This window comes from Actinosynnema sp. NPDC049800 (assembly GCF_040656635.1).
Lineage (GTDB): Bacteria > Actinomycetota > Actinomycetes > Mycobacteriales > Pseudonocardiaceae > Actinosynnema.
Map to the genome: position 1 here is coordinate 115,343 of NZ_JBFAMT010000006.1, position 57,671 is coordinate 173,013.

The window sequence follows — 57,671 nt, forward strand, 5'->3', positions numbered from 1 at the left end:
GTCCGTCCGGTCGAGCCTCCCCCACACCGTTTGATCGGGGTGCATGTGCACGAAGTGCAGTCTCTTCGCATCCGGGTAGCAACTCTCCACCAGCACGCGCGCGGCGGGACCGGTGATCCTACCGTGGCCGATGACGACGTCAGGCAGGACACCGGCCGGCAGCTCGGGCCTGCGCATCAACGCCTCCGAGTCGGTGACGCCCCGCGCCGGTCTGGCGACGATCAATTCCACCCCGTTCGCCTCGGCATCTTTCACTTCGGCCAGCGACGCGGAAGGCACCAGGCACAGCACCCGATGTCCGGCGACCACGAGCGCGCAATTCAGATAGCGATTGAATGAACTGATTCCACCCTTGCTCGGGAACCACTCGTCACACAGCGCAAGAACGGCCAGCCTCGATCCTGCTCTGAGCGAACCGGCACGGTCCGCCCGCTCGGACGGGACATCCAGGAGGCGGCCATCGGGTTGGTGCGCGCGATGGGCGGTACCGGGCAACCGCTCGCCGGCCAGTGGGATTCCGGGGGGAACGAGGCTCTCCCCTTGATGCGACCGAGGTCCGGCCACCGATGTCCGCCACTGGGTTCGGGTCGTGGTCACCTGGTACTCCTGCTGAACTCGTGTATCCGCCCAGGCCGTATCGGCTCGGTAGCGGACGTGTGCCGACGGTGGTCGAATCGCCGCGTCGACGAACTGCGGCGGGTGGCTGAACAGCTCAGGAAACGCGGGAACACCGCTGCCCGAGATGAGAAGGTCCTGCGCCGCGGGGAACGCGCGGCCGGTGACGTAGCGCCACGAGGTGGCGAAGGTATTTCGTCGAAGTCCCAGCGGACGGGAGACTCCACCGCGGTTCCCGACATCCTCGCCCTCAAGTGCCCGGGGGGACCTCCAGCGATGGACCTGTCTGCGCCGCCGGGGACCAGCAGGGCCCGAAATCCGACGATCCCGATCTGCCGCTCCGCTGGACCCCACCAGATCAAGTCGGCGTCCGCACGCCTGCGACCAGCGGATCCGGTCGCAAGGCGCGACTTGCCCACCCCGCCCGTGCCGTGCAGTGGTTCCGGCGGCGCAGCCGCGGTCCGGCCCGGTCTGCCCGCTGAAGTCAACACCGTGAGGCGGTAGGCCACCGAAGAGGCGCAATGCGAGACAAACTGCTCTTTCCTCGCGTTCAACGGTAGTCACCTCCGCTCCTCCTGCATTGCTCGACACAAGCCTTGCTTTGAACACGTGTTCGGGCAGGCTCACGAGTCCACATTGCTCCCCTCACCTCATCATTCAGCACACCCGACCGGAGTCCGATCAGGGGGTGCCCCCTGCTTGGAATTGCGCAGGTAAAGCCTGACCAGGCTCCTCGCACCGCCTGATCCACTTCGGTCACGCAAGGTGACATTCCAATGAGCACGGGATCGCACCTGTTCCCGAACCGGCGGACTGATGAACCCGAGGACCCCTGCCGACCTCGCCCGAGGTAACGGCGCACGCCCACCCGACGCCGGACCCGGAGTCGATCAACACACAGAATTCACATCGACCGAACCGATCGTGGAGTGGGTCGACCATTCCGGTAGCCCGATGGACCACTCGGTCGAAACCTATCGATCACGGTTTCACCGGAAAGGATGGAGGGCAGTTTGCCCGATCCCATCCGACGATCGCTTCCCGACCCGGAAGCCGCGGCGCGACGGTAGTCAGCGCTTCCGCAGGCGCACGGACGTGATGGCGTGGTGCTCGACCTTCAGCACCTCGATGGACCAGCCGGGGATCGTGATCCGGTCGCCGGGGGCCTCGGGGATGCGGCCGAGCACCACCAGCACCAGGCCCGCGACGGTGGCGTAGTCGCCCTCGGGCGGGTCGGCCAGCTCGACGCCCAGGTCGATCAGGTCGTGGATCGGGAACGTGCCGGGCAGGACGAGCGAGCCGTCCGCGCCGCTGCGGACAGCCATCACGTCGCGGTCGGTCTCGTCCAGGATCTCGCCGACGATCTCCTCCAGCAGGTCCTCGAGCGTGATGATGCCGTCGACCGCGCCGTGCTCGTCCACGACCAGGCCGAGCTGCTCGCGCTCGGCCTTGAACCGGCGCAGCGCGTCGGACACCCGCACCGAGTCGGGGAACACCATCGGTGAGCGGGCCACGTCGACCAGCTTGGCGTCGTCGTCCAGAAGGTCCCGCAGGTGCACGACGCCCACGACGTCGTCCAGGTGCCCGCCGCGCGCGACGGGCGCCCGCGAGTGGCCCGAGGCGGCCAGCTCGGCGCGGGCGGACGGCACGTCCGTTTCCGCCGCCAACGTGACCACCGACCGGCGCGGCACCAGGACCTCGCGCAGCCGGCGCTCGCTGATCTCCAGGGCGCCGGTGATGATCATGCGCTGCTCGGCGTTGAGGCCCCGTTGGGCGGAGACCAGCTCGCGCAGCTCCTCGGACGACAGCTGCTCGGACTCGGGTTCCGGTTTGCCGCCGAACAGCCGGACCACCAGGTTCGTCGACGCGCTCAACGCCCACACCGCGGGCCGTGAGGCGGCCGACAGCACGTGCAGCGGCCGTGCCACCAGCAACGCCCAGCGCAGCGCGTACTGCATCGCCAGCCGCTTGGGCGCGAGCTCGCCGAACACCAGGGTCAGGAACGTCAGCACCACCGTGACCAGCGCGATCGCCACCGCGTTCGCCGCGTTGCCGAGGAACGACAGGGCCGGCACCAGCGGCTCGGCCAACGACACCGCCGCCGTCGCCGAGGCCAGGAACCCGGCCAACGTGATGCCGATCTGGATGGTGGCCAGGAACCGGTTGGGGTCGCGCGCGAGCCGCACGAGCGTCTTCGCGGACGCCCGCTCGTCACGCTCCAACGCCCGCAACTGGCCCTCGCGCAGGCTGATCAACGCCATCTCACTGCCCGCGAACAGCGCGTTCAGCAACACCAACACGGCGACCAGCGCGACCGTCCACCCGTACCCGTCCACACCCGAGTCCATACCCGAACCGGGCCGTCCCGCAACCGGAGGGTTGGTCATTTCGAGTGGCGGCGCTGCCGCCCCACCCCTCCTCTGGACTACAACAAGCAGTGGGGAGGTCACATGGTGTCTGCCGCGGTGCACCACTCGTTCGTCGTCGTGGACGTGGAGTCCTACGGCGATCCGACGCGGACGTCACCCCACCGGACCGCCGTGCGCGACGGCATGTACCAGGTGCTGATGAGCGCGTTCGCCGACTGCGACCTGCCCTGGAACGACAAGGCGGTGGACGACGCGGGCGACAGCCTGATGGTGCTGGTGCCCGCCGACGTGCCCAAGTCCGTGCTGGTCGAACGGCTGCCGGAGCGCGTCGTCGCGGCCCTGCGCCGGCACAACCACACCCACGCGCACGAAGCGCGGTTGCGGATGAGGATGGCCGTGCACGCCGGTGAGGTGCACTTCGACGAGCACGGCAAGACGAGCGAAGAGATGATCTTCACCTACCGGATCCTCGACGCGCCGGCCGCCAAGCAGTCCCTCAAAGCCTCGACCGCAACCCTGGTGCTCGTCGTCTCCGACCTGTTCTACCGCTCCGTGGTCCGCAACGACGCGGCCACCAGGCCCGACGACTACTCGGCGGCGCAGGCCAAGGTGAAGGAGGTGGACGCCCGCGTCTGGGTCCGCCTGGTCGACGGTCACCCGATCGAGACCTCACGCCCCGCCGCCCGCACGCGGAGCCTGACCCTGGCCGAACTGGGCCCGGTCATCGAGGTCATGCTGCGCACCCCCGGCTTCGACACCCGCGAGGGACGCGACCTCGTGCTGCGCGAACTGCCCTTCGCCGGCTCCATCACCCGGCACAACGCCGACCGCCCGGACACGGTCAGCATCGTCCGCACGTGCGCGCACTACCCCGGCGGCCTCGACGCGCTGCTGGCCGCCATCCGCTTCTACGCCGCCGGTTCCACCGAAATGGCCGAACTGGACACCCTGTTGGCCGAACGGGTCAGTGGCGTTTAGTTGCCCCCTGCGGAGCCGAATACCGCCATACGCACCTCTTCCGCTCTGTTTCCTTGACATTACACTGAGTCATGCCGTCGTAAGGCGAACCCCACCGCGCAGGGGCACCGCTACCTGATGGCCAACTCGGGAGGCCAGCTAGTGGATGAATCGGCAATTCGGATCGACTCCGGTCTGGTCGACTTGACGAACGTTCCTCTCGACGCGCTGGACGCATTCGACGACGGGATCCTGACGACGTCGACCGACCGTTTCCTCAGACAGGTCGACCACGCCATCATCAGTGTGGGCGGGCACGACTCCTGACCGGCGGACTCCGCACCCATGACGAGGGGCGACCACGAGGTGGCAGGCTCGAACTCCACGCACGGGATATCGCTGCCCAACCACGGGATGTCCCTGGCCCAGTTGGACGCCTTGGCGTCCGCACGCCCCGACGCCGGCGCCATCGCGCTGCTGCACCGGGTCGAGCGGACCAGACGTCTGCTCGCCCTGCGGTTGGTGCTGCACCACGCGCGCGACCACCCCGTTCCGGGCAACCCGTTGCCCCCGGTGGACGAGGCGTGGGACCTGCTGGTCGCCGCCGAGCGCGCCCGCCCGGAGGCGGTGGCGGACCTGCTGTCGCGCCCCCAGGTCGGGGTCTGGTCCGCGCACCTGCTGCGCCGGCTCCGGAACAAGGCCTCCGACACCGCTCCGGTGTGGTTCCACGTCGGCCAACTGCACTTGTTGGCCGCCGCGGCCGGGTTGTCCGCAGAATTGCGCTTCACGATGGCTATTCCCTTGCGGGATGGCATCGCGGTGCTTCCCGGCTGGGGCGTCGCCCGAGTGCCGGAGACGACCGGATGGGGTCACGGCACCTTGGTCTCGGAGGCATCGGGGTTAACCGTTAAAACCGGAGCCGGCACCGCTCACCCGGTGGAATGGCAGCCGATCCGCATTCTTGAGGGCGAAGTCGCCGCCACCGCGCCGCGCATCCACCTGGACGACACCGGACCGTACCGGGGATTGGCGATCCCGGAGCGACCGGACCCATTGTCGGAATCCGCGGCGGCCCGGTGGAACGCGCTCTTCGCCGAGGCGTGGGCGATCTTGGAGCGCGACCACCCGCACCGCGCGCGGGAACTGTCCACCGGGCTGTCGGTGATCACACCCCGCCCGGCGGCCTACCGCTTCCGGCCGCACAGCGGGTCGGTCGGCGACGGCTACGGCGCCGCGATCATCTCCGAACCGCACGACGCCGAGCAGCTGGCCGTGACGATGGTGCACGAGTACCAGCACAGCAAGCTGAACGCGATCAGCCACCTCGTGCCCCTGACCACCGTCAACCCGGCAGCCACCTGCTACGCGCCGTGGCGCGACGACGCCCGCCCGGTCGCCGGGCTGTACCAAGGCGTGAACGCCTTCCTCGCGGTCGTCGAGTTCTGGGAGTCCCAACGTCGGCGCCTGAGCGGAGCGGACGCGGCCCTGGCGCACTTCGAGTTCGCTTACTTCCGCACCCAAGTGGGTGAAGCACTCGACGCGCTACGGCGCCACCCGTCGCTCACCGAGCCCGGGCGGAGGTTCGCGGCCCGCCTGGCGGAACGACTGGCGGCGCTGTCGGATGCCCCCGTGCCCGCCGACGTGCTCGCGGCCGCCGAGAGGGCCGCCGAGGACCACCGCGCGGCCTGGCGCGCCACCCACCTCCACCCGGCGCGGTCGCACGTGCTGGAGTGCGCCGAGCGCTGGCACGCCGGCGAGGCAGCGCCGACCTCGGGGTCGAGACCGGTCGTGGCCGCCGACGACGCTCCGCCCAGGTTGGACGCCAAGGTGATCCTCACGCGCGTCCTGCTGTCCGATCGAGCGGAGTTCGACGCGATGGCGTCGGACGCCTCCGGCGACGTCCACAAGATCGCCACGGACCTGGTCGAGGCGGATTTCGCCTTGGTGGCGGGCGACTACCACCGGGCCCACGCGCTGTACGCGGCGGAACTCGCCGCGGGCTCGCGCCGGCCGGGCGCCTGGTCCGGCTTCGGGGTCGCGGTGCGGGAGTTGTCACCCGGCCCGGCGGCACGAGCCCTGCTCGAACGCCCGCACCTCGTCCGCGCTGTGCGGAACGAGATCGCCGCGACCGGCGAGGCGCCCGACGTGCAGCGCCTCGCCGCGTGGCTGGGAGGAGCGGACGGTTAGAGGGGCATCGGGTCGATGTCGCAGTTCGCGCGGACGCGAGGATCGCTCAGCTCCGACACCGCCGGGTGATACTGCCCGAGCCGTTCCCGCAGCAGGCCCACCGCTCGTCGGTGCACCTCTTCCGCTTCGTCGGCGCGCCCGAGCGCACGCAGGTCGTGCGCGAGGTTCGCCTGGCACGCCAGCGTTGTCGGGTGGTCGGAGCCCAGGATCTCCGTCGCGCGGCGCAGCACCTCGTCGTCGATGGCGTGGGCGCCCTGCGCGTCGCCCGACTCCTGCAGGTCACTGGCGAGGTTGATCCGGGTGACCAGCGTGGAGGGGTGGTCATCGCCCAGACGTGCGCGGAAGCCGCCCAGTGTCGCCTGATCCAGCTCACGCGCGCTCTCGGCGTCGCCCATCAACCTGTGCAGGATCGCCACGTTGACGGCCGCGGAGAGGGTGTGCGGGTGATTGGGTCCGAGCGTTCGCTCGTACCTGCTGAACGTGTCGCGACCGAGCTGCTTGGCCTGTTCCAGCCGGCCCAGGTGCCTCAGCTCGATGGACCGGGCCAACGCGGCGGCGAGCGTGTCGGCGTGGTCGAGGTTGTACCTCAACCGCAACCCGTCGAACGCCGTCTCCGCGGCTTCCATCGCGCCGACGTGGTCGCCCGCCTTGCGGCGCATCACGGCGAGGTGGCGCACGGCGCGGAGCCAGGCGGGGTTGAGCGGTCGCCCCGTGCTGCGCCGTTCGTACGTGCGCACGATCTCCTCGTGCTCGGCGGACGCCTCCCGGTAGTTGCCGAGTTCCCGCTTGTCGATGGTCAGGCCCACCTGCGTCAGCAGTGACGTGTCGTGGTCCTGACCGTAGATCTGGACCCTGCGGTTCCAGGTGTCCGCGTCGAGGTCGAGCGCGGCGGCGAAGTCACCGACGAGGCGGAGGTTCACGCCGAGGCTGTGCGCGACGGCCAGCGTCGTCGGGTCCTCGTCCCCGAGGTACCGGACGCAGATGTCGTAGTTGCGCTTCGACAGCTCCAGCCCGCCGACGAAATCACCCTCCGCGCGCTTGTCCGCCGCGACCTGGCTGATCGCCAGGATCGTTTCCTCGTGCTCCTCGCCGAAGGTGCGGCGGTGCCGCTCCAACAGGTCCCTGTTCAGCGGGGTCGCCTCGGCGTACCGGCCCTGCACCCACAGCATGAAGCCGTACCAGCGGCCCATCCTCAAGGTCTCGGGGTGATCCTCCCCCAGCCGGTCCACCCAGTTCTTGTAGATCTGCTCGGACAGTTCGGCGCTGCGCTTGTGCTCGCCCCACCGGTAGAGGAACTGGACCTGGTTGTACAGCAGCGTTCGAACGGGCTCGGCATCGCTCTCGTAGGCGTTGGACGCGGCCAGGTGCGCGCTCAGGTCCACGTAGGTCGGCCAGTTTTCCGGCTCGGCCGGCCCCTCCGGGTCGTTCTCGCTCAGCATCTGGTGGGCGGCGTGACGCATGGTCACGCGTTCGTCCTCGCTCATCTGGCTGATCAGCACGGACTGGACCAGGCGGTGCAGCTCGATGGAGTTGGTGCGGTGGTCGACGCGCACCAGCGCGAAGCGGTTGATGTCGCGGATGGCCTCGTTGAGCCGCAGGCTGTCGCGCAGGACCTTGGACAGCTCGGCCGGCACGTCGGTGATGTTGCGGCTGTAGGTGAACATCTTGCGGTTGATCGGTTCCGGCGCCAGGAAGGCGCACACCTGGAGCAACCGCAGCGCCGAGGGGTTCTTGCGCTTGAGCTCGCTGAGCGACAGGTCCCACATCGCGGCCACCGACTCGGGGTAGTCGAGGGTGGTGGTGACGTTGAGCAGCTCCAACTGCTTCTCGGCGAGCAGTTCGAGGTACTCCGCGGCGGGCATGCCGGTCTCCACCCGCCACGCCGCCGCCTGCGCGATCGCCAGCGGCAGGTCGCCCAACGCCTGGGCCAGGCGGTCGGCGTCCTCCTCGCCGAGTTCCGGGTCCCGCCGCCGCAGCAGCTGCACGCTCTCGGCGCGCTGGAAGACGTTGACCTCCAGCGGGCGGGCGACGCTGAGCCACTGCGAGTTGCGCGAGGTGACCAGGATCCGCCCGGTGCCGCCGGTGGGCAGGTACTGCTGCACGGCGTCCGGGCTGTCGGCGTTGTCGAAGATGAGCAGCCAGTTGGTCGGGATCTTGTGGTGGTTGCCGCTGCGCAGCGCGTCGAGCACCTGCTGGACCGCCACGTTGGCCTCGGAACCGACGACGAGGTCCAGGCGCTGCCCCAGTTCCACCAGCGAGTTGACGATCTTGACCGACCGCTCGGCGGGCACCCACCAGATCAGGTCGAAGTTCGCGCGGTTGCGGTAGGCGTACTCGATGGCCAGGTGCGACTTGCCGACACCGCCCATGCCGTGGAGCGTTTCGGGCAGCACGGCCGCGGTCCCGCCCCGGACCAGACGCCGTTCGAGCTCCTGGAGGAGGTCCGCCCGCCCGGTGAAGTTGACGTTCCTCGGCGGTACTCCGCCGAAGACGGGCGATGCGAGAGTCCTTCTCCTTTCTTCCTGCTCGACGGCAGTCACCTCTAATCCTCCCGCATTTCGCTCGACATCGACCGTGCCCTCGCGAACACGTGTTCGGTCCCGTTCATCGGCGTGTATACTCGCGCCGACCTCATCATTGCCGACTGCCGACGGCAGCTCTACTCCGGGGTCCCCTTCCGGCGTGGAATAGCGCAGATGAACCCCCGACCAGGCCCTCAACACCGCTCGCTCCGCTTCCGCCACGTGAGGCGACGTGACATTGGGCGAAGCGGCCGATACCGGCTCCTCGTCCAGCGGCCATTCGAACCCCGCCACCACCGGTCGGTGTTCGTCCAGGTAATGCCGGACCACCTTGCGCACGCGCTCGGTGTCGATCCGACGACCATGCGCAAGAAGTTCCTCCCGAATACCCTCCCGCACGAACCTGAACGTCACTCGATTTCCGCCGTTGTCGTACCCGGGGGGCGCGATCGCCACCAGTGGGCCGCCGAGGAATTCCGACAGGGCCGCAGGTCCGGCTTCCGGGTGCAGCAGTTCGAGGATGCGGAGCAGGAGCGGCACCTCCAGCGGTGCGACGGCCCAGTGGACGGCCAGGTCGAACACCACCTTCGACGCGGTCGTGCGGTACGCCGCGACGAGTTCCTCGACGCTGAAGCTCGTGTCACCCGGTTGGGGCCGTGCCGCCCCGGCCGCCGGGTCGGGCGGAGCGGGCACCAGGGCCGCGCCCAGGTTCGCCCACCCGACCGCCGCGGCGAGGTCGGCCCACTCGCGCAGGCCCGCCGGGGCCAGCTCGACGAACGGGACGGGGGCGACGTCGCCGAGGTCGTCGTACAACCCGGGCACGTCGACCTGCGGCTCCCACTCGTGGAAGTGGTTCGGCGCGCCCGGCTCGGACGCCTTGAGGCGCAGTCGATGCAGGTCCAGGCCGGTGCGGCAGGCCGTCCACCACGGCAGCGGGCTGACCACCGCGACCGAGTGCGCGGCGCCCAGCTCGCGCAGCGACACCCACGCACCACCCCACCGCCAGGCCGGGTCGACGGCGTCGGTGAGGGCCAGCAGCAGACGCCGCCCGGAACCGGCCAGGTCCGGCGGGCTCCCCCCGTCGGACCCGCGCAGCACGGCCCGACCGCTGTCGTCGATGCCGAGGGCGCACACGGCGACCTCGCCGAAGACACCGGAGTCGGCGAGCGCACGGGTGAAGGACTCGACCGTCGACGCCCAGATCGACATCGCCGGACCGTCGTCGACGGCGACCACGAGGTCGCGGGACTGGCCGTCGAGCGGCGCGAGCACCTCCCGCAGCCCGTCCGCCGTCCACTCGTGGGCGTCCGGACCCGCGGTCACACCCGCGGCAACGTCCTCAGAGTCGACGCGCACCGTCACATCCCTCCGGTGCGGGCACGACACCCGGATTCGGATCGAGGAGCCGATTCATGCCGGTATGCCCTGGAATAAGGGAACCACGGCCTTGGCACCACCTTAGCGCCCGACCGCGGGAACAGTGCGCCTTCACGCAGTGAATCGATTCCGAACGGACCGGGTAATCGCCGGGACCTCGGGGAATCGACTACGCTCTCACCATTTCGAGTGAACAGAGGGCTACGCTCATCAGGTGAATACGGAACCACTGTGGGTCTGGTATCGAGTGCACGCCGACTGCGCATCAGATACCTCCCTGCGAACCCCAACCAGAGGTCAGGGGTTCCGGTAGACGCTCCGCATCGTCCCACAATACGGCAAGACTCCGGCCCGCGTGCGGCCCATCTGACTCATTCGCGAGCAGCGCTTCCCGGCGCAACTGGGCCAATCGGTCCGGCAACCGACGGACCTCGCCCGCGGCGAACAACCGGGTCACGGCTTCGTGGAAGTGGCTGGTCGAACAGTCCTCGCGATCCCAGATGATGATCGGGATCCCGGCCCTGAACGCCATCGCGGCCTCGTGCCACGCCCTGCCGCGACGGTCGCCCGGCGGTTCGCTGAGCACCAACGACACGATCGAGGTGTCGTTCAGGTCCACCGCCATCCCGGTGAGGTCCCACCCGCCGTTGGTCCGGCTCCAGTACGGGCGCGCGGCCTCCGCCGAGATCGCGTTCCAGCGCTGCTTCCACACCAGCCAGTACCGCTGCGCCCGCGTCCGCTCCAAGCTCCGCACCAGCACGGGGTGATCCACCGCCAACGGCACGCTGACGTCCGCCGGCGAGGCCTTCGGCCAGAACTCCACCGCGGTGTTGATCATCTCCCAGGGCAGTGCGAACTCCACCACGATGGCGCTCACGTGCTCGGCCGCCGGAGTGACGCCCAACTCGGCCTCCAGTTCCGCGATGACGCGGTCGACCTCCGCCTCCAGGTCGTCGCGCCGGATCGCGGCGTCGCCGCGCCGGCGGCCGTGCCAGCCGGAGCCCTTCCAGCTCAACCAGTGCGAGAGCACCACCTTGCCCTGGTCGACCGGGTCCGGGTCGACTTCGAACACGAGGTGCACCACATCGGAGTCATCGCCGTCGGCCTTGGTTTCGTTGCGCCAGCGGGCCTCCTCGACCAGATCGGTCACCTCGAACTTCTCCGCCAACCTCCAGTTGCAGCGACGCAGCTCGGCCGCCAGGGCGCCGTCCTCCAGGCGTCCGGCGAGGCAGTCCACCAGCACCATGGCGGGCAGCAGCGCGCCCGGACCGGCGTTGTGGTCGGCGAGGTGCAGGAACAGCGACCACACCGAGCGGCACCGCGCGGGCAGGTCGTCGCAGTGCCCCTCGGTGGCCACGTCGGCCAGGCGGCGCAGCTCACGCCGCTCCTCGAACGGGTCGTCCGACAACCGCACCGACCGCAACGCCTTCGCCAGCCGGTCCCAGTCCCCCGTCGGCAACGCCCGGAAGGCGGCCCACTCGTCCCCCAGCTCGACCAGTTGGGCTATCTCGGGCGCGTGGGGGTCCAACAACCTGAGGCAGTCGACCAGGCCGCGCAACCCGGCCGCGTGACGGCAGCACCACCGGACGAGGCCGAGGAGCTGGAGGTGGACCTCGGAACCGTCCAACGACACCTGCTCACCGAGGACGTCGGACAGCAGGCTCACCAGCATGGCGCGTCCCCGCTCGGCGCGCAGGCTCTCACAGCGCTCCAATAACGCGACGATCTCGCCTTGCAACCTCAGTTGGGCGGTGTTCACCCCTTCGTCCACGACCATGTGACCATCCCCCTCCACCGTCGACCACCCTCATCGGGACAGGCGTCGACCTGAGAGAACCGTGACTCCCGGCCGTCACTGTTGCACAGCCGGTGTGCGCTTTGTCCGCAAAATGCGGTCACACGACGGCGGTCGGGCGGTCGGTGGTCAGGGAGCGGCCGCTGGTGGTCAGTTCGGTGGCGACGCGGTCGACCGCTTCGGTGAACTCGGGGTCGTCGCAGTGCCAGTCGGTGAGCTTGACGAGCAGCCAGCGGCGCCAGGCGGCGACCAGGTCGGTGAAGACCTCGGCGCCCTGGGGCGTGAAGCGGTAGTGGGCGTCGGATTCCGTGACGTAGCCCCGGGTCTGGAGTTGGCGGGCCACCGGTTCGAATACGCCGGCGGGCACCTTGGTGGCCTCGGCCAGCCGTTCGAGCGTGGCGTCGCCGTGGTCGACGCTCTGCCGGAACACCTTGACCACCAGCCACGCCTGCGCGTGCGTGAGCGGGACGCCCGAGTCGCGCAGCACGTCCGGCGTGGGGTCGCGGCGCTCGCGGCTGACGATCAGGGCGACCAGCTTCTCCAGCTCGTCCCCGGAGTCGGACGTGTGCGGCGCGGCGAAGTTGTCGCCCACCTCGGTCGCGGCGGCACGGGCGGTGTCGCGCAGCGGGACTTCCTTGAGGAACAGGGCGACCAGGAACGCGACCGCGGCGACCGGCGCGGCGGACAGGAACACCAGGTGCAGGGTGTCCGCGTACGCGGCGATGATCGGGGCCTTGAGCTGGTCCGGCAGGGCGTGCAGGGCCTGCACGTTCGCCGCGGCGGCCGGGTCGACGCCCGGTGGGACGGCGGCGGCGAGGTTGGCCGGCAGATTGCTCGCGTACACCGTGCCGAAGACCGCCACCCCGAACGAACTGCCCAGCGTGCGCAGGAAGCTCACGCCGGACGTGGCCACGCCGAGGTCCTCGTAGCTGCTGGTGCTCTGCACGACCACCATCGCCACCGGCATGCACATGCCGACGCCGAGGCCGAGCACGAGCATGTACGTCGACGCCTGCCAGAACGACGTCTCCGGGTGCAGCCGGGACAGCAGGAGCAGCCCGCCGACCATGAGCAGGCTGCCGACGAGCGGGAACACCCGGTAGCGGCCGGTCTTGCCGATCACGTTGCCGGTCGTGATCGAGGCGACGAGCAGGCCGAGGACCAGCGGCAGCATCTCCAGGCCCGACTGGGTGGCCGACGCGCCGTGCACGTACTGCAGGTAGGTGGGCAGGAAGGTGACGCCGCCGAGCATGGCGAACCCGACCACGAAGCTGAGCACCACGCACACGGTGAACACGCGGTCGCGGAACAGGCGCATGGGCAGCATCGGCTCGGCGGCCCGGTTCTCCACGAGCACGAACAGGCCGAGCGCGATCACCGACCCGACCGCCATGAGGATGATCGTCGGCGACGCCCACGGGTACTCGACGCCGCCCCAACTGGTGACGAGGGTGAGGCCGGTCGCGGCCAGGCCGATGAGCAGGATGCCCAGGTAGTCGATCTTCGGTCGGGCGGTGCCGCGCGAACCGGGCACACCAACGCCCGGCAGCGCGAACGCGCCGACGGCCAGCACCACCACGCCGAGCGGCAGGTTGACGTAGAACGCCCAGCGCCAGCTCAGGTGGTCCACGAACAGGCCGCCGAGCAGCGGGCCGACCACCGTGGCCACGCCGAAGACCGCGCCGATGAACCCCTGGTACTTGCCCCGCTCGGACAGCGGCACGACGTCCGCGATGACGGCGGCCGAGGTCACCATCAGCCCGCCCGCGCCGAGCCCCTGCACCGCGCGGGCCAGGATGAGCCACGTCATGGAATCGGCCCAGCCGCACAGGAACGAGCCGACCAGGAACAGCGCCACGCTGACCAGGAACGCCCGCTTGCGGCCGAACAGGTCGCCGAACTTGCCGATCAGCGCGGTCATGATGGTCTCGGCGAGCAGGTAGGACGTGACCACCCAGGACAGGTGCCCGCCACCGCCGAGGTCGCTGACGATCGTGGGCAGCGCGGTCGCCACGATCGTCTGGTCGAGGGCGGCGAGGAGCATCCCGAGCATGATCACCGCGACCACCGCGTGCCGCGCGCCGCGCCCGACCTCGACTCGTTCGACCACGTGGACCTCCCGGCCCGACGATAAAACCGCCGCACCTCACCCGCCCGCCACGACCACGGCCGGGTGATACTCGACCGCATGGGGAACTCACGCGAGATCACGTTCGCCGGCGCGGGTGTGACGTTGGCGGGCGCGCTGACCACGCCCGACCTCGGCGAGCCGGCGCCCGGTGTGGTCATGGTCGGCGGTTCGGGGCCGTCCGACCGGGACAACGGCAACCACTTCCCCGCGATCCGCGCGCACCTGGTGGACGCCGGGATCGCCGTGCTGTCCTACGACAAGCGCGGCGTCGGCGGTTCGTCCGGTGACTGGCGCGACTCGACGCCGGCGACCCTGGCCGCCGATGCCGCCGCCGCGCTGGACTTCCTGCGCGGTCGGCCCGACGTGCGGGCCGAGGCCACCGGGCTGTTCGGCCACAGCGAGGGCGGCGGGGTGGTGCTGCGCGCGGCCACCCTGCGCGACGACGTGCCGTGGGTGGTCACCAACGGCACCCCCGGCATGACGTACGCCGCCCAGGACCGCTACGCGGTGGCAACCTGGCTGAGCCGGACCGAAGGCGTCGACGACGAGGGCGTCGCCGCCTCGCTGGCCGCCTACGACCGCGTGGTCGAGGCCGGCCGGCGCGATGCCGACCTCGCGGAGGCGACCCGGCGGTTCGAGGCCGCGCCGACGCCGCCCGAGTTCGTCGAGTTCTGGGCCGACGTGGACGACCGGCTCTGGGAGTCCATCAAGCGCAAGCTGGACCACGACCCGATCCCGGACGCGCTGCGCCTGCGCTGCCCGCAGCTGGCGATCTTCGGCGGCGCGGACGAACTGGTCCCGGTCGCCGACAGCGTCGAGCTGTTCACCGCCGCCGCCACGCACCCCGACCGCGACCCGCGGGCGACGTTGACCGTCGAGGTGTTCCCGGGCGCCGACCACCGCGTCCTCGTCGACGGCGGCCACCTGGCGCCCGGCTACCTCGACACCCTGACCCGCTGGATCACCTCCCGCACCGGTTGAGGACGCCGGCTGCCTCCCACGCGGCGCACTGCGCACCGCGCCGTCCGTACGGCGCAATCCATGCCGCGCAATGCGTACCGCGCGATCCGCGCGGCGAAATCCGTGCGCCCCTTAGGGTTCCTCCCTGATGTCCGCACGGCGTGCGCTCCTCTACCGTCGGCGCCGGCGCCGACGCTTCCGGCAGGCCGGCCCCGCACCCCGCACGCCACGGAGGCCCCCATGAAGGCGATCGTCCAGGACCGCTACGGCTCGTCGGACCGCTTGCGGTTGGAGGAGGTGGACGACCCGGCGCCGGCCGATGACGAGGTGCTGGTGCGGGTGCACGCGGCCTCGGTCAACGCGGCCGACTGGCACGTCATGCGCGGCGACCCGCGCCTGGCGCGCGTGGTGATGCCGGCGGCCTTCGGCTGGTCCGGGCCCAAGCGGCGGATCCGCGGTCGTGACTTCGCCGGTCGGGTGGAGGCGGTCGGCCGGCGCGTGGTCCGGTTCCGGCCCGGTGACGAGGTGTTCGGCGACCTCGGCTTCGCCGACGGCGCGTTCGCCGAGTACGTGTGCGCCCCGGAGGACCTGGTGGCGCGCAAGCCGGCGGGCCTGACGTTCGAGCAGGCGGCGGCGATGCCGGTGGCGGGCAACACCGCCCTCATGGGGGTGCGCGACCTGGCCGGAGCCCGACCGGGACAGCGGATGCTGGTCAACGGGGCGTCGGGCGGCGTCGGGACGTTCGCCGTGCAGATCGCCAAGTCGTTCGGCGCCGAGGTGACCGCGGTGTGCAGCACGAGAAACGTCGACCTGCTGCGGGCGATCGGCGCGGACCACGTCGTGGACTACAAGAACGAGGACTTCGCCGCGAACGGGCAGCGCTACGACGTCGTCTTCGACCTCGTGGCGAACCGCTCCCTGGCCGAGCTGCGACGGGCCCTGACGCCCGACGGGGTCCTGGTGCTCAGCGGCGGCGGCGTGTCCGACGGCGGCAGCCTCGTCGGGCCGATGGGCCTGACCATCAAGGCCGCGCTGACGTCCCGCTTCGTCAGCCAGCGCTTCGTCGCGCTGAACACGAGGACGAGCCGGGAGAACCTGGCGACGCTGGCCGGGCTGGCCGAGTCGGGCGACGTGGTCCCCGTCATCGACCGGACCTATTCGCTGCCCGAGACCCCGGAGGCCGTCCGGTACCTGGAACTGGAGCACGCCCGCGCCAAGGTCGTCATCACGGTCGACCGCTAGCTTGAGTTTTAACCTTCGGGCGGTGTTCGCCTGCCCCTGTTGATCATGGGTGCAGCCCTTGGTCGATCATTCCTTCTTGCGACAGTTGGAAGATCGACCAGAGGGCTGCGGTGATCAGTGTGCCTCACGCCGGTGGCAGGCGTGTCGACGGGGAGTTGTCGGGGTTCCGACGCGAGTTCTACGGGTGTCTGACCCGACGGGCGGATGCGTTGTTCGAGCTCGGTGACGCGGTGTTGTGTGCCGACGGGCCGGTGCGGTCGATCGCGGAGTTGTCGCTGGTAGGCGAGCATCGTCGTGGTCATGGCAGTGGGTATGCCGCGTTGGCGCGCGGCGGGATCGACATCGCGCGGTTGCGGACCGCGCTGAGTACGGTGTCGATCCCGCGTGCGGCGGACGGGCGGTTGGTGTTGGCGGTGGACGTCACCAGCTGGCTGCGCCCGGAGGCGCACACCGGTCGGCAGCGGATCCTGTGTCACACCTACGGTCGCGGCAAGGACCAGCACATGATGGTGCCGGGTTGGCCCTACTCGGTGGTCGTGGCGCTGGAGGCGGGGCGTGGTTCGTGGACCGCGCCGTTGGACGTGGTGCGGCTGGAGCCCGGTGACGACGCAGCGGCCGTGACCGCGGTCCAGGTTCGGGGTGTGGTGGACCGTCTGATCGTCGCCGGGCACTGGCGGCCCGGGGATCCGGACATCCTGCTGGTCGCGGACGCCGGCTACGACGGGCCCCGCCTGGCCCACGTGTTGGCCGATCTGCCGATCACCGTGGTGGTGCGGATGCGTTCGGACCGGGTCCTGCGCCGACCGGCGCCGCCCCATCCGCCCGGCACCCTGGGCCGGCCACGCCGCCACGGCGGCGAGTTCGCCTTCGGCGACCCGGACACCTGGGGCGAACCCGACATCACCACCCGCACCGAGACCAGGCTCTACGGTCCTGCCCTGATCCGGGCGTGGGACCGGTTGCACCCGAGACTGACCCACCGCATCGCCTGGGCCTCCCACGCCGGGAACCTGCCGATCCTGGAAGGCACCGTGATCCGCCTGCAGGTCGACCGGCTGCCGTCCGGGGCGTTCCCGAAACCGGTGTGGTTATGGCACTCCCGCACCGGTCTCGACCACGCCGCGGTGGACCTGTCCTGGCAGGCGTTCCTGCGCCGGTTCGACATCGAGCACACCTTCCGCATGCTCAAGCAGACCCTGGGCTGGACCACTCCGAAACTCCGCTCGCCCGAGCAGGCCGACCGGTGGACCTGGCTGCTCATCGCCGCCTACACCCAACTCCGGCTGGCCCGCCGGTCGGCAGTCGACCTACGCCGTCCCTGGGAGAGACCTCTTTCACCCGAACGGTTGTCCCCGGCCCGAATCCGGCGAGGGTTTCGGCACCTACGCCCGCACACCGCCTGCCCGGCAAACGTCCCGAAACCCTCCCGACCGGGCCCCGGACGCCCGGCCGGAGTGCCCAACACCAAACCGGCACCGCGCCACGACGTCCACACCGCCACCAGCACGAACGCACAGAAACCAAAGCAGCACAAGAAGACGAAGTCGACCACCCCACGACCCCGCCGAACAGGTTAAAGCTCAAGCTAGGACGTGTTTCAGATGTGGCGTAGCCAGATGTTGATGGCGGCGATGTCGATGGTGGCCTGGTAGCGGACGGCGAGTTTGTCGTAGCGGGTGGCGACCGCCCGGTGCTGCTTGAGCAGGTTGATGCCGCACTCGACGGCGTGGCGCTGTTTGTAGATCTCCCGGTCGATCGTGGGTGGCCGTCCGCCCGCGGGGCCTTTGGCCTTGCGGTGGGCGGCCTGGTCGCGGGGCTGGTCGATGGTGGCCTTGATCCCGCGTCGGCGTAGGTAGGCGCGGTTGGCCTGGGAGCTGTAGGCCTTGTCGGCCAGGACCCGGTCCGGTCGTGTCCGTGCGCGGCCGGGTCCGACCCGCGGCACCGAGATCCGCTCGATCACCGGCGTGAACTGCGGGCTGTCACCCCGTTGACCGGCGGTGACCAGCAGCGACAACGGACGCTGTCCCTGCTCGCAGGCCAGGTGCAGCTTGCTGGTCCACCCGCCCCGCGACCGCCCCAACCCGTGATCGTCGGGCTCGGCCCCGCCGAGCGGGGTGTCGGGCGGTTCGACCTGCAGATCCCCCTTTTGCGGGCACCGGCGGCGTGCTGGTGCGCCCGCATGATCGTGGAATCCACGCTCACGTCCCACACGATCAGCCCGGCGGCGTCCGCGCGGGCGCCTGCAACGCGGTCACCGTCCGCTGCCAGACCCCGGCCCGCTGCCAACGCCGGAACAACCCGTACACGGTCTGCCAACGACCGTACTCGGGAGGCACGTCCCGCCACGGGGCACCGACGCGCACCCGCCACCGGATGCCGTCGATCAACTGCCGCTTGCTCCACTTCGGCGGACGACCCGGCTTCTTCCCGACGGGTAACAGCGGTTGCAACACAGCCCACTGCGCGTCGGTCAGGTCGGCCCGCCCCGCTGCCGCTACGCCGGCCACGAGGTCTCCGGTACTGCAGGTTTGCTTGGTCGCTAACCCACTTACCGGAGACCTCGCCACATCTCGGCCACCGACACGCCGCCGATCACCTCACCTTTGAAACACGCGCTAGCGGCCAGCGGGCCGTGGTCGGCGGCTTCACCGCGCGGACCCGGGCGCCCGCTACCGGGTCGCGACGTCGATGGCGCGCCGCATCGCGGCGTCGAGGGGCTCGCCGGTGCGCACGGCGGTGCGCCCGGCGGCGAAGACGGCCCCGGTGACGGCGCCGACGAGCACGGCGGCGTCGAGGTCGTCGAGGTCGTCGGGGAACGCCTGTCGCAGTGCGGTGGCCAGTTCCTGCTGGGCGTCGGATGCCCGCTGCAACATCGCCGCCCACAGCGCCGGCACCGACGTGACGAGGTGCAGTCGGATCCGCTCCAGCTCGCCCGCCGGGTCGCGGACCCCCGTCCCGGCCTCGGCCAGCATCCGGTGCATCGCGCGCCGCAGGAGGTCGCGCGCCGTCTCGTCCGAGCGGCGTTCCGCGATCACGTCCAGCCCGGCGCGCAGGAGGTGCCGGCCGTCGTCGGTGAGGAGCAGGTCCTCCTTCGTGGCGAAGTGGTTGAAGAACGTCGCGGTGGACACCTCGGCGGCCGCGGCGATCTCGGCCGTGGTCGTCCGGTCGTACCCCTGCTGCTCGAAGAGCCGGTACGCCGTCTCGATCAGCGCCCTGCGAGTGCGCAGCTTCTTCCGCTCGCGCAACCCCACCGGTTCGGTCATGCGACCAGCGTACTGGATTCACTACATCATTAGAGTTACTCTAACTTTAGAGTCGATGTAGCCAAGCTGGAGGACCCCCGTGACGATCGACGAGTTCCTCGACCGCCTGGACCACCGCGAGCCCGTCCGGGCCGATGCGGCCTCGCTGGGACGGCTGCACCGGGCGTGGCGACTGCGGGTGCCGTACGAGAACGTCGACGTCCAACTCGGCAGGCCGGTCCTGCTCACCCCGGACGCCCTGGTGGACAAGTTCGCCCGCCGCCGACGCGGCGGTCTCTGCTTCGAGATGAACGGCGCGCTCGCGCTGCTCCTGCGGGCGGCCGGGTTCGCGGTGGCGATCGTGGAGGGCGCGGTGCTGCGCGCCACCCGCGGCGACCGGCAGTGGGGCAACCACATCGCCCTGCTGGTGGACGTCGGAGGAGACCGGTGGCTGGCCGATACCGGCATCGGGGACGCGTTCCTCGAACCGCTGCCGTTGCGGGAAGGCACCTACCGGCAAGGGCCTCGGGTCTACCGGCTGGAGCGCCTCGACACCGCGACCTGGCGCGTGCACCACGACCCGGCGGGCACGGTGTCCTCCTACGACTTCCGCACCGAACCGCGCGACCTCGCCGAGTTCGCCGATCGGGCGCGGAACAAGCAACCGGACTCCCCGTTCGTCCGGGTGCTCCTCGCCCAGCACCACCGCGACGGCCACGAACTGGCCCTCCGCGCCCGCACGCTCACCCGCACCGGACCCGACGGCACCGATCGACGCACGCTGACCACCCTCGACGAGTTCGCCGCGGCGCTGACCGAGCTCCGGATCCCGGTGGCCGACATCGGCCCCGAAGCGCTGCCGGTCCTCTGGGAGAAGACCGGCCACCAGCACGAAGCCTGGCTCGCCATCCAGGAGAGCGCCGCGCGAACCTGAATCCAGGACCCCAGCGGAACCTCAGGTCACGGACGGTGTCGGCGGGACCTCCCCAGGTGCAGCCCGAGCAGGCCGAGCGCCAGCAGCAGGAGGCCGCCCAGGATCGGCAGGGCGAGGTTCACGCCCGTGTCCGGCAGGTCGTCGGCGGGTGGGGTCGGTAGTGGTTCCTGCGGTGAGGTCGGGGTCGTGCCCGGGAGGTCGCCCGCCGGCACGGTGGCGGTGTCCGGTGGGGAGTCGACCTCACGGCCGGTCGGGGTCTTGCCGGTGGCGGTGGCGGTGTTGGGGACGCTGCCGGCCTCGACGTCGGCCCGCGTCACGGTGTAGGACGCGGTGCAGGTGATGACGCCGCCCGGCGCCAGCGGTCCGGCCGGGCAGGTGACCGCGATCCCGGCGCCGGCCAGCCGGTCGTCCTCGATCGCCGGGTCGGTGATCGTGACCGCGCCGGTGTTGGTCACGGTGAACGCGTAGTCGATCCGCTCCCCCGCCTGGGCCCGGCCGTCACCGTCGACGTCGGCCAGCACGGCCTGCTTGTCCACCGCCAGGCCGGCGACGACCTCCACCGGTGTGGTGGCGCCGTCGGTGCCGACGACCGGGTCGCCGTAGGGCGGCTGACCGGTGGCGGTCGCCGTGTTCTCGACCAGGCCGGCGTCGACGTCGGCCTGCGTCAACGTGTACGTGGCCGTGCACGTGACCGACGCGCCGGGGGCCAGCGCCGTCACCGGGCAGGCCACGGGACCGGTCTTCGGGTCGTCCACCGCGATCGGGTCGAGCGTCACGTTGCCGGTGTTGGTCACCACGAACCGGTAGGTGATGGTGTCCCCGGCGTCGCTGCCGTTGGCATCGGTGTCGGTGACCCCGCCGGCCGTCTTCTCCAGCGAGAGCGACGGCAGCCGGGTGATCAGCGTGACGACCTCGTCGGTGCCGGTCACCGGGTCGCCGCTCGGCGGTGTGCCGGTCGCGGTGGCCGTGTTGGTCTTGGACCCCGCGTCGATGTCGGCCTGGGTGAGCACGTAGGGCTCCGCCGTGCAGGTCATGGTCGCGCCGGGGCCCAGTCGGCTCGCCGGGCAGGTCACCGCGCCCACCACGGGGTCGGTGACGGTGACCGGGTCCAGCGTCACCGTGCCTTCGTTGGTGACGCTGAAGGTGTAGGTGATGACGTCCCCCGGGTCGGTGACGCCGTTGCCGTTGCGGTCGGTCACGCCGGAGGAGTTCTTCTCCAGCGCCAGACCTCCCTGGCCGTGGACGGGGGTCGACGTGGTGTCCTCGTCGGTGACCGGGTCGCCGGTGGGCGGGGTGCCGGTCGTGGTCGCCGTGTTCTCGACCAGACCCGCGTCGATGTCGGCCTGGGTCAGCGCGTACGGCGCGGCGGTGCAGGTCACCGAGCCGCCGGGCGCGAGCGCACCGGCCGGGCAGGTCACGTCGCCGACCAGGGTGTCCCGGACGGAGACCGGGTCGAGCGTGACGTTGCCCGCGTTGGTCACGACGAACGTGTAGGTGATCGTGTCGCCGGCGTCCGGGCCGTTGCCGTCCACGTCGGTGACGCCGCCGGACTCCTTGTCCAGCACGATCACCGCCACGGTCGGCACCGACGTGACGGTGCCGTCCTCGGCGGTCACCGGGTCGCCGGACGGCGGTTGCCCGGTCGCGGTCGCGGTGTTGTGCACGGCGCCGGCGTCCACGTCGGCCTGGGTCAGGGTGTACGACGCGGCGCACCCGGTCGAACCGGCGGGAGCGAGGCGCGTCGCGGCGCAGGTCACCGGGCCCGTCTTCGGGTCGTCCACGGCGATCGGGTCGAGCGTGACGTTGCCGGTGTTGGTGACGGTGAACGCGTAGGAGATCGTGTCGCCCGCGTCGGTGACCTGGTTGCCGTTCACGTCCGTGATCGCGCCGGCCCGCTTGTCCAGCGCGATGCCCGGGACGGGCGGGACGGGGGTGGTGACGGTGTCGTCGTCGGTGACCGGGTTGCCGGTGGGCGGGGTGCCGGTGGCGGTGGCCGTGTTGTCGACCTCGCCCGCGTCGACGTCGGCCTGCGTCAGCGCGTAGGGCTGCGCCGTGCACTGCGTGGACGTGCCGGGGGCGAGCGACGTCGCCGCGCACGTGACCGGCCCGACCTTCGAGTCGGCCACCGACACCGGGTTCAGCGTGACGTTGCCCGTGTTCGTCACCGTGAACGCGTAGGAGATCGTGTCACCGGCGTCCACGAGCTGGTTGCCGTTCACGTCGGTGACCTCGCCGGCGGCCTTCGCCAGCACGATCGACGGGCCGGAGGTGACCGGCGTGCTGACCGCGTCGGTGGCGGTCACCGGGTCGCCGGACGGTGGGGTGCCGGTGGCCGTGGCCGTGTTGTCGACCTTGCCCGCGTCCACGTCGGCCTGGGTCAGCCGGTAGGGCTCGGCGGTGCAGGTGGTGGACGCGCCGACGGCCAGCGACGTCACCGCGCACGTCACCGGCCCGACCTTCGGATCGCTCACCGACACCGGGCTCAGCGTCACGTTGCCCGTGTTGGTCACCGTGAACGCGTAGGAGATCGTGTCGCCGGCGTCGGTGAGGTGGTTGCCGTTCACGTCGGTCACCTCGTTCACGGCCTTGCCCAACGAGATCGAGGGCGTGCCGGACAGGGGCGTGGACGTGGTGTCGTCGGCGGTCACCGGGTCGCCGGAGGGCGGGGTGCCCGTGGCGGTGGCCTTGTTGTCGACCTTGCCCGCGTCGACGTCGGCCTGCGTGAGGGTGTAGGGCTCGGCGGTGCAGGTGGTGGACGCGCCGACGGCGAGCGACGTCACCGCGCACGTGACCGGCCCGACCTTCGGATCGCTCACCGACACCGCGTTCAGCGTCACGTTGTCCGTGTTGGTGACGGTGAACGAGTAGGTGATGGTGTCGCCCGCGTCGTGGCCGTTGCCGTCGGTGTCGGTGACCGCGCCGGCCTGCTTGTCCAGCGCGATGCCGCGGGTCACGGGCACAGGCGTGGTGACGGAGTCCTCGTCGGTCGCGTCGGGCAGGTCGGTCGCGGTGCCGGTGGCCTTCGCGGTGTTCGGCACCGTGCCGCTGTCCACGTCGGCCTGCGTGAGCTGGTAGGTCGCCGTGCAGGTGGTCGAAGCGCCGACCGCCACCACGCCGGCCGGGCAGGTCACCGGGCCGACCTTCGGGTCGTCCACCCGAACCGTCTGCAACGGGACCGTGCCGGTGTTGGTCACGGTGAAGGTGTAGGCGATCGTGTCACCGGCGTCGGGGCCGTTGCCGTCCACGTCGGTGATCGGCGCGGCGCTCTTCACCAGGTCGATGCGCGCGACCTCGGCCGTGTTGGTGAACGTGCACAGCGCGGCGACGCCGGCGACGCCGCCGTTGGGCATGGTGAAGCGCCCGGTCGTGCCGGTGCCGGTGGCCAGCGTCTGCCCGGTGTTCTGGTTCACGCACTCCCACGAGCGGTCGTAGCCGGGGGTGGTCGGTCCGCTGTCGACCGTGCCGCTGCCCGACTCCGACACGGTGTAGGTGGTGCCCGCCAGGCCGAACACCGGTCCGGCGACCTCGGCCGGTTCGGTCTGCAAGCCCGCGTCGGTGCCCGTCGTGGTGCCGGTGTTGCCCGTGGTGATCCCGCCGCCGGTCACCGTCAGGGTGGCCTGGTCGGAGGGGGTGACCCGGCCGCGCGGGAAGTTCTTGCGCACGGTGATGGTGTTCGGCGAGGCGCACGAGCCGAAGTCGACGGAGCCCGCCTGGGACAGCTGGCGGCTGTCCAGCACGGCGCCGGTGCTCGGGTTGGCGCGGTACAGCGTCGTGCCGCTGGCCAGGTACAGGTAGCCGTCGCCGGCGAACGCGATGCCGTTGAGCGCCTGACCCGGCGTGCTGACCGAGGTGATCCGGCTGCCGGTGATCGCCTTCGCGGGCCCGGCGGTCGTCGGGATCTCCTCGTTCACGGCGAACACGCTGTTCGCGCCGCCCGCGCCGCCGACGACGTACAGGGTGCCCTGCTGGTCGAACGCCCAGTCCCCGTTCGCGCCGTCGGTCGGCATGGCGCCCTGCGCGACCAGGCCGAGCGACGTGCCGGTGGCGGGGTCGAAGCCGTAGACCCTCAACGTGGTGCCGGAGAACCCGCCGTAGTAGTAGAAGCCGTTGCGGGGGTTGACGGCGCCGTGCGTCACCGGGGCGTCGGGGATGCCGGCCACCGAGGTCGTCGTGCCGGTCGTGGCGTCGAAGCGGTAGATCGTGCGGGCCGAACCGTTGGCCGCCACGCCGTACGCCGCGCTGCCGCCCTCCGTGATGCCCAGCGCGTTGATCGTGCCGGACACGCCGCTGAACGTCGCCGTGGGCGTGCCGACGCCCGTGGCGGGGTCGACCGACCACAGGGTGCGGGTGCCCGGGTTCGCGCCCGTGCCCTGCAACGAGTACAGCGACCCGCAGTTGAACGCGGCCCGTGGGGCGGCGGTCTGCTGAGCGGGCATCGCGGGAGGGCTGCTCCACACGACCAGGCTGAGCACCGCGACCGCCGCGGCCGTGGCGGAACCGATCCGACGCGCGGGCGACCGAACCACGCTTGCCTCCCTCACCCACCGGAGCGCGGACATCGCGGATTGCCGGACCACAGCACCACAGCGGCGGCCCGCTCGCCTCCGCGAGGGAGTCGATCACGACGATCGTGCAGCCGACGGTGCACGTCGACCGGTCCGACACCCGCTCGGGGCACCACTGTCAGGTGCACGATCGCGTTATGCGGCGGGAGATCCGCTCTCGGTGCGCAACTCCCGCCCGTGTTGGTCCGGGATCGACCGGTTCGGGTGATTTCCGTCCACTGTGGTGGGTCGGCGACGAATCCCGCCGGGCCTCGCCCTCCGAGGGGAGTCGCCGGTCATCGTCGACCGACCAGCCGGGCGAGGTCGCGCAGTGGACGACGGCGGTCCGGCCGGTTGGGGGCGAGGCGTTCCCAGACCGCCATCACCGGTCCGCACGGCGAGGGCACCCCGACGGCCACCCACGGCACGATCGACCGCACCCAGCCGAGCGGGGTCCGACACGCGCGGCACCGGCCGTGGTCGTCCCGGGCGGTGCCGGTCGACCAGCGCCTGGACGATCTCCAGCAACCCCGGCAGCTCGCTCGCCGTCACGGCGGCCCGGTGCGAGTCGTCACCCCGTTCCACGACGGCGCGGACGGCGGCGACGTAATCGGTGACGGATTTGACCATCTCCCAGTGGACCAGCCCGTTCGCACCCGCGTGCGTCTCCGCCACTTGCCGGCTCCTCGTTCGTCGGTGTGCCGCCCGCGTCGGAATCCGCATTCCGGTCGGAGCGGATCCGCGCGGCGCGGGAAAGGGAATTCCGGATGACGACCGACGACCGCGGGTGGGTTTTCTTTCGGGATCGTCGACCGTCCGTTGCGGCGAAAAACTAACACCCGTCCCGGAACGGGACGAACGCACGGACGCCGGTCCACCCGGTTGTTGCCGATCCAGGGCATCAGAGCTACCGGAGGTGTCGGTCGGCCCTGGTCGCCCGCCCGTGGCACCACCCGGACGAGCAGGGCGGCCAGGCGGACGACCACCAGGAGTTTGACCCGGATGTCGATCGTGGCACGGGGAATCCTTCGCGCTCCGACGCGTTCCTCCCCCGCGCGGGTCAGTTCCGGCACCGGCCGCTCAAGCGCTCGTGCCGCCGGGACGATAGGAGCACCGTGGGAATGAATGCCGGATCGGCGGGCGTCGGGTGCGGCGCCACCGCTGTCGAAATCCGGGTGGCGGAGAAGACCCGACACCCGCACGCGCGGACCGACAGCAACACGTGGTCGACGTCCTTTTCCGGTATTCCTGTCCACGGGGAGCCGCGTGGCCGGCACCGGCACGGGTCGACGGCGCCTCCGCCCGCGGTCCGCTTCCGAGCGGCACCGCGGGAGGGTTCCGCCCTCTCCCGCTCGGCGACGCCGGCGACGACTCGGGTGCGCGACGACGTCCCCACGGGCGTTGACCCACGTCACGCCGGCCACGCGGTCCCCGATACCCGACCAGTGCGACGTCGTCACGCGACGCCGTGCGGCCTTGCACCCCGTGCGGGGAAGCACCTGCCGTGGTGACCGGTGGCGCCGGCCCGGTGGTGGTCGCCGGGGACGGCAGCGCGCTGGCGGACCCGAGCACCGTGCGGGCGGACCTGCGCAGGGTCGCGGTGGTGCTGCGGAGGCTCGCCGGCGTCCCGGTCCGGACGCTCCCGCTGGACGTGGCCGGCCCCGATCACCTCGACCAGCGGTTGGCCGCGCTCGCCGAGCCCGCGTCGGCCGTCGTGCTCACCCGCGTCAACGCCGATCGCACGGCCCGGGTGCAGGCGGCGTGGGGCCTGCCGCCGGTGGTCGCCGACCGCGACGCCGCCGCGATCGTGACGGCCGCGAAGGTCATCTCCGCCCTGTCCGGCACCCGACGCGGACCCCGTTCGGCCGACGTCGTCGTGGTCGGGGCGGGTGAGAACCAGGCGCTCGGGCCGGTGCTGATGGCGGCCGGGGTCCACCGCCTGACCGAGTGGAACCACGTCGACGGCGACGGGTTCGACGCGCTGCGCGAGTTCTCCCGCCGCGCGCACGTGATCGTCGACCTCGTCGGCGGCCTGCCGTGGACCATGACCACGCGAAGCCGGGCGCCCACACCCGCGGTCGTCACCTCGCCGGGCCGCCGCGAGGAACTGCTCGTGCTGCCCGGACTCGTGCGGGCGCTGGCCGTCACGCCCGACGCGACGCTCGACGTCCACGTGCGCCTGGCCTGCGCCCTGGCGCTCGTCCTGGCCACCCCGGACGGCCGACTGGCCCCGCCACGGCACACACCGGCCCTCCGCGGCCGGATCAGCTCGGCCGCGAGCAGCGCGATGCGCCCCGACCCGGACGGTCAGGGCGCGGTGGCGCTCCCCCACGACACCACCACCTGACGCGCGGCCCGTCCGGGCGGTGCCTCGATCGGATCCCCGGGGCTGCACGGCATGCGCGAAGAGCGCGGTCGGAGGACGTGCGGAAGCCGCGGCACGCCGCTGCCCGGGAGGGGTCCCCGGCCGGCGCGTTTACCGTCGCACGGCAGTCGCTTCCCGTCGGCACGCAAGTGATCGGAATCGAGTCCATGGACGTCACCTCGCTCTTCGCGTTGCCGCTCGTCGTGCCGCGCGCGAACCGCTACGCGGAGCTCGGCATCGCGCCGGAGGCGACGGCCGCCGAGGTCCGCGCGGCCACCGATCGGCACGTCGCCCGGCTGAAGGCGGGCGGCGCGAGCGACGACGCGATCGCGCGGGCGCACCGGCTCAGCCTGGAGAAGCCGGAGGACCGGGCCGCCTACGACGCGGAGCACCCGCCGTTGGCGTTGCTGCGGCTCGAACCCGCGGGCCACCCGGTCTTCGACGACCGGGCGACCAGCCTCGCCGCGCTGCGCCGTGAACTCGAGCGGTTCCTGCTCGACGCCGGGGAGGCGGTCCACCACCCGGACGACACGACCCGGACGGACTTCACCGCGGACTTCCGCCCGACCCCCTTGCTCGACGACCAGCGGCCGGGCCGGACCAACGGATGACGGGGACCATGGACGACAAGAACGCGCACCTGCACCGGGTCGTCGGCATCGACCTGGGCACGACGTACTCGGCGATCGCGGTGTTCGACTCCGACGAGGACACCGCGGTGATCGTTCCCGACCGCACCTTCGACCCGCCCGCCGGCACCACGCCCTCCGTGGTCGGCTTCGACCCGGACGCCGGCGTGGTGATCGTCGGCGCCGCGGCGAAGCAGGCCATGTCCGCGCCCGGTCGGGGCCGCGAGACGATCATCGAGGTCAAGCGCGAGATGGGCGCGCTCTTCAGCGAGGAGACGCTGGAGCTGTTCGGGGCGAGGGGCACGTCGTTCCGCGTGGACGACCCGCTGCGCGTCCGCCTGCACGGCGAGTGGTTGCGGCCGCAGGAGGTCAGCGCCCTGGTGCTGATGCGGATGTAGGAGATCGCCGAACGGGAGCTCGGGCGCGGCGTGCACGACGCGGTGGTCACCGTGCCGGCCTACTTCACCGAACGGCAGAAGAAGGCCACCGAGGAAGCGGCGCTGCTGGCCGGCCTGCACCCGCGGCAGCTGATCCCGGAGCCCACCGCGGCGGCGATCGCGTACGGGGTGGACCGCGCCGAGGAGGAGGCGAAGGTCTACCTGGTCTTCGACCTCGGCGGCGGCACGTTCGACGTGTCGATCATCGAGACCGAGGACCGGCAGATCACCGTCCTCGCCACCGCCGGTGACGCGCGGTTGGGCGGCGGGGACTTCGACGCGGCCATCGCGAAGTGGCTCAACGACAAGGTGGGCCGCTCGTCCCCGAGCGGCGACGAGCGCATGCAGGCGCTGGCCGCCGCCGAGAAGGCCAAGCGCAAGCTCTCCCTGCACGAGAGCACCACGATCGACCTGGGCGGCGGCGTGCCGCCGGTCGAACTCGACCGCGCCACGCTCAGGTCGTTGATCAAGCCCACGTTGGACCGGTCGCTGACGAAGGTCCTGGAGGCGCTGGAGATGGCCAGGGGCGGCCCGGACGAGCCGCCGCTGGACGTCGACGCCGTGCTGCTGGTCGGCGGGTCGACCCGGATCCCGCTCGTGCGGGAGATGCTGGTCGACCACTTCGAGAAGGACGACGACTTCGTCCGCGCCGACGGCGATCCCGACACCCTCGTCGCACGGGGCGCCGCGATCCTCGCCGGCCGGTTCGAGGCGTCGGACTCCTTCGACCTCAACCGGCGGCCGACCGCGGAGCGCCAGTCCGACGCCGACGACTTCGAGATCCGGCTCATCACCGAGCACACCCTCGGCGTCGGCGTGCAGGACGACAGGTTCGACCCGCTGATCGAGCGCGGCGCGAAGATCCCGACGCGCAAGGAGAAGCGCTACACCAACCAGAAGGACTCCGAGAACGTCGAGGTGCCGATCTACCAGGGCGAGTCGGGCCTGGTGTTCGACAACACCCGGGTCGGCACGATCGTGCTGGACAAGATCGAGCCGCGGGAAGCGGGCCACCACCAGTTCGACATCACGTTCAAGCTCGACGTGAACGGGCTGCTCGAGGTCAAGGTGTTCCACGTCAACGCGGGGCGCGAGTACGAGGCGACGTTCCGGCAGAGCACCAGCATCGGCAGGATCGACATGCTGGCCGAGAGCAGGCGGCGGCTGCTGCGGCTGCTGGAGCCGGGTCTGCGGGAGACCGATCCGGTGGGGAGCGCCGACGCGTCCCCGTTCACCGTCCCGCCGCCCGTGGACGTGATCGCCGAGAGCTCTCCGGCCGTGGCTCCGGACGCCGTGCCCGCCGAGTTCCGCCGGCTGTTCCGCAAGGTCACCGCGTGGGCCTCGGAACGCGACGCGCCGCAGGACCTCACCGCCGCGCTGCGCGAGTTCACCGAAGCCGTGCGCACGGGCGTCGGGCTGGACGACGTCGCCGACCGTCTCGAGGACGCGTATGACCGCGCCCGGCGATGAACCCGTGCGGCTGATCGAGCAGGAGCTCGACGCCGAGTACGCCGGGGTCGGCAGGCGCGGCACGCTGTACCGCGCACCCGCCCGGCGGCGCTGCTACCGGCTGATCACGCCGACCGAGATCGGCGCCGACCACCGCGACGAGCTGAAGCGCTGGCAGCACCTGGGATCCCGCGCGGGCCTCGCCCCCGTGGTCCCCGCCGACGCGGCGGGCGACCAGCAACGCCTCGGCGGTCGCTGGTACCAGGTCGTCTGCTACGAGACGAGCGGCGGGCGCAGCCTCGCCGACGCCATCGCCGATCCCGACCCGGCCCGCCGCGTCGACGCGGTCGTGCAGGCGCTGCGCGCGCTGCCCGGCTGGTGGGAGTCGCTGGGGCCGGGCATGGTGCCGATGCCGGCCGACGTCGTGCTCACGGACGCCGGGCCGCAGCTGCTGCCGCTGCCGTGCTGGGGCGCGCCGTCGTTCGCGGAGTTGCTGAGCGCCCCGGAACGGGTGCTGCACCTCGCACCGGGCCTCGCGCGCGGGCAGACGGCGGTCGGCCGGGAGGAGGACCTGTTCGCGCTCGCGGCCGCCGCGCTGCGCTCCTTCGGCACCAGCCCGGAGACCGACGCGGAGCGGTTGCTGCACCGCGCGGCCTGCGCGGTGGCGCCCTCCGGGGAACGGCTCGACGGCAGGCTGCCGGTGTGGATGCGGCGCGTCGGCCCGATCCGGGCGGTGCTCGACGACCTGTGCGAGCTGACGACCTCGCCCGGGCGCGGTGACGTCGACGTCACCTGGCTGGCGGACCGGTTTCAGCACGCCAGGGACGCCATGGACCCCGTGGCCGCGGTCCGGGCGCTGCGTGAGGCGGGCGACCCGGACCAGGCGCTCTCGCTGGCCCGCGCGGTGCTCGTCGAGGATCCGAACTACGACGTGCTGGTGCTCGCCGCCACCATCGCCTACCAGGACGCGGCCGCGCCGCTCGAAGCGCTGACCCTGCTCGACCGGGCGGTGGAGGTGGACCCGGAACGCGTGGAGGCGTACGGGGAGCAGATGTCCGTCGTCGCCGTCGGCGAGGCGTGGGCGATGGTGCAGGCGCTGCTCTCCGACGCCATCGACGACTCCTTCACCCGCCGGCTCGACGCCACCGTGCGGAACGCGTTCCACCGCCTGCCGCACGCGCTGCGCGCCAGGCACGCGCCGGCGATGACGAGCCACCTCGTCCGGCAGGGCCGGGTGCGCGAGGCGAACGCGTTCGCGCACAAGTGGTTGCACGACGGCAAGACCCTGAGGTGGTGGCGGTTCGACCTGATGATCGCCTACGCAGGCACGTTCTGGTTGCTCGGCCGGCGCGCCGAGGCGTCCCAGGTCGCGGGCGTGATCCGGCAGGGCCTCCGGCGGGTGCGGGAGAACGGGTCGGTGGAGGTGGCCGCGATCGACCTGTACGAGCTGCTGCTGTGGCAGCTGGAGGACGACATGGCCGAGGGGGAGAGCCCGTGACCGCGGTGCTGCTCGTGGTGTGCGTCGTGCTCGCGCTGGTGTGCCTGGCCGGCGCCTGGCACTTCCTCGTGGTCGTGCCGAGCCGGTGGCGTGGGCCGTTGCACGAAGCGCTCGGGATCCTCGCGCGCCACCAGCACCCGCGAGCGCAGCTGGCGAAGGCCGACCGGCTGCTCGACGAGGCGATGAACGCGGGCCCCCGAGGGCGTGACCTCGCCGACGCGCGGTTCGCGCACGCCTACGTCCGCGCGATGCTGGGCACCTACGAGGCCGACCGGTACTGGGCGGCCGCCGGCTCCGTCGACAGCCTCGCCACCGCGTCCGGGCACGACCCGGCGGCCACGCACCTCGCGGTGTGGTTGCAGCACAAGCTGGAACGCCACGAACGCGCGGTGGAGCTGTACCACGAGCACGAGGCCGCGCTCGCGGATCGGCCGGGCGCCCGTCTCGCGGCCGCCTCGTCGCACCTGCACCTGGCGGGTGCGCACTGGCGGCGCCGCGAGACCGACCAGGCCCTGCGCCACTTCGACCGGGTGCGCGACCTGGGCGTGCTGACCGAGGAGATCCCGAAGGCCGCGGAGAACCTGCACGTGCTCAAGGGCACCCAGCTGTTCTTCGACCGCCGGCGCGCCGAGGCGCGCGAGGCGTTCGAAGCGGCTCGCGAACGCGCCACCGAGCGCGGGCTGAGCACCGTGGAGGCGGAGCTGGGGCTGCTCGCCTGCGACTGGGAGGGCGACCCGGACGACCTCGACGAGCGGCTGGGCCGGTTGGCGCCGGACACCGACGCCGGCGAGGAGTACCGCGCGCACCTGGGCGCGGCGATGGCGCTGCTCTCGGTGCTGGTCCTCCTGCGGCGCTGGGCGGACCGGCCGGAGCTCTCCGGCGCGCCGGGCCCCGAGGACCGCGGCGAGCTGGCGAAGCGGGTCGAGGCGATGCTCGGGGCCGACCCGGAGCTGGGCGACGCGTTCCTCGTCGAAGGCCTGCTGTCGTACTACTTCGCGACCGGCGAGGACGAGCGCGAGACGGCGCTGGCGACCCTCGAACGCGGCATCGGCCTGAACAGCGCCAAGGCCATCGCCGTCCCCGAGGTGCTGTACCTGGTGGAGAAGGAGCGGGCCCTGGGCGGGGAGGGCGACGCCCTGTCGCGCTTCCTGCGGCTGGTGCACGAGTTCCTCGCCGACCCCGGCGTGCCCCCGGGGCACCGCGAGGAGCTGCGCTCGTTGCGCGACCGGTTCGCCCGCTACGCCGACGACCTCGGTGAGGACCTGCCGCTGCCGGCGCGACCCACGTCGCCCGAGGAACTGCGACAGCGGATCGAGGTGGTGCGCAGGCGCATCGAGCTGATCACCTACCCGCGGCTGCGCCACCTGCCCGACGACGCGCCCGCCCGGGTCCGGCTTCGGGAACGGCTGGCGGAGCTGGACGCGGTCGCCGAACTCTTCACCGCGCAGGCGCAGGCGCTGCTCCAGCGCGAGCACAAACTCGTGATCACGACCGCGGAGTTCCTGCTGCCGCAGGAGGAAGGGGGCGACCGTGCCGTCACCGCTGACCCGGATCCGAACCGCGTGGAAGCGGCCACCGAGCCTGGACCGTGAACGGCTGGTCGGGCTGCTGCCACCGGTGGAGTACCGCCGGGCGGCGGGCGAGCAGCAGCTGTTCGACGAGGCGTCGCTGCCGGTCTCGCTGCCGCTGATGCTGGGCCTCGACCAGGAGGCCGAGTACCTGCTCTGCCGCGAGGTCGCCCGACGCGCGCTCGGTTCCGTGCCCGAACCCGAGTCACTGCCCGGATGACCGGCGAACGGCGCGACGCCCCCGCCCTCCCCCACCTGCCGCCGCGGCTCCCCGACCTCTCGGGGCTGAGCTTCGGCGCCGGCGGGGACCTCGGCGAGCACTTCCGGCGGCTCGAGGAGATCACGCGGCGGCGCGCGGAACGCGAGGAGCCGGTCACGCTCTTCCTGCCCGACTTCGCCACGCTCGCCGCGGAGGACTCGCTCGACGTCGGCGACGACGGCGAGGACCTGCTGGAGGACGCCCGCGCCAACATCGCCCGAGGCGAGTACGCGCTCGCGCTGGACCAGCTCGCGGAGTTCCTCGCCCTCTCCCCCGGTCACGCCGAGGCGCGCTACCTGCGGGCGTACTGCCACTACCGGCTCGACGACCTGATGACGGCGCTGGAGATCACGCTGCCGATGCGGCGCGAGCGGCTGGACGATCCCACGGTGCGCAACGGCGTGCTGGAGCTGCGCGCCACGCTGCGCCGCGTGCTCACGCCCGTGGAGACCGACGCGTTCCTCGGCGCCCGCCGCCACGACCCGCACCGGGCGGACGAGAGGTTCAGGCGGTTCATCGAGCTCGCGCCCGAGGAACCGGAACCGCCCTACCTGCTCGCGATCATGCTGGTGCTGGACGGTGACGTCACGGCGGCGTACCGCACCGCGCGGGCCGCCGTTGACGAGGTCGAGGGCGACGCGAGCCGGCTCCGCGCGCTCGCGGACGCGCTCCAGGCGGCGGCACTGCGGTCGTTGGTGGGCGATGCCGTGCGCGCGCTGGCCGACGGCGCGTACCCGCGCGCCCGCAAGGCGTTGCGGCGACTGGACCGCGAGTGGCGCGAGACCGAGCTGGTGCGCGACTTCGACACGTACCTCGAAGGACTGGTCCGCGCCGGTGACCCACGCGGGACACCACTGCCCCCTCCCGAGCTGGCGCCCGAACGCGCCCTGAAGCTCTACGGGCTGATCGCCGACCAGTACCGGGAGGAGGCCGTCGGCCTGGTGGCGGACGGGCGCTGGGCCGAGGCCGAACGGGTGCTCGCGGAGGTCCTGCGCCTCGTGCCCGCCTACCCGCCGCCGAACTACCTGTACGCGTTCTGCCTCCTGGTGCAGGGCAAAGAGCCGGACCGAGCCGTCACCGCCGCCGGGATCGCCGCGCGCGACCCGATGCTGCCCGAGGCGGACCTGCTGCTGCGCCGGGCGGTGGAGGCCAAGGCGGTGCTGGCCGTCAACGAGGCGTTCGACGAGCACAACGCCGCGATGGCCGCGATCGGCCGGCCGCCCACGCGGCAACAGCTGATCACCCTGCGCCGCACCATGGAGCGACTGCGGGCCCGGGTGCCCGCGCTGCGGGCGCAAGCTGGCAACAGGGCGATCGAGCGGCACGTGCAGGAGCTCGCCGACGCGGTGGCGCAGCGGCTGGAGGAGATCGGCGAGGCCTTGAACGTCCTCGACGTCAACGAGCTGGTCAAGCGCTTCAACCGGTGGGCCTCGACGTCGAGCCCCTACCCGCACCCGCTGATCAACGAGCGGAACCTCGGCTCCGACTTCCTCGAGCTCTCGCTCATCGGCCAGGAAGCGAGGCGGTTGCTCCGCTCCGCCCACGATCCCCGGACGCGGAAGGTGCTCCAGGACATCGTGACCGCGGTCGACCGGTTCGCGTGAGAGGGGGCAGCGGATGACCGAGCCCGAGGGCCACGACGGTTGCTGGGACGTCTTCATCAGCTACGCGCGCGAGGACTACCAGAAGGCGAGAGACCTCGCGGACAGCCTGCACAAGTGCATCACCTCCCGCGGTGTGCCGCCGCGGGTCTTCATCGACGTCGACCGGGAGGGCTTCCCGCCGGGTGTCGACTGGGAGCAGTACCTGGAGACGGCGCTGCCCCGGTCCCGGTACTTCGTCGCCCTGTACTCGCTGCGGTACTTCAGCAAGAACGTCTGCCAGTACGAGCTCCAGCGCGCCGTCGACCTCAACAAGGCGGGCAAGGTCGGGCTCATCCCGGTGCTGATGGAGGAGGCGGCCAAGGACAAGATCTGGTTCACCGCGAGCAGGTACAACTGGGTCGCCGTCACCCACCCGGACTGGTTCGAGACGCTGCGCGACGCGCTGGGCCTGCGACCCGCGCGGAACCGCAGGCAGCTCCGGTTCAAGGGGTCGGTGCCCGGAGCCGTGGTCAACCACACCCTGCCCACGGTGCGGGTGTCGGTGACCGGCGCCGACGGCACGGCGGTGCGGGAGAGCGGTGAGCCGATCACGCTCACCACCGTGCCGCCCGACGCCGGCCTCAACGGCACGCTCGTCGTGCCGAGCGCGCACGGCACCGCGACGTTCACCGACCTGTCGTTCCGGCGGGCGGTCGAGTCCGTTCGGCTGCTGGCGCAGGCGCCCGGCTGCGAACCCGTCGAGACCGCGCCGATCCAGGTGAGCCCGCCCGCGCCGCAACCGAGCGGACCGGACCGCGTGCACCCGCGCCTGCCCGCGAGCGGTCGCCAGGCCTTCTTCCCCGACGCGCGGCGGGTCGTCGTGCTGGACGGCGAGCAGCTGACCGTGCACGCGCTCGACGAGCCCGACCGGGTGCCGGACGCGGTCGACCTCGCCGGCCGGCCGCGGCTGTGGGCGCACGGCGCCGCCTGCCTGGCCGTCGCCGACTGGACGGGACGGGTCGTGGTGGCGGCGGCCGACGGGAGCACCCGCACGGCCGACCTCGCCCGCGCGCCCGGTCTGGCCGTGGCGGGTGCGTTGGTGTTCGACGGGGACACGCCGCTCGTCGGCATGTGGAGCGGCGCCGTCTGGTCGTTGGCGGGCGCGCGACCCGAGACGGTCCTCGACCACCGCGCGGGGGTGCAACTGCTCGGGGTCGACGGCGGGGGACGGCTGCTCGTCGGCGGCCTGGACGGCGTGCTGACCGTGTACGACGGGGGCCGGGTCGAGGCCGAGCACCCGCTGGAACGACTGCTGCTGGGCATCCACCACGGGTCGGGGTGCACGCTGATCGCGGGCGAGCACCACATCTACCGCCTGGACGACGGGGCCGAGCGCCCGCTCGTCGTGGACCTGCCCGTCAGGCAGGTCGCGGACGCGCTGGTCGGCCCGGAGCTGTCGATCGTGCTCGACGACGAGGGACTCGGCGTCTGCTTCGACGCCGAGCTGGCCGTGCGCCTGGGCTTCCGCACGGTGCCCGGCGCCCGCGTCGTGTGCGCGTCGCGGGACGGCAGGCTGGTCGTCTTCGAGTACCCGGACGGCTCGCACGTGCTGATGCAGGACGGCCGCATCGAGGTCACCTCGGCCCACCCGCTCGCGATCTCGCCGGAGGGGCGCCTCGCGGCGACGTCGGACGGGCGCGGCACGCTGGTCCTGCCGGTCGAGGAGCTGCGCACGGGCGCGGAGGAGCAACCATGACGTCCTTGGAGAACCGGCCCGAGGTGCTGCGCCCGTTCGCGGACGACCTGCTGGCCCACCACGAGCGGGGCGCCGCGCTGGACGCCGACGAGCTGGACGCCTTGGCGGAGGCGTGCTTCCGCCTGGCCGTGCACCCCGCGACGCCGTCGGCGGAAGCGCTGTCGCTGCTCGCGACGGCGCACCGCGTGGACCCGGGCAACCCCAAGCACCCCTACCACGTCGGCCTGGTCCACCTGCGGCACGGACGGCTCGACGCCGCGCTGAGCTGGCTGACCGCGGCGGCCGAGCACGCGCCCACCAACCACCGGGTCTGGGCGCACCTGTCGATCGTGCACCAGGGACTGCACGAGCGGCGCGTCGGCGATCCCTCCTACGGGGGCGAGCACCGACAGCGCGTCGAGGAGATCGCAGCGGCCGTCCGCGAGGGCAAGGACCTCGACGGCGACGCGCCGCCGCCGCTGTTGCGCCCCGGTCAGCCCCGGTGGTCCGGGATCCACGACATCAGCGCGGAACGGGTGATGCGCCGGCCCGCGGGCGGGCGCGGCCGGGACCTGGTCGCCGAGGACCTGCGGCGGATCGCGGAGCTCGCCGGGCGGCGGGTCGGCGGCACGGCGGCGTTCACCGTGTCGGCCGTGCAGTGGTTGGTGCACGGGTATCCGGCCGCGACCATCCGCAGGCTGGCGGCTCCGCTGCCGGACGGACCGGCCCGCCGCGTGGTCGACCTGGTGTGCGAGCTGGTCGAGGTGGACGAAGAGTCGTTGCCCGGCCGCCTCGCCGAGTGCCTCGTGCGCCGGGAGTTGCCCGACCTGCTCGTCGCGCTCGTGCACCAGCGGCGGTTGCTGTGGCGGCCCCTCCAGGCGCCGAACCTGAGCGCGTACGCGGCGGCGCGGCGGTTCGTCGACGGCGACCCGGCGCCGCACCTCGACGCGATGGCGTCGGCGTTGCGGGTCATCACCACCGCCGTGCCGCCCGAAGCGCCGGCCGACGTCGCCGTGGAGGAGGAGCCGGATTCGGATCCTCGCGTTGTGCTGGCGGCGTTCGAGCGCGAGGTCGAGACGATCGAGCGGCACAAGAAGAACGCGGGCGCCATCGCCAAGTCGCTGCGTCGGGCCGACCTGGCGGACGCCGCGGTGCGAGCACAGGTCCACGCGGACCACGCGCTCCTGACCGACATCGCGAAGCGGCTCGACCAGACGCGCGTCGAACGCGGCCGGGAAGTGCTGGCGTTCAAGCAGACCGCGGCGGCGACCGTGGACGACGAGGAGTTCGACCGGCGCGTCGAGTCGTGCGAGAACGCGCTCCAGCAACCGATCGGGCTGAGCGGGCACCTCAGCGCCGTGCGCAAGAACCTGCGCTCGTCCGGGGTCCCGACCCCGGCGCCGGTGTCGGCTGGTGTCGCGGCGATCGCCGCGGAGCTCGGAGTCCCCACCACCGCGCCGACCTCCGAGCCGACGTCACCTCCCGCGGACCCCCGGGCCCGGGTGGCCGCCGCCGTGGCGGAGGTCGACCGCGCGCTCGCGGACAACGCCGCTCGGGCCAGGGAGTCGCTCGACGCGTACCCGCCGGGGCTGCGCCGCCGCGCCGCGCTCGTGCTGCTGCGGTCCCACCTCGACGGCCGCCTCGCCGAGGCGCGCCACCGGATGGGCGCGCACACGCCGGCCCGCAGGCACTGGCAGGCGATGCTCACCGAGAACCCGATGTCGACCTCGGTGCTGCGCAACCTCGCGGTCGCCCACACGGCGGCGGGCGACGTGGCGGCGGCGTCCCGGTCGTGGAGCCGCTACCTGGAGGCCCTCTACGCGGAGGCGTTGCTGGCGGGCACGCCGGCGCGGGGCGCGGCCGAGCGGGCCGAGGTCCACCGCGTGCTGGCGGGTTCGTTCGGCACGGCGGCGCTGTGCGGCAGACCGGCCGACGACGGCACGCCCCACCCGCCGCCGCGCGGTGTCCCGGCCGAGCTGACCAGCCCGGCGCGAGTGGCGCTCGCCATCGCCCACCTGCGCCTCGAGGAGCTCAACCGCGCGCTGTCGTACCGCGCCCCGGTGCTGCGCCTCGGTGTGGCGCGGTCGTCGCGGCGCTCCCGGCTCGACGAGGCCTTCGACGCCCGGCTGGACCTCGTCGCGACCGCCTGCCGGCCACTGCCGGAACGGGTGCGCGCACCGTTCGAGGACCTGTGCCGCACCGCGTTCCAAGCCGCCCACGAAGCCGCGTGCGAGCCCGGCAACCGCGTGCGCGAGGCATCCGACCAGGACGAGGAGCAGGCGCACGTCGCCTGGACGCGCGACCGAGTCCGGTGGAAGTCGCGCATCGCCAACGAGCTGCTCGGCTCGGACGACTGGCCCGTCACCGAGAGCTCGGGCGAGGTCCTCGCCGCCCTGCGCCTGCTCGACCAGCTGCGGCTGGACCCGACCGACGAGACCGTGCGCGACGCCGTGCTGCGGCTCGGCGCACCGATCACGTACCTCAGGAAGCTCAACGACCTGTCCGGTCTCGCCGCCCGGTTCGCCGTCGAACGCGTCATCCGCGCCGCCGAGAACAGGCTGGACTCCTCGGCCGACTTCCCCGACCGCTACCAACGCCTCTGCCGGTCCTGGCACCGCAACGGCGCGCCCGAGCGCTACCTGGACCTGCTGGAAGACCCGCACCCGGTCTACCTGCCGTCGGTGGAGCACGCGCTCGACCTGCTGAACGACCCGCGCCCGGTCCACCTGTCGTCGGCGGCGGACGCGGTCGCCCGGCAGGACGACGAAGCCTCGGCGCGCGAGGCCCGGGACGCCGTGCTGGCGGCGTTGCCCACCATGGTGCACTGGATCACCCGGCTGCGCGGCGCCGCCGGTCCCGCCGCCATGCTGGGCGAACTCCTGGACGCGGTGGGCGAACGCGCCCGCGCGCTGCCGCTGCTCGCCGAAGCCCGCGCCGCCTGCGTCCCGCGCGACTCACCTGCCTACGTGCGCCTCTGCATCCAGTGCGACGAACTCCTGGACGCCCGCACGCGGCTGCGCAAGCTCGCCCGCAAGGGAGAGCACCTGGACGAGGTGCACCGGTTGTTCGTCCTGGTCCACCGCCGCTCGACGCGGTGGCCCGGCCCTCCGTCCACGGCCGGGGACATCGCGGCCGACTTCGCCCTGATGTCCCAGGTCGACGCAGGCGACGCCCGACGCCGGCTCGTGGTCGAGGTGACGATCGCCAAGCACCGCCGCCGTCCCGGGGAGGTGGACCCGGACTCACTGGCCAAGGACCTCCGCCGGCTGCTGCGCGACGACGAGGGCAACTCCCACGCCCGGTACCAGCTGACCCAGCTGCTCTACCAGCACGCGGTCTCGGTCCGCACCGCCATGCGCACGACGTTCGGCGCACGTCGCGCCGCCTTGCGGGACGAGCTGACCCGCCTGCGCACCGAGTGCGCCGACCACGCCGCCACCCTGCTGCTGGACCACGACCCGACCGACGACCACCACGCCCTGGCCGACCGGGCCCGGCTCGACGAGGTCGACGCGATCCTCGGCAAGGTCCGCTGAGGGAACCGCCGGCGCGCCCGGCGGGGTGCCGGACTCGACCTGGCGACGGGGCAGCGCGCCGCGCGTGCGGTTCCGGCCGGACCCGCCGTCAGCCGGCAGCCCGCTGGTCCAGCCACTTCAGGATCGCCCGGCTCGTCGCGTCCGGCATTTCCTGCTGGATCCAGTGACCGCAGTCCAGGCCCACCACGTCCACGTTCGGCACGAACTCGGTCAGTCGTGCAGACCTCGGGATCGTGTCGCGATCGCCGTAGATCATGAGTGCGGGCTGTCGGACGACCGGGTCCACGTCGGCCAGCAGACGCCAGTTGCGGTCGAGGTTCCGGTACCAGTTGATACTGCTCGTGAAGCCCGTCGACGCGAAGGCGGAGACGAAGACGGCCAGTTCGCCGTCGCTCATGACGGGCTCGCCGAGGGGTGTCTCCGCCCTGGCGAGATCGATCATCGCCATGCCCGGCCGCGGCGGCTTCGGCGGCTCGTTCTTCCGGAACAGGTTGCGCAGGAACCGGGCCGCGTGCTCGTCGAGCACGGCGTCCGCGACGCCCGGCTGCCGGTTGAAGTGGACGAAGTAGAAGTCGGGGCCGAGCACGGCCTCCATGGACTCGATCCAGGGCGTGTCCCCGCGCTCTTGGTAGGGCAGGCTCAGCGCTACCACGCCGTTCACCCGGTCCGGGTGCAGCAGGGTCAGGCCCCAGACGACGAACGCGCCCCAGTCGTGGCCGACGAAGGTGGCGTCCTCGTAGCCGTAGTGGTCGAGGAGGGCGACGAGGTCACCCGACAGGTGCCCGATGTCGTAGTCCGCCACTTCGGTCGGACGGGACGAGTTCCCGTAGCCCCGCTGGTTCGGGACGATGACGTGGTAGCCCGCCGCGGCCAGGGCAGGCACCTGGTGGCGCCAGGAGAAGGCGTGCTCCGGCCAGCCGTGGCAGAGCACGATGGGCTTCCCCGCGTTCTCCCGGCCCGCTTCGAAGACCTCGAGTTCCACACCGTTGACGGGGACGAGGGTGGGTTGGGGAAAGTCGGTCGGGTTGAACATTGCGTTTCCTCTGGGTGGTTGGGGGCGTCAGCGCCGACGGCCGACGCGGCGTGGTGCCATCGTGCCGACCGAAACCGGTCACCCCATGACCGGTTTTCCGTGGGAGTCTTGCCGGTGTGCGAGCCGACCGGCTGATGGCCATCCTCCTGCTGCTGCAACAGCGCGAGCAGCTGACGGCGGCGGACGTCGCCCGGGAGCTGGAGGTGTCCGAGCGCACCGCCCGCCGTGACTTCGACGCCCTGGCCATGGCCGGCGTGCCCGTCTACTCCATCCAGGGCCGGGGCGGCGGCTGGCGGCTCGTGGGCGGCGCCCGCACCGACCTGTCCGGGTTGACCGCGGGTGAGGCCCGCGCCCTGTTCCTGGTCGCCGGCCCGGCCTCGGCCGCGACGCCGGCCGTGAAAGCGGCGCTGCGCAAGCTCGTCCGTGCCCTGCCGGAGCCTTTCCGGGTGCAGGCCGAGGCCGCGGCGTCGTCGTTCGTCATGGACCCGCAACGGTGGGGGTCGAGCCGGATCGAGCACCGACCGCCGCCCCGCTTCCTCGACGACCTCCAGGACGCGGTGATCCGCCGCGTCCAGGTGCGGCTCGGCTACGTCGACGGCAACGGCGCCGAAACCGAGCGGACCGTCCACCCACTGGGCATCGTCGCCAAGGGACCGTCGTGGTATCTCGTCTGCCACACCGAGGCGGGCAGGCGGACCTTCCGGATCGACCGCGTGTCCTCCGCCGACCCGACCGGCGATCCCGCGCACCGACCCGACGACTTCGACCTCGCCGCGAGCTGGCGCGAGATTGCCGACGAGGTCGACCGCAGGCGGACGCCCCTAGAGCTCCAGGCGACCTGCGCACCCGACGGGATCGCCCGGCTCCGGATGGTGCTCGGCGACCGGCTCGAGGTCGGAGGTGCCACGACCGGCGGCCGCATCGAGGTCGTGATCCGCGGCTACAACGAGTACGCGCTCGCCGGCGAGCTCGCCGGGCTGGTCGAGTGGCTCGAGGTGACCGGTCCCGAGGGTGTGCGGGACCACCTCGCCGCGATCGGCGCCGCACTCGTCGAACGGTACGGCTGAGACCTGCTGGTGGACCCGGTCGTGCGCACGTGGGCCGTCGTGCGCCGGACGGCCGTGGTTGCGACCGTGGTGGTGATCGCGGCCCGAAAAGCCCCCGCCCGCGGCCCGTCGGGGGGAAGGCCGCGGGCGGGAACACCCCTCGGGTCAGGACAGCAGGACTGTCCGGGAGGTCTTGGCGACCGGGCGGCTGGTGTTCGCGGTGGCCCGGTCCGCGGCGATCTGCACGGAGGTGTCGTGCTGACCCTTGTCGCCGTTGTACGCGGTGCAGCCGTACCACTCGAGCATGCCCTCGCGGTACACGCCCTTGCAGGTCGGCGTGAGCTTGGAGATCACCGTCGTGTTGCCGTGCACGAGGGTGTCCGCCAGGCCCTGCGTGGTCAGGCCGGCGCGCCCGCGGGCGATCAGCGCCACCGGGCCGACCGCGTCGAGGGCGAACCCGAGCTGGTCGATCGCGCCGGGGTCGACCACGGCGTCGAGCAGGCTGTCGATGTAGGTGACGCAGGCGGTGGCGTCGCGGGCGAACGCCTGGAGCGTGTCCGGCGTGAACCGCTCGATGTCCGCGAAGTCGATGATCGCGGCCCGCGCGCACGCCTTGGCCTGCGCGGTGGCGACGAGGTCGATGTGGGAGATGATCTCGTTCTTGGCCGAGTCGATCGCGCTGAGGATCTGCCTGGTCGCCTCCTCCACCGACATGCCCGCCTTCGCGAACTGCCGGTACGCCGAGTAGGCCGCCTGGGCCGCGGCGACGATCACCTGCACCGAGGTCGCCGACACCTCACCGGACTGCGGCGCCGCGGCGGGGGCGGCCTGCGCGCCGGGAGCCGCCATCGGCACGACCATCGCCGTGGCCAGGACCGCGGCCGTCGTGCCGCGCACCAGTCGCGAACGCATACCGCTCCGCGGCGCTCGTTGCCGTAACCGCATGAAGTCCTCCGTGACCGTGATGGGGGTGCGGCGAGGACCGGCGTGTCGTGGGCTCGTGCCGTTCCGGTCCGTCACGTCCGCCACCTTGCTCGACCGAACGAACGAAAACCTGCGGGAAACCTGCAACCGCGCGAAGCCCCTGCTAGACCGGGATCACGGGGGCCGGTCGGCGAAAGGGAGTCCCGCGGTGGCGGTGGAGTTCCGCGTGTTGGGCCCGGTGCAGGCGTGGGTCGGCGGGCGACCGGTGGACCTCGGTCACGCCCGGCAGCGGTGCGTGCTGGCGGTGCTGCTGGTCGAGGCCAACCAGTGGCTGTCGGCCGACCAGCTGCTCGACCGGGCCTGGGGTGACCGGGTCCCGCCCGGCGGCCGCAACACCCTGTACGGCTACCTGTCGCGCCTGCGCCGGGCCCTGCGCGCCACCGAGCACGCCGCCATCGTGCACCGGTCCAGCGGGTACGAGCTGGTCGTCGACGAGGAAGCGGTGGACGTGCACCGGTTCCGCCGGCTGGTCGCGCGGGCGCGCGCCGAGACCGACCAGGTCCGCGCGCTGGAGCTGGCCGAGGTCGCCGCCGGGCTCTGGCGGGGCGAGGCGCTGCTCGGGTTGGACACGCCGTGGATCACCTCGGTGCGCCACGGGCTGGAGCAGGAGCGGTTCGCCGCCGACACCGACCGGTTGGACCTGGCGCTGCGGCTCGGGCGGCACGCCGCGCTGCTGCCCGAGCTGACCGACCGCGCCGCCGAGCACCCGCTGGACGAGCACGTGGCCGCCCAGCTCATGCTCGCCCTCTTCCGCTCCGGTCGCCAGGCCGAGGCCCTGGACCGGTACCGGCGGCTGCGCGCCCGCCTGGCCGAAGAACTCGGCGCCGAACCCGGATCGGACCTGCGGCGGCTGCACCACCGGATCCTGGCCGCGGACCCCGACCTGGCCTCGCCCGAGGCGGACCGGTCACCGGTGGTGCCACGCCAACTGCCCGCGGCGCCTGCGCCGTTCACCGGCCGCGTGCCCGAGCTGACCGAACTCGACCGCGCCCTGGTCGCGGCAACGGGCGACGGGGCCGACGCGTCGGGCGACCCGGTGGTGGTGACGGGGACGGGGACGAGCGCGCGGGCGGGGGCGATCCCGGCTACCGGCGCGGTGGCGATCTCGGCGGTCGGCGGGGTGGGCGGGGTCGGCAAGACCTGGCTCGCGCTGGCCTGGGCGCACCGCAACCTGCACCGGTTCCCCGACGGGCAGCTGTTCGTGGACCTGCACGGGTTCAGCCCCACCGGGGAGCCGACCGACCCGGCCGACGCGCTGCGCGGCTTCCTCACCGCCCTGGGCGCCACCACGGACGGCACCCAGTCGGACCCGGGCGCCCTGTACCGCAACCTGATGGCCGGGCGGCGGGCGCTGGTGCTGCTGGACAACGCCGCGTCCGCGGACCAGGTCGTGCCGCTGCTCCCGGGCAACCCCACCTGCACCGTGCTGGTCACCAGCCGCACCAGCCTGCCGTCGTTGATCGACCGGCACGGCGCGCACCACCTGCCCCTGGGCGTGCTCACGCCCGCGGAGTCCCGCGCCCTGCTGGCCGCACGGCTGGGCGGGCACCGCACCGACGCCGAACCCGACGCCGTCGACGAGCTGGTCGGGCTGTGCGGTCGGCACCCGCTGGCCCTGGCGATCACCGCGCGGCACGCCGCCACCCGTCCCCGGCTCCCGCTGGCCGAGTTGGCCGCGGAACTGCGCGAGGCGGGTCTGGAGATGCTCGACCACGACACCGACCTCACCGCCAGCCTGCCCGCGGTGCTGTCGTGGTCGCTGCGCCACCTCACCGCACGGCAGCGGATGGTGTTCGTGCAGCTCGGGATCGCGCCCGGCCCGGACACCGACCTGCCCGCCGCCGCCTCCCTCACCGGCCTGACCCCGACCGAGGCGCGCAAGGCCCTGCGCGTGCTGGAGGACCACTCGCTGCTGGACCGGCACCCGCACGGCCGCTACGCGATGCACGACCTGGTCCGCGCCTACGCCACGACCGCGGACGAGCACCTGCCGGAGCCGGCGCGGGAAGCCGCGCTGGAGCGGGTGGCGGACTTCTACCTGCACACCGCCCACGCCGCCGACCACCTGCTGAACCCCTACCGCCCACCGATCCGGCTCGACCCGCCCGCGCCCGGCGTCCAGTCCCACCCGTTACCCGACCGCGCGACCGCCCTGGCCTGGATGGACGCCCACCACCTGCACCTCCTGGCCGTCCAGCAGGACGCCGTCGCCCGGCGCGACCACCGGGTGGTGTGGCAGATCGCCTGGACCCTGGGCACGTTCCACCGCCTGCGCGGGCACATCCACGACGACCTGGCGGTGTGGCAGGCCGCGGCCGAGGCCGCCACCCACCTGCCCGACCCCGGCACGCACATCCTCGCCCACCGGCTCCTGGGCCACGCCAACGCGGAACTGGAGCGGCACGAGCGGGCCATCGACCACCTCCACCAAGCCCTCGCCCTGGCCCGACAACACCACGACCTCGCGCAGCAAGCCCATACCCACCACGCCCTCACGTGGGCCTGGGAGCAGCGCGGCAACGACCGCAAGGCCCTCGACCACGCCCGGCACGCCCTGGACCTCTTCCGCGCCCTCGGCTCCCCGGTGTGGGAGGCCACCGCGCTCAACATGGTGGGCTGGCACGCCGCCCGCCTGGGCGAGTACGAGGTCGCCCGCGAGCACTGCCAGGCCGCCCTCGACCTGTACCGCCGCCACGACGACCTCGACGGCGAGGCGGACACCTTGGACAGCTTCGGCTGGATCGAGCACCACACCGGCCACCACCGCCGGGCCGTCGAGCACTACCGGCAGGCGCTCGACCTCTACCACGCCGTCGGCAACACCGCCGAGGCCGCCGACACCCTGGACAACCTCGCCCACCCCCACCTCGCACTCGGCGACCACGCCGAGGCTCGCGCGGCCTGGAGGGAAGCGCTGGACCTCTACCGGCAGCAGGGCCGCGACACCGACGCCGAGCGCGTCCGCCGCCAGCTCGCCGACCTGGAGCCGGCGTCGATCAGGACCGGGAAGGCGGGGAGCGGAGGGCCGGGGCCGTCCGGCCTCACAGCCGGGACTTGAGCACGTCGACCTCGTCAGCGTCGGCGTGCCGCCGGTGACTCAGCCGAAGCCGCGGCTGTCCTGCTTCAACGCCGTGTCCACGGTCAGCGCCGACGCCACGACCAGGCTCAGCAACGGGTCGGGCAACGGCCGGTGGATCTGGACGACGTAGTTGTCGGCCGTGGTGAACATGGTCTTCGCCAGGCCCTCCCACGTCTTGGTGATGCGCGCGACCTCGGCGCCGGTGTGGTCGGAGACGGAGAAGTTCCACGCGCGCCAGTTCTCCGCCTGCACGCCGCCGATGCGCTGACCGCCGACCTCGAACGCGAACCGGATCTTGCCGATCGCGTTCTCCTGGCGGATCTCGCCGAGGGGCGCCCCGTCGCCGCGCTCGACGATCATCCGCGACTTCACGACCTTCGCCGGCCTGGTCAGCCGCAGCACGGTGTGCCCGTGCGCGTCGCGGACCTCGAACTTGTGCGTGAAGAACTGGTCGTAGCTGCCCAGGAACCGCACGGCCTTCTTCAACGCGCTCTGCCCGACCTGCACCACCGCGCCCAGCTGCCGGCCGTGCTGGTCGTAGACGGCGTACTCGTTGGCCAGTTCGATCAGCTTCACCCGCTGGTTGACCACCAGCACGGGCTCGGTGAACAGCGTGCCGCCGCCCTGCCCGACCTGGCCCACGCCGGCCTGGCGCTGCTGCCCGCGGATGCGGTCGGGGTCGTGCGCGCCGTCCAGCGCCACCTCCCACGGGCTGGAGTCGTCGGCCTGCCGCGTCTGCGGGGTCCACTGGTTGCCGTCCCAGTAGCGGACCACCGGCGAGCCGGGACGCTCCGGGTACCAGCCGGGTTGCGGGTTGACCATGCCGCGCAGAGTAGTCGCGCACCGCCCGCCACCGGCCCCGATCGGCGGAACAACTCCGCCCCCGGGTTTCCCCGGGAGCGCTTCGGGAAGTGCCGGTCACGCCGATCGTCGACGGATCGAGGGCGCCACGAACCGGCCACTGGACGAGCCGATGGCCGGTCCGGCCTGCCTTCGACGCGGCGGCCCACGCCCCGATCCGGTTCCGCGTACGCGCGTCGGATCCAATTCGGTTACGCACGGTCACCCCCGTGGCCGCCGGTCGGCCGTGCCCGAATCCGGGCACGGCATTTGGTCCGGTGGTTGGCTGCAACAGCTGGTCCGGCGCGGCAACCGCCTGATCCGCACCGACCTCGGCCGACTGGCGACCCTGGCCGGCTTCGCCTGAATTGGAACCGAGGGCCGCTCCTCGACCACATCCTCACAGGCTGAACGTGCCGACACGGAGGTGCATCGGTAGCTCAACGGTGTTGACCAGCCTCCAGATGTCGTCATCTGCCGCTGATCGCCTCAACGATCATCCCGATGATCAGACGTCGTGCATCGGGAAGGTAGTGATGGACTCCCGAAAGAAGCTCGGTGATCGTCGCAGCGGACGTGTGCCGCTGCCACCCCAACAGGTCCACATCGGACACCCGCCAGTTCACGCAGAACATGTTCGCCGGGACCTGTGCGGCCAATCCCGACGCCGCCGCGATCGACGGCACCAACGCCGTGCCCAACGAGACGGACTGACAGACCCGTCAGGCGCTGGTGCAGATCGCCCGCGATGTCGAGCTGACGTTCCTGGTCGGCCACTACCAGGAGCCCACCGACAACTCCACGGTGCGCAAGACGCGGGCATCCTGGAAATCACCAGCACCAATGTGATCACCGACGCCGCCCCGTAGCCGCTCACCGAACTGGTGGTCCTGGAGGGTGGCAGAAAAGTGTGGGAGAACGGCGGCATCCAGGTCTCGGAGACGGCCACTCTGATGTGCAACGCGTGGCAGAAGCGCCGCGTGACCGACGAGATCGGGTGATCGCCGAGACCGGGCGGGAGGGGCGGCGTGATCGGTTGTTGCCGCCGGTGGTGGTGTATTTCGTGTTGGCGATGTGCCTGTTCTCCAGTCAGGGTTATGAAGAGGTGGCCCGGTTGTTGACCGAGGGTATGTCGTGGGCGGCGCGGTGGTCCAAGCCCTGGTGGGTGCCGACCACGGCGGCGATCTCCCGGGCTTGGGTCAGCTGGGCCCGGCGCCGTTGAAGGCGTTGTTCGAACAGGTCGCGAAGCCGTTGCCCGGGCCGACCACGCGTGGGTCGTGGTATCGGACCTGGCGGGTGCTCGCCGTCGACGGCACGACGTTCGACGCGCCCGAGAACACCGAACGGTTCGGTCGGCCGGGCAGCGGCAGGTCGGCGGCGCGGGGTGATCGGGCGGCGTTTCCGCAGGTGCGGGTGGTGGCGGTGGCCGAGTGCGGCACCCACGCGATCGCCGCGGCCATGCTGGGCCCGATCACGGCGGCCGAGGCCACCCTGGCCCGGGAGCTGTTCCCCGGTCTGGGCGCGGGTGAGCTGGTGATCGCCGACCGGGCGGTTCGCCGGGCTGCCGCTGTGGCGGGCAGCGTCCGCGAACGGGGCGGACCTGTTGTGGCGGGTACACGCCAACATCGTGTTGTCGGTGCGGGAAGACCTGCCCGACAGGTCGTATCTGTCGGAAATCGTGGCCACCGACCACCACTACCGCCGCATGGATCCGGTGACCGTCCGGGTCGTGGGGTACGCACTGGACGATCCCGCACGCCCCGGGCACGACGCGCCCTACCGGTTGATCACCACGATCCTGGACCACCGCGGGGCCCCGGCGAAGGAGTTGGCGGCGTTGTACTGCCAACGCTGGGAGATCGAGACCGCGCTGGACGAACTCAAGACCCATCAACGCGGTCCAGGGCAGGTGCTGCGTTCTCGCGCCCTACAGCGAGATGCTTTGGTGGGATATCCCGCTCGGCGGCGTGGTCCCGTACGCCTCGGTCATCACCACGGCCGTCGAACTGCGGACCACTCCGCACCATGTGGCATCTCGCCTCAGGGCGTGAGGTCTTACACTGTCGTGTCCGCGCCTGCCTTCAGGTCTCACCCTCGATGACGTGCCGAGGTTACTCGGCACCACCGACAATGGCGACCAGCGAATCACGCGCAGCAACCGCGTGTCACTGCACCACCTACTCGTCCTCTCTCGCCGGATGAGGAAACCGGTCCCTCAGATCATTACCTGGCCGCGCGAGCTCGGGGCGCACATTCCGGATCTGTCCACCATGATCCGAGAGGCACTGATCCGCGTACCCCGCGAAGTGACCTCCTCGCAGGACGAGTTCGACGTCGGAGGCAGCGTCTAGTGCTGCACTCGGAACGTTGACCCGGTAATCGGCCTGGTTGGGTTACAGGCCAGGCTGGTCCTCCCATGTCGAGCGGGAGGTGGTCGTGGGTCGTCGTCCGGAGGTGTTCGTCCGGCCTTCGTCCATGGACGAAGGCCGCAAGCTGGCCCGGATCGGTCGACTACGTGCGTGATGTGATCCACGCGTTCAACGAGCGGGGGTTTCGCGGCACCGGACCCGAAATGGAGCAGGGGACGTCCGAGGGTGATCGGTGAGGCGGTCCGCGAGCGGATCTGTCTGATCGCCCGGACCTCCCCCTCCTCCTGGGGCATCAGCGCGTTCTCGACCTGGTCGCTGTCCAGGCTGCGCGAGCACCTGCTCGATCGCGGCACCGTGGCGGCGATCACCCGGGAGACCCTGCGCCGCATCCTGCACACCGGCGGCATGTCCTGGCAGAGCACCTCCACCTGGAAGGCCTCGGACTTCCCGACCAGGATGGACCGGATCCTGGACCTCTACGACCACCCATCTGAGCGCGGCCGGGTGATCTGCATCGACGAGTTCGGGCCGCTCAACCTCCAGCCCCGCAAAGGCAGGTCTGGCGGCCGACCGGCTCCCCGCTGCGATTACGGGCCACCTACAACCGCCGCCACGGCGTCATGCACATGCTCGCCGCCCTGGACCTGGCCACAGGGAAGATCCACTACCGCATCCGCCGTCACAAACGGCACGGCGAACTCCTGGACTTGCTCAGAAGCCTGCGGGCGCGGTGGCCGGGTCAACAACTCCACCTGGTCATGGACAACTTCTCGCCCCACCGCCACCCCGACGTCCACGCCTGGGCCGCCGCCAACGACGTCGAGCTGGTGTTCCTGCCGACCTACTCCAGCTGGTTGAACTGGATCGAGGCCGAGTTCACCGCCCTGCGCTACTTCACCCTCAATGGCACCATCCGTACACAGGCAGCCTGTCACGACCTTCCGCGCACCGCCTGTCAACCAGGCCGGTCGGCATGACCGCGGCCGAGCGGACCGGGCTGGCCAGGGAACGGCTCTACCGCGAGCTGCGGCGGTTGCGTACGAGGCCAAGACGAGCGGCCCAGTCCTAGCACCGGCTGCAGGTTCGCCAGACCCACATCGACGATCTGGACGAGCGGTTCGTATTCCTGCACCGAAAATGCACGGTGCTTCGGTCGGCAACAAATACGACTGGCTCCGGGGCAGCGGCGGATGCCGCAGCCCCGGGACGCCTCATCAGCGCGGTTCCGCTGTGCGGCTACACGCCCCAAATGCTCCATTGCTGCGCAGCGCTGCCGTTGGGACCCCACAACTGCAATTGCCTACCGGCGGAGTAGTCCGAACTCGGAATGTCGAGCACGAAAGCTCCATCGGTGTGCGTGGCGAGCTGGTGCCCACCCACAGGATGGGAAAGGCGGTGCCACCGCTGCGAGGCGCTCCCGTCGCAGCGATTGACCTTGATGCGCACTCCCCAACCGCGTTCGCCGTCGAAGTCCAGGCACAGCCCCCAGTCGTAGGACGGGTGGTAGTAGTCACCGCCCTCGCGTGCATCCTCCTCTACCCACACCTGGGCGGCGGTGCCGTTCGACGGCCACAGCTGGACGGCGCTGCCATGTCCGCCGGACCCGGCGGCGTCCATGACCAGACCGTTGTATTGGGCATGGAACTGCCACCGCTCCCCGGTCATCGCCGACGGTTGCGCCGCGGCGGTCGCGGGCACGGTGATCGCCATTGTGAACATGAGCGCAGCCGTCAGAGCAGTCCAGTTTTTGACAGATGACATGATCTCCCCCTGGTCGGTTTTATTTCAACCCACCCGACCGCAACCGATCAGTGATGGTTCGAGGTCGGATAACTGTGCGAATCCGGCGACCGGCGTCAGTCGACGATGCCGTATTGCCAGGTGTCGCAGTAGACGTCGGTGCCGCCCGGGCCGTTCCGGAGGCATACCCTGAATCGGAAGGACTGACCGGTGGAGATGGTGGGCAAGTCCTCCCAGAACTGGCAGTCCCCGGTACCTCCGGCGGCATGAACTTCGTACCTCGTGCCCCGGACCTCCAGCATCGCCACGGCTCGTCTGCCATCTTTGGCTCCGCCGTCGCAGACGTCCATGTCCCGCCTGTCCGACGACGGGTTCACGAATCCTCCGTACCCGAAACCGCCTTCCGGCGAGGTCCGGGACACCGAGTCCGCATCCTCGGCGTACGCCGCCGGAGCGGAGACGATACCGCCGGCGACAAGCGTTGTGCCCGTCAGCATGGCAGCGGACAGATGACGAACCCGTTTGAAATATTTCATTTCATCCCCTCATCCGGCGATACGCCCGGATTGCCGCCATTCTTCGGGAGCCACCGCGCGAAGGCGTTCGACCGCCCCAGAAGACAGCGTGCAGGACGTGCCTGGGAAGAATCTTGTACGTTTCTGGAGTGCCGACACCTCCGCCCGGACGACCGCGTTCGCCGGCATCCCGACGCGGTCGACCTGGCCCAGCCCAGCCCAGCCTGCGAGCGGCTGCACACCAACATCCGCACCGCACGGGGCCACCGGCAGCCGGCGACGTTCAACGCCAAGCGCGCCGCCCTCGCCAGCGCTTCGTCCTACTTCGCCGACCAGGAGTGGATCAACGACGCTGAGATGGTGCTCCACGGGCTCCGCCGGGAGCACCAGCACGAGGACCGGACGTTGTGGTCAGTGCTCTACACCACCGCGGCCCGCGCCGAGAAGTCTCTGGGCCTGGACGTCGAGAACCTCGACTGCGGGAACAGGAGCGCCCGCACAAAGCGCAGGGGCGACAAGCTGCTATACGACGCGCACCGTGCTGATGCTCGGTCAACTCCTCGGGCGCCGCCGCACCGGCCCGAGCTTCCTGCCGACCCGGATCGCGCCGAACGACGGCACAGTGCGGGTCCGCGACAAACGGGTGGGACCCGCACGACCTGCTGGACCGCGGCTCACCCATGCCGGCAAGGACCGCGACCGAGGCCGACCTGATGAACCTCTCCGGCCACGAGGACCGGCGCACCCTCGAGCGCTACCTCGAGCCGTCCAAGGAGGGCACGCACCGCCGCCTGGACGCAATCGACGCCTGCCGTCCCGAGCACCCCCAGACGCCGCCGAACTTGCCGCGAACCCGGATACACACCCAGTGAATGGGATACGGCGCTGCGCGGTGCCCTCAGCTTGATCACTCGGACCGCCGCGTCAACCGGATGACCCTCGGGTTGACGATCACAGGCGCGCCGCACCGCATTTTAAACCGAGATCGCGATATGCGCCAGTAGTTCATCAGACAACGCCCGGTGGACCCTCTTGGGGCTTTTCAGCATCGTTGACCGTACGCGCGGTCAGCCACAGTGGGGCGTACGACAACACGAAGGGATCACTTGCGGTGAACGTTCGTCTCAAATGGATCAAGCTCGGTACGCTCTCTACGGCACTACTACTCGGCAGTACCCTAGCCGCCGCCCCGCACGCAACCGCTGCGAGCGGCTATACCGTCCACGGCATGGTGGCGTGTAGCTCCGGTGCTCCAGTCAAGGCCGTGCAGGTGGTGGCGAACAACGGAGGCAGCGGGCCCGCCCAGTTGGGCAGGGCCGATGATGTGACGACCCTCGTCCCCAACAAGATCAGGTTCGCCAAGAACATCCCCAACGGGGGCACCTACTGGCTCCGTGTCGACTGCGCGTCGTCCATGTACATGCCAGCCAAGTCGGTGTTCTCGAACACCACGAGCAGTCGGAACCCCGATTTTCGTTGCAACAACTTCCCCCGGGCATGGGATCTCCTCGTCCGCACGACCCAAGTGCCGCTTCGGGGCAAGCAAGTCCTCCCTCCTTACGGCCGGTGCGCGTAATCGGCATTTAAAGCTTACAGTCGCCGGTTAAGCGCCCGCGAAGACATCCGACACATTCCCTCGTCTCGTACTCCGAGACAAGGGAATTTCTTTTGCCCGCGACCGGTCAGCCAAACAAGTTTCGTCAACCGCGCCGGAGCAACTTGACCTCGCACTAGGCAGTGTCCCTGCAGACCGGTGATCAGGGTGTCTGACAGTTTTGGTGCGTGGTGGGGCGTGGTGAGTTGACCGATCGTGCGTGGGCTGTGATCGAGCCGTTGTTACCGGTGTCCGGGCGCGGGCGCAGGTGGCGGGATCACCTTCGCCAGCAAGCCCAAGACCGTCAAGGGGAGGCCATTGATCTGCACATGATGGCGAGAGCCCACCACGGCCTGGGGGAGGATCGAAGAGCGATCGCGCTGTGCCAGCAGGCCCTCGACATCGAAGAACACCACCGCCTCCGACGAGAAACCGCCGCGACCCTGTACACCCTCGGCACTCTGCTGCGCACACCGACACCACGCAGGCACTCCGCTGCTGGCGCGAAGCCCTGCGCATCTACGACGACTTCGGCGACGACCGCGCAGCCGACCTGCACGACCGCCTACGTGCCCTCGAAGCCCAGGCGGACCGACCGTCCACAAACGTGATCGACCAAGGCAGTCAGCTCAACCGAGTCGCGGCCCTGACCCATCAACTCGCAGACAGTGAAGTTGACCCAGTAGTACGCGGCTGACGGCACATCGCCAGAGCGGCCTCGAAGCGCTCCTCGAGCACCCGACCCGCACACTGGGGCATGGCGAGAGCATGATGAGGACGCGTTCACGAGCCGACGGATCTCGGTGATGGCCAGCTCGATCATGGTCTGCTGGGCGTGGTCGCCAGGACGGCAAGTGTGGCCGCCGTACCAGGCGTTCTTGGGCTCACGCTGTCGAGCGGGTCGGCGCCGGGGCGTTCCCGGCAGTTGCCCGCGGCAGGCACGATGGTGGCGTGCCCCGGACATGGATCTGCGTACGACAGGTTCTGCTGACCCTCGGATTCCTGCTCGCCATCGTGGTGACCAGCGGCGGAGTGGCCTTCAGCTACAGCTTCGGCTTCACCTGGCTCACCGTCCTGGTCTCGTTGCCCCTACTGGCCGGTGTGTTTGCCAGCGGGATGGTGTGGTTCATCGGCGAGCATTCGCTGGATGTCGAACCGAAGTGGATCGTGCCGGTAGCGATCGCCTCGGTTTGTCTGTTCTTCTATGCCCCGATCGGTCTGTCGCTCGCCTATCTGCACACGGCTGCGGATCGGGTGGCCGTCGTGGTCGTCGACGACGTCTACGGCAACTCCGCTCCGGACACCGACCAGAAGATCCGGGTCGCGGACGCCGGCACCGGCGCGGACCTCGGCGAGCTTGCCTACCACGCGGACCGGGACCTGCGGGTCGGCGACCGGCTGGAGGTCCTGGTCGATCCGCGGGGCTGGCTGCCGACGGAGGGCCCGGGGATGTCTCCCGCGACGCGCACGATGACCTACCTGTTCGCCGGCACCGGGTTCGGCGTGATGTTCCTGATCACCGGGTTGCGCATGCGCCGGGATCTGCGCCGCTATCGGCTCACCGGCTCCCGCCTGCCGTTCGCGGCGCCGGCGGACGCGCGGGATCCCGAACTCCGGCGCGAACCGACGGCCGACAACCCGGATGCGCCGGAGTTCGACCCGCCCGATTCCGACGGCGTGCTGGAGCGGGCTGAACAGGGGGGCGCTGGCGGCTCCTCCAGCGGTGACCACGGCGACTCCGGCGGCGATTACGGGGATTGAGCCGTCCGGGCTGCCGACGAATCCGTTGAACAGTTCCAATCTCGGAGCGGCCACCGACGGCCCCTGACTACAGCGGGGAGATCCTGGCATCGCCCGGCAGGTGGGGCCAGCTCAACCGCCCTCCCAGAACAATGTCACCCAAGTGGGCCAAATCAAGCCGCTCAAGCCGGGGCCAACTCAAACCGCCAGAGTCAGGGGTGAACACGTCCAGCCGATCACCCCGGTGACCGCCGCGCCCCGCCGCCGCGTCACGCTGGCGGCTGGTGACCACGACCTGCCCGCTGGGACCGGGTGGCGGGTCCAAGCCCCGCAGGTCGGCCGGGTCCTGCACGTCGTCCACCACGATCAGCAAGCGGCGCGATGTGCCGGCCAGCCACTCCCGAAACCGCTCCGCCGCTTCGTCGGGCGACCGGTCGGCGATCCGGTGGTCCTGCTCGACCAGCACCCGTGCGGCAGCCTCGGCATAGGCGGTCACGATCGCGTTGCGTGAGAGAGCCGACACCCACACCGCCACGGCCAGTTCCGCGTCTGCCCATACCGACCAGGCGTGGTGGGCGGCCAGCTGGGTCTTGCCGACCCCGCCCATCCCCGACACCACGACACCGGCGCGCCGCCCGGCCCCGACCAGCACGACCGAGCGCCCCGTGGCCAACGTCTCCACCATGTCGGCGTGGGCCCGGCGCTGCTGATAGTGCACCGCCGGTGCGTGCGGCACCCCGACCCGCACCGGCCACACCACCCGAGGCCGGGCCTGGTGGTAGTGGACGTTCCCGGCGACCGCACCGATGGCCATGCTCTGGTCGTTCGCGGTGATCGCGTCGGGGACAGTCCGGATACGCACGGTCACCCCCGTGGCCGCCGGTCGGCCGTGCCCGAATCCGGGCACGGCATTTGGTCCGGTGGTTGGCTGTGGCCATGCTGGAGCCCGTGGGAGACGAGGTGCCGGAGGAGCTTCTCCGGCACGTGGTCAGGACGACCGGGTTGCCTCCCGCGCTCGCGCGGCGCGTGGTGTCGGACGTCATGGGCTACTTCGTCGAGACGGCGGAGGAGTACGTGCTGCGCCGGCACGCCGAGCTGCGGCGCGACGGGCTGGGCAACGCGCGGATCTGGGCGCTGCTGCGGGAGGAGCTGGACGTGCGGCCGGTGGCCGCGCCGCCGCTGTCCGAACGCCAGCTGCGCCGGATCGTCTACGGCTAGGTCGACGCCAAGAGGGAGATCACCGGACATGTGCGGAATCGTCGGTTACGTGGGTCCGAGGGACGCCGTCCCCGTGCTGCTGGAGGGCTTGCACCGGCTGGAGTACCGCGGCTACGACTCGGCCGGCGTCGCGGTCGCGGACGACGGCGGGCTGCGGGTCGTCAAGACCGCCGGACGAGTCGGCGACCTGCGCAAAGCCGTTGCCGAGGGCACGGCGGGCCGCACCGGCATCGCGCACACCCGGTGGGCCACCCACGGCGAGCCGAGCGACCGCAACGCCCACCCGCACGTGGACGCCGCCGCACGCGTCGCCATCGTCCACAACGGCGTGTTCGAGAACTCCGACCGGCTGCGCGCCCAGCTGGCCGCCGACGGCGTCGCGCTGGCCTCCGACACCGACAGCGAGGTCCTCGCCCACCTCGTCGCCCGCAGCACGGCCGACACCCTCGAAGACGCCGTGCGCGAGGCGTTGGCGCAGGTCGAAGGCACCTACGGGGTGATCGTGATGGACGCCGACCGGCCGGGCGAGCTGGTCGCCGCACGCCGGGGCAGCCCGGTCGTGCTGGGCGTCGGCGAGCAGGAGATGCTGGTCGCCTCCGACGTCACCGCCCTGGTCCGCTTCACCCAGCAGGTCATCTACCTGGACGACGACGAGATCGCCACGGTCACCGCCGACGGCTACCGCACGTCCACCATGGACGCCCGCGCCACCAGCACCACCCGCTCCCCCACCGCGATCGACGTCGCGAGCGCCGAGTACGAGCTGGGCGAGCACCCCGACTTCATGTACAAGGAGATGCGCGAGCAGCCCGACGCGGTGGACCGCTGCCTGCGCGGGCGGCTGGACCACCGGTTCTCCTCGGCCAGGCTGGACGGCGTCGGCCTCACCCCGCAGGACTACCAGCGCATCCGCCGGGTCAAGCTGCTCGGCTGCGGCTCCGCGTACTACGCGGGCCAGCTCGGCGCGCAGCTGATCGAGGAGCTGGCCCGGATCCCGGCCGACGCCGAGCCCGCGTCCGAGTTCCGCTACCGCAACCCGGTGGTCGACCCCGACACGCTGTACGTCGCGATCAGCCAGTCGGGTGAAACCCTGGACACGCTCGCGGCCGTGCAGGAGCTCAAGCGCAAGGGCGGGCACGTCATCGGCGTGGTCAACGCGGTCGGCAGCACGATCGCCCGCGAGTGCGGCCACGGCATCTTCCTGCACGCGGGCCCCGAGGTGTCCGTGGCGGCGACGAAGTCGTTCACCACGATGGCCGTGGCGCTGGCGATGCTGGCGCTGGACCTGGGCCGGGTGCGCGACCTGTCCATCACCGAGGGCAGGCGGCTCGTCGCCGGCCTGTCCCAGCTGCCGCACCAGATCGCGCAGGTCCTCGCCGCCGAGGACGACATCGCGGCCATCGCCCGCAAGTACGCCGGGGCGGAGCACATGTTCTTCGTCGGCCGGGTGCGCGGGTGGCCGGCCGCGCGCGAGGGCGCGCAGAAGCTCAAGGAGATCTCCTACGTGCACGCCGAGGCCTACCAGGCGTCCGAGCTGAAGCACGGGCCGTTGGCGCTGATCAACCCCGAGATGCCGACC

General features: G+C 71.5%; 41 protein-coding genes and 3 pseudogenes (2 of these 44 running past the window's edge). 28 read left to right on the forward strand and 16 right to left on the reverse strand.

Annotated features, from left to right (window positions below; all coding sequences use genetic code 11):
* Both AB0I91_RS10535 and AB0I91_RS10540 read right to left on the reverse strand, forming a co-directional pair.
* On the reverse strand, positions 1-597 hold the start of the coding sequence (locus AB0I91_RS10535; RefSeq protein WP_499636441.1) for a glycosyltransferase family 4 protein. Its footprint begins 804 nt before the window's first position; the window shows 597 of its 1,401 coding nt (coding positions 1-597); its start codon is at positions 595-597; its stop codon lies off the left edge, out of view.
* Between the two features lie 1,088 nt (positions 598-1,685).
* Positions 1,686-2,951 (reverse strand): hemolysin family protein, encoded by a 1,266-nt coding sequence (locus tag AB0I91_RS10540; protein ID WP_498773454.1) that lies wholly within the window; start codon positions 2,949-2,951, stop codon positions 1,686-1,688.
* A 114-nt stretch (positions 2,952-3,065) separates the two neighbouring features.
* On the opposite strand from AB0I91_RS10540, the gene AB0I91_RS10545 reads away from it, so the two are divergent.
* From AB0I91_RS10545 to AB0I91_RS10555, 3 genes are all read left to right on the forward strand, one after another.
* Positions 3,066-3,962 carry an effector-associated domain 2-containing protein gene (locus tag AB0I91_RS10545; protein WP_498772983.1) on the forward strand — a complete coding sequence of 299 codons (897 nt, stop codon included), beginning with the start codon at positions 3,066-3,068 and terminating at the stop codon, positions 3,960-3,962.
* 117 nt (positions 3,963-4,079) lie between these two features.
* Positions 4,080-4,268, forward strand: a complete 189-nt coding sequence (locus AB0I91_RS10550; protein WP_498772981.1) for a hypothetical protein — start codon at positions 4,080-4,082, stop codon at positions 4,266-4,268.
* Positions 4,269-4,286: 18 nt separating this feature from the next.
* Positions 4,287-6,128 carry an HEXXH motif domain-containing protein gene (locus tag AB0I91_RS10555; protein WP_499636444.1) on the forward strand — a complete coding sequence of 614 codons (1,842 nt, stop codon included), beginning with the start codon at positions 4,287-4,289 and terminating at the stop codon, positions 6,126-6,128.
* Here the strand turns inward: AB0I91_RS10555 and fxsT are convergent.
* The 3 genes from fxsT to AB0I91_RS10570 form a co-directional block, all read right to left on the reverse strand.
* Positions 6,125-10,006 carry an FxSxx-COOH system tetratricopeptide repeat protein gene (gene fxsT, locus AB0I91_RS10560; protein WP_499636446.1) on the reverse strand — a complete coding sequence of 1,294 codons (3,882 nt, stop codon included), beginning with the start codon at positions 10,004-10,006 and terminating at the stop codon, positions 6,125-6,127. The genes AB0I91_RS10555 and fxsT overlap by 4 nt on opposite strands.
* A 286-nt stretch (positions 10,007-10,292) precedes the next feature.
* Positions 10,293-11,804, reverse strand: a complete 1,512-nt coding sequence (locus AB0I91_RS10565) for a VMAP-C domain-containing protein (protein ID WP_498772975.1) — start codon at positions 11,802-11,804, stop codon at positions 10,293-10,295.
* 118 nt (positions 11,805-11,922) lie between these two features.
* The gene (locus tag AB0I91_RS10570; RefSeq protein WP_499636542.1) at positions 11,923-13,875 is read right to left on the reverse strand and encodes an MDR family MFS transporter; all 1,953 of its coding nucleotides are present in this window, start codon (positions 13,873-13,875) and stop codon (positions 11,923-11,925) included.
* Between the two features lie 135 nt (positions 13,876-14,010).
* On the opposite strand from AB0I91_RS10570, the gene AB0I91_RS10575 reads away from it, so the two are divergent.
* The 3 genes from AB0I91_RS10575 (at position 14,011) to AB0I91_RS10585 (ending at position 17,732) form a co-directional block, all read left to right on the forward strand.
* Positions 14,011-14,934, forward strand: coding sequence for an alpha/beta hydrolase family protein (locus AB0I91_RS10575; protein WP_499636448.1), 924 nt, complete (start codon positions 14,011-14,013; stop codon positions 14,932-14,934).
* 219 nt (positions 14,935-15,153) lie between these two features.
* Positions 15,154-16,155, forward strand: a complete 1,002-nt coding sequence (locus AB0I91_RS10580; RefSeq protein ID WP_498772971.1) for an NAD(P)-dependent alcohol dehydrogenase — start codon at positions 15,154-15,156, stop codon at positions 16,153-16,155.
* Positions 16,156-16,274: 119 nt separating this feature from the next.
* Entirely contained in the window at positions 16,275-17,732 is a 1,458-nt protein-coding gene (locus tag AB0I91_RS10585) for an NF041680 family putative transposase (protein WP_499636544.1), read from the forward strand.
* 20 nt (positions 17,733-17,752) lie between these two features.
* Here AB0I91_RS10585 and AB0I91_RS10590 read toward each other — a convergent pair.
* Both AB0I91_RS10590 and AB0I91_RS10595 read right to left on the reverse strand, forming a co-directional pair.
* Positions 17,753-18,662 (reverse strand): annotated as a pseudogene (locus AB0I91_RS10590) (IS5 family transposase).
* Positions 18,663-18,824: 162 nt separating this feature from the next.
* Positions 18,825-19,418, reverse strand: a complete 594-nt coding sequence (locus tag AB0I91_RS10595; RefSeq protein WP_498772969.1) for a TetR/AcrR family transcriptional regulator — start codon at positions 19,416-19,418, stop codon at positions 18,825-18,827.
* Positions 19,419-19,497: 79 nt separating this feature from the next.
* Here AB0I91_RS10595 and AB0I91_RS10600 point away from each other — a divergent pair, with 79 nt between their 5' ends.
* On the forward strand, positions 19,498-20,331 hold the full coding sequence (locus tag AB0I91_RS10600; protein WP_499636450.1) for an arylamine N-acetyltransferase family protein: 834 nt from the start codon (positions 19,498-19,500) through the stop codon (positions 20,329-20,331).
* Between the two features lie 26 nt (positions 20,332-20,357).
* Here AB0I91_RS10600 and AB0I91_RS10605 read toward each other — a convergent pair whose 3' ends face one another.
* Positions 20,358-24,857 (reverse strand): beta strand repeat-containing protein, encoded by a 4,500-nt coding sequence (locus AB0I91_RS10605; protein ID WP_499636452.1) that lies wholly within the window; start codon positions 24,855-24,857, stop codon positions 20,358-20,360.
* 314 nt (positions 24,858-25,171) lie between these two features.
* On the reverse strand, positions 25,172-25,315 hold the full coding sequence (locus AB0I91_RS10610; protein ID WP_499636454.1) for a hypothetical protein: 144 nt from the start codon (positions 25,313-25,315) through the stop codon (positions 25,172-25,174).
* Positions 25,316-26,382: 1,067 nt separating this feature from the next.
* Here AB0I91_RS10610 and AB0I91_RS10615 point away from each other — a divergent pair.
* The 9 genes and pseudogenes from AB0I91_RS10615 to AB0I91_RS10655 all read left to right on the forward strand — a co-directional run bounded on the left by AB0I91_RS10615 (position 26,383) and on the right by AB0I91_RS10655 (position 39,934).
* The gene (locus tag AB0I91_RS10615; protein WP_499636456.1) at positions 26,383-27,222 is read left to right on the forward strand and encodes a hypothetical protein; all 840 of its coding nucleotides are present in this window, start codon (positions 26,383-26,385) and stop codon (positions 27,220-27,222) included.
* A gap of 185 nt (positions 27,223-27,407) precedes the next feature.
* A complete protein-coding gene (locus tag AB0I91_RS10620) occupies positions 27,408-27,851 on the forward strand; it encodes a hypothetical protein (protein WP_498772958.1) in 444 nt (147 codons plus the stop codon).
* Positions 27,852-27,859: 8 nt separating this feature from the next.
* Positions 27,860-29,776: pseudogene (locus AB0I91_RS10625) on the forward strand (Hsp70 family protein).
* The gene (locus AB0I91_RS10630; RefSeq protein ID WP_499636458.1) at positions 29,757-31,253 is read left to right on the forward strand and encodes a hypothetical protein; all 1,497 of its coding nucleotides are present in this window, start codon (positions 29,757-29,759) and stop codon (positions 31,251-31,253) included. The pseudogene AB0I91_RS10625 and the gene AB0I91_RS10630 overlap by 20 nt, the downstream one beginning before the upstream one ends.
* Complete coding sequence (locus AB0I91_RS10635; RefSeq protein WP_499636460.1) at positions 31,250-32,845, forward strand: hypothetical protein; 1,596 nt, start codon at positions 31,250-31,252, stop codon at positions 32,843-32,845. Before AB0I91_RS10630 ends, AB0I91_RS10635 begins: the two co-directional genes overlap by 4 nt.
* Entirely contained in the window at positions 32,784-33,041 is a 258-nt protein-coding gene (locus AB0I91_RS10640; RefSeq protein WP_499636462.1) for a hypothetical protein, read from the forward strand. Before AB0I91_RS10635 ends, AB0I91_RS10640 begins: the two co-directional genes overlap by 62 nt.
* Positions 33,038-34,684, forward strand: a complete 1,647-nt coding sequence (locus AB0I91_RS10645; RefSeq protein ID WP_499636464.1) for a hypothetical protein — start codon at positions 33,038-33,040, stop codon at positions 34,682-34,684. Before AB0I91_RS10640 ends, AB0I91_RS10645 begins: the two co-directional genes overlap by 4 nt.
* A 13-nt stretch (positions 34,685-34,697) precedes the next feature.
* Positions 34,698-36,419 (forward strand): toll/interleukin-1 receptor domain-containing protein, encoded by a 1,722-nt coding sequence (locus AB0I91_RS10650; protein ID WP_499636466.1) that lies wholly within the window; start codon positions 34,698-34,700, stop codon positions 36,417-36,419.
* Complete coding sequence (locus AB0I91_RS10655) at positions 36,416-39,934, forward strand: hypothetical protein (RefSeq protein WP_499636468.1); 3,519 nt, start codon at positions 36,416-36,418, stop codon at positions 39,932-39,934. The genes AB0I91_RS10650 and AB0I91_RS10655 overlap by 4 nt, the downstream gene beginning before the upstream one ends.
* 88 nt (positions 39,935-40,022) lie before the next feature.
* Here AB0I91_RS10655 and AB0I91_RS10660 read toward each other — a convergent pair whose 3' ends face one another.
* Positions 40,023-40,967, reverse strand: a complete 945-nt coding sequence (locus tag AB0I91_RS10660; RefSeq protein ID WP_499636470.1) for an alpha/beta fold hydrolase — start codon at positions 40,965-40,967, stop codon at positions 40,023-40,025.
* A gap of 116 nt (positions 40,968-41,083) precedes the next feature.
* On the opposite strand from AB0I91_RS10660, the gene AB0I91_RS10665 reads away from it, so the two are divergent.
* Positions 41,084-42,034: a helix-turn-helix transcriptional regulator gene (locus AB0I91_RS10665; protein WP_498772948.1), complete on the forward strand. Its 951-nt coding sequence runs from the start codon at positions 41,084-41,086 to the stop codon at positions 42,032-42,034.
* 144 nt (positions 42,035-42,178) lie between these two features.
* On the opposite strand, the gene AB0I91_RS10670 is transcribed toward AB0I91_RS10665, so the two are convergent.
* On the reverse strand, positions 42,179-42,925 hold the full coding sequence (locus tag AB0I91_RS10670; protein WP_498772946.1) for a hypothetical protein: 747 nt from the start codon (positions 42,923-42,925) through the stop codon (positions 42,179-42,181).
* Between the two features lie 220 nt (positions 42,926-43,145).
* Between AB0I91_RS10670 and AB0I91_RS10675 the strand changes: the two genes are divergently transcribed.
* The gene (locus tag AB0I91_RS10675; protein WP_499636472.1) at positions 43,146-46,055 is read left to right on the forward strand and encodes an AfsR/SARP family transcriptional regulator; all 2,910 of its coding nucleotides are present in this window, start codon (positions 43,146-43,148) and stop codon (positions 46,053-46,055) included.
* Between the two features lie 39 nt (positions 46,056-46,094).
* On the opposite strand, the gene AB0I91_RS10680 is transcribed toward AB0I91_RS10675, so the two are convergent.
* Entirely contained in the window at positions 46,095-46,898 is an 804-nt protein-coding gene (locus AB0I91_RS10680; protein ID WP_499618296.1) for an LURP-one-related family protein, read from the reverse strand.
* Between the two features lie 576 nt (positions 46,899-47,474).
* Between AB0I91_RS10680 and AB0I91_RS10685 the strand changes: the two genes are divergently transcribed.
* Positions 47,475-47,630, forward strand: a complete 156-nt coding sequence (locus tag AB0I91_RS10685) for a hypothetical protein (protein ID WP_499636474.1) — start codon at positions 47,475-47,477, stop codon at positions 47,628-47,630.
* 283 nt (positions 47,631-47,913) lie between these two features.
* Positions 47,914-48,138 carry a transposase domain-containing protein gene (locus AB0I91_RS10690; RefSeq protein ID WP_499636476.1) on the forward strand — a complete coding sequence of 75 codons (225 nt, stop codon included), beginning with the start codon at positions 47,914-47,916 and terminating at the stop codon, positions 48,136-48,138.
* Here the strand turns inward: AB0I91_RS10690 and AB0I91_RS10695 are convergent.
* Positions 48,116-48,391, reverse strand: a complete 276-nt coding sequence (locus AB0I91_RS10695) for a hypothetical protein (protein ID WP_498772936.1) — start codon at positions 48,389-48,391, stop codon at positions 48,116-48,118. The two genes, AB0I91_RS10690 and AB0I91_RS10695, sit on opposite strands and share 23 nt — an antisense overlap.
* Positions 48,392-48,477: 86 nt before the next feature.
* On the opposite strand from AB0I91_RS10695, the gene AB0I91_RS10700 reads away from it, so the two are divergent.
* The 4 genes and pseudogenes from AB0I91_RS10700 to AB0I91_RS10715 all read left to right on the forward strand — a co-directional run bounded on the left by AB0I91_RS10700 (position 48,478) and on the right by AB0I91_RS10715 (position 50,262).
* Positions 48,478-49,017 carry a transposase gene (locus tag AB0I91_RS10700; protein ID WP_499636546.1) on the forward strand — a complete coding sequence of 180 codons (540 nt, stop codon included), beginning with the start codon at positions 48,478-48,480 and terminating at the stop codon, positions 49,015-49,017.
* A gap of 1 nt (position 49,018) precedes the next feature.
* A complete protein-coding gene (locus AB0I91_RS10705) occupies positions 49,019-49,267 on the forward strand; it encodes a hypothetical protein (RefSeq protein WP_499636478.1) in 249 nt (82 codons plus the stop codon).
* 201 nt (positions 49,268-49,468) lie between these two features.
* Positions 49,469-49,666, forward strand: a pseudogene (locus AB0I91_RS10710) (helix-turn-helix domain-containing protein); the annotation flags it as partial.
* A gap of 128 nt (positions 49,667-49,794) precedes the next feature.
* A complete protein-coding gene (locus AB0I91_RS10715; RefSeq protein WP_499636547.1) occupies positions 49,795-50,262 on the forward strand; it encodes an IS630 family transposase in 468 nt (155 codons plus the stop codon).
* Positions 50,263-50,521: 259 nt separating this feature from the next.
* On the opposite strand, the gene AB0I91_RS10720 is transcribed toward AB0I91_RS10715, so the two are convergent.
* Positions 50,522-50,995, reverse strand: a complete 474-nt coding sequence (locus tag AB0I91_RS10720; protein WP_499636480.1) for an RICIN domain-containing protein — start codon at positions 50,993-50,995, stop codon at positions 50,522-50,524.
* Between the two features lie 146 nt (positions 50,996-51,141).
* A complete protein-coding gene (locus AB0I91_RS10725; protein ID WP_498772928.1) occupies positions 51,142-51,561 on the reverse strand; it encodes a hypothetical protein in 420 nt (139 codons plus the stop codon).
* A gap of 659 nt (positions 51,562-52,220) precedes the next feature.
* Between AB0I91_RS10725 and AB0I91_RS10730 the strand changes: the two genes are divergently transcribed.
* Entirely contained in the window at positions 52,221-52,412 is a 192-nt protein-coding gene (locus AB0I91_RS10730; protein WP_499636482.1) for a hypothetical protein, read from the forward strand.
* A gap of 1,673 nt (positions 52,413-54,085) precedes the next feature.
* On the forward strand, positions 54,086-54,895 hold the full coding sequence (locus AB0I91_RS10735) for a hypothetical protein (RefSeq protein WP_499636484.1): 810 nt from the start codon (positions 54,086-54,088) through the stop codon (positions 54,893-54,895).
* Positions 54,896-54,962: 67 nt separating this feature from the next.
* On the opposite strand, the gene AB0I91_RS10740 is transcribed toward AB0I91_RS10735, so the two are convergent.
* Positions 54,963-55,688: an NB-ARC domain-containing protein gene (locus tag AB0I91_RS10740; RefSeq protein WP_499636486.1), complete on the reverse strand. Its 726-nt coding sequence runs from the start codon at positions 55,686-55,688 to the stop codon at positions 54,963-54,965.
* 122 nt (positions 55,689-55,810) lie between these two features.
* Here AB0I91_RS10740 and AB0I91_RS10745 point away from each other — a divergent pair, with 122 nt between their 5' ends.
* Both AB0I91_RS10745 and glmS read left to right on the forward strand, forming a co-directional pair.
* Positions 55,811-56,092, forward strand: coding sequence for a hypothetical protein (locus AB0I91_RS10745; RefSeq protein ID WP_498772920.1), 282 nt, complete (start codon positions 55,811-55,813; stop codon positions 56,090-56,092).
* A 28-nt stretch (positions 56,093-56,120) separates the two neighbouring features.
* On the forward strand, positions 56,121-57,671 hold the 5' portion of the coding sequence (gene glmS / locus AB0I91_RS10750) for a glutamine--fructose-6-phosphate transaminase (isomerizing) (RefSeq protein ID WP_498772918.1). The gene runs 273 nt beyond the window's last position; the window shows 1,551 of its 1,824 coding nt (coding positions 1-1,551); it begins with the start codon at positions 56,121-56,123; its stop codon lies off the right edge, out of view.

Excerpts from the sequence above, each read along its gene's own strand:
- AB0I91_RS10670 (WP_498772946.1), bottom strand. The coding sequence starts at position 42,925 with ATGCGTTCGCGACTGGTGCGCGGCACGACGGCCGCGGTCCTGGCCACG.
- AB0I91_RS10565 (WP_498772975.1), bottom strand. The coding sequence starts at position 11,804 with ATGGTCGTGGACGAAGGGGTGAACACCGCCCAACTGAGGTTGCAAGGC.
- AB0I91_RS10620 (WP_498772958.1), top strand. The coding sequence starts at position 27,408 with ATGGACGTCACCTCGCTCTTCGCGTTGCCGCTCGTCGTGCCGCGCGCG.
- AB0I91_RS10740 (WP_499636486.1), bottom strand. The coding sequence starts at position 55,688 with ATGGCCATCGGTGCGGTCGCCGGGAACGTCCACTACCACCAGGCCCGG.
- AB0I91_RS10645 (WP_499636464.1), top strand. The coding sequence starts at position 33,038 with ATGACCGGCGAACGGCGCGACGCCCCCGCCCTCCCCCACCTGCCGCCG.
- AB0I91_RS10545 (WP_498772983.1), top strand. The coding sequence starts at position 3,066 with ATGGTGTCTGCCGCGGTGCACCACTCGTTCGTCGTCGTGGACGTGGAG.
- AB0I91_RS10595 (WP_498772969.1), bottom strand. The coding sequence starts at position 19,418 with ATGACCGAACCGGTGGGGTTGCGCGAGCGGAAGAAGCTGCGCACTCGC.
- AB0I91_RS10570 (WP_499636542.1), bottom strand. The coding sequence starts at position 13,875 with ATGCTCGGGATGCTCCTCGCCGCCCTCGACCAGACGATCGTGGCGACC.
- AB0I91_RS10725 (WP_498772928.1), bottom strand. The coding sequence starts at position 51,561 with ATGAAATATTTCAAACGGGTTCGTCATCTGTCCGCTGCCATGCTGACG.
- AB0I91_RS10720 (WP_499636480.1), bottom strand. The coding sequence starts at position 50,995 with ATGGCGATCACCGTGCCCGCGACCGCCGCGGCGCAACCGTCGGCGATG.
- AB0I91_RS10745 (WP_498772920.1), top strand. The coding sequence starts at position 55,811 with ATGCTGGAGCCCGTGGGAGACGAGGTGCCGGAGGAGCTTCTCCGGCAC.
- AB0I91_RS10660 (WP_499636470.1), bottom strand. The coding sequence starts at position 40,967 with ATGTTCAACCCGACCGACTTTCCCCAACCCACCCTCGTCCCCGTCAAC.
- AB0I91_RS10580 (WP_498772971.1), top strand. The coding sequence starts at position 15,154 with ATGAAGGCGATCGTCCAGGACCGCTACGGCTCGTCGGACCGCTTGCGG.
- AB0I91_RS10550 (WP_498772981.1), top strand. The coding sequence starts at position 4,080 with ATGGCCAACTCGGGAGGCCAGCTAGTGGATGAATCGGCAATTCGGATC.
- AB0I91_RS10630 (WP_499636458.1), top strand. The coding sequence starts at position 29,757 with ATGACCGCGCCCGGCGATGAACCCGTGCGGCTGATCGAGCAGGAGCTC.
- AB0I91_RS10555 (WP_499636444.1), top strand. The coding sequence starts at position 4,287 with ATGACGAGGGGCGACCACGAGGTGGCAGGCTCGAACTCCACGCACGGG.
- AB0I91_RS10650 (WP_499636466.1), top strand. The coding sequence starts at position 34,698 with ATGACCGAGCCCGAGGGCCACGACGGTTGCTGGGACGTCTTCATCAGC.
- AB0I91_RS10575 (WP_499636448.1), top strand. The coding sequence starts at position 14,011 with ATGGGGAACTCACGCGAGATCACGTTCGCCGGCGCGGGTGTGACGTTG.
- AB0I91_RS10730 (WP_499636482.1), top strand. The coding sequence starts at position 52,221 with ATGCCGGCAAGGACCGCGACCGAGGCCGACCTGATGAACCTCTCCGGC.
- AB0I91_RS10680 (WP_499618296.1), bottom strand. The coding sequence starts at position 46,898 with ATGGTCAACCCGCAACCCGGCTGGTACCCGGAGCGTCCCGGCTCGCCG.
- AB0I91_RS10655 (WP_499636468.1), top strand. The coding sequence starts at position 36,416 with ATGACGTCCTTGGAGAACCGGCCCGAGGTGCTGCGCCCGTTCGCGGAC.